56 protein-coding genes and 1 pseudogene (1 of these 57 running past the window's edge) are annotated in these 56,060 nt (G+C 65.1%); 21 read left to right on the top strand and 36 right to left on the bottom strand.

The window, feature by feature from the left end; genetic code table 11:
* The 9 genes and pseudogenes from G4223_RS09840 to G4223_RS09880 form a co-directional block, all read right to left on the bottom strand.
* Positions 1-873, bottom strand: a pseudogene (locus G4223_RS09840) (hypothetical protein); the annotation flags it as partial.
* A 2-nt stretch (positions 874-875) separates the two neighbouring features.
* The gene (locus G4223_RS09845) at positions 876-1,400 is read right to left on the bottom strand and encodes a gamma carbonic anhydrase family protein (RefSeq protein ID WP_163678630.1); all 525 of its coding nucleotides are present in this window, start codon (positions 1,398-1,400) and stop codon (positions 876-878) included.
* Positions 1,401-1,410: 10 nt separating this feature from the next.
* Positions 1,411-2,451 (bottom strand): N-acetyl-gamma-glutamyl-phosphate reductase, encoded by a 1,041-nt coding sequence (gene argC, locus G4223_RS09850; RefSeq protein WP_163678633.1) that lies wholly within the window; start codon positions 2,449-2,451, stop codon positions 1,411-1,413.
* Positions 2,452-2,531: 80 nt separating this feature from the next.
* Complete coding sequence (locus G4223_RS09855; protein ID WP_163678636.1) at positions 2,532-2,831, bottom strand: hypothetical protein; 300 nt, start codon at positions 2,829-2,831, stop codon at positions 2,532-2,534.
* An 8-nt stretch (positions 2,832-2,839) separates the two neighbouring features.
* Positions 2,840-3,766 (bottom strand): hypothetical protein, encoded by a 927-nt coding sequence (locus G4223_RS09860; RefSeq protein ID WP_163678639.1) that lies wholly within the window; start codon positions 3,764-3,766, stop codon positions 2,840-2,842.
* Positions 3,766-4,245 carry a putative periplasmic lipoprotein gene (locus G4223_RS09865; protein WP_241004056.1) on the bottom strand — a complete coding sequence of 160 codons (480 nt, stop codon included), beginning with the start codon at positions 4,243-4,245 and terminating at the stop codon, positions 3,766-3,768. Before G4223_RS09865 ends, G4223_RS09860 begins: the two co-directional genes overlap by 1 nt.
* 23 nt (positions 4,246-4,268) lie before the next feature.
* Positions 4,269-5,723, bottom strand: coding sequence for a COG3014 family protein (locus G4223_RS09870; RefSeq protein WP_205762460.1), 1,455 nt, complete (start codon positions 5,721-5,723; stop codon positions 4,269-4,271).
* A 13-nt stretch (positions 5,724-5,736) separates the two neighbouring features.
* Positions 5,737-6,357: a penicillin-binding protein activator LpoB gene (locus G4223_RS09875; protein WP_163678642.1), complete on the bottom strand. Its 621-nt coding sequence runs from the start codon at positions 6,355-6,357 to the stop codon at positions 5,737-5,739.
* A 119-nt stretch (positions 6,358-6,476) separates the two neighbouring features.
* Positions 6,477-6,932, bottom strand: coding sequence for a cache domain-containing protein (locus G4223_RS09880; RefSeq protein ID WP_163678646.1), 456 nt, complete (start codon positions 6,930-6,932; stop codon positions 6,477-6,479).
* A gap of 222 nt (positions 6,933-7,154) precedes the next feature.
* Between G4223_RS09880 and G4223_RS09885 the strand changes: the two genes are divergently transcribed.
* The 3 genes from G4223_RS09885 (at position 7,155) to G4223_RS20225 (ending at position 10,558) form a co-directional block, all read left to right on the top strand.
* A complete protein-coding gene (locus G4223_RS09885; protein ID WP_163678649.1) occupies positions 7,155-8,075 on the top strand; it encodes a phosphate/phosphite/phosphonate ABC transporter substrate-binding protein in 921 nt (306 codons plus the stop codon).
* Positions 8,072-9,595 (top strand): sensor histidine kinase, encoded by a 1,524-nt coding sequence (locus G4223_RS09890; protein WP_163678652.1) that lies wholly within the window; start codon positions 8,072-8,074, stop codon positions 9,593-9,595. Before G4223_RS09885 ends, G4223_RS09890 begins: the two co-directional genes overlap by 4 nt.
* 198 nt (positions 9,596-9,793) lie before the next feature.
* Positions 9,794-10,558, top strand: coding sequence for a 4'-phosphopantetheinyl transferase superfamily protein (locus tag G4223_RS20225; protein WP_205762461.1), 765 nt, complete (start codon positions 9,794-9,796; stop codon positions 10,556-10,558).
* Here the strand turns inward: G4223_RS20225 and G4223_RS09900 are convergent.
* Both G4223_RS09900 and irrA read right to left on the bottom strand, forming a co-directional pair.
* Entirely contained in the window at positions 10,522-10,758 is a 237-nt protein-coding gene (locus tag G4223_RS09900) for a hypothetical protein (RefSeq protein ID WP_163678654.1), read from the bottom strand. The genes G4223_RS20225 and G4223_RS09900 overlap by 37 nt on opposite strands.
* Positions 10,759-10,774: 16 nt before the next feature.
* Complete coding sequence (gene irrA / locus G4223_RS09905; RefSeq protein WP_163678657.1) at positions 10,775-11,176, bottom strand: iron response transcriptional regulator IrrA; 402 nt, start codon at positions 11,174-11,176, stop codon at positions 10,775-10,777.
* A 180-nt stretch (positions 11,177-11,356) separates the two neighbouring features.
* Between irrA and G4223_RS09910 the strand changes: the two genes are divergently transcribed.
* Entirely contained in the window at positions 11,357-11,530 is a 174-nt protein-coding gene (locus G4223_RS09910; protein WP_163678660.1) for a hypothetical protein, read from the top strand.
* Positions 11,531-11,538: 8 nt separating this feature from the next.
* On the opposite strand, the gene G4223_RS09915 is transcribed toward G4223_RS09910, so the two are convergent.
* The 5 genes from G4223_RS09915 to G4223_RS09935 form a co-directional block, all read right to left on the bottom strand.
* A complete protein-coding gene (locus tag G4223_RS09915; protein ID WP_163678663.1) occupies positions 11,539-13,434 on the bottom strand; it encodes a nitric oxide reductase activation protein NorD in 1,896 nt (631 codons plus the stop codon).
* Between the two features lie 7 nt (positions 13,435-13,441).
* Positions 13,442-14,239 (bottom strand): CbbQ/NirQ/NorQ/GpvN family protein, encoded by a 798-nt coding sequence (locus tag G4223_RS09920; RefSeq protein WP_163678666.1) that lies wholly within the window; start codon positions 14,237-14,239, stop codon positions 13,442-13,444.
* Positions 14,240-14,307: 68 nt separating this feature from the next.
* Positions 14,308-15,651 (bottom strand): cbb3-type cytochrome c oxidase subunit I, encoded by a 1,344-nt coding sequence (locus G4223_RS09925; protein ID WP_163678669.1) that lies wholly within the window; start codon positions 15,649-15,651, stop codon positions 14,308-14,310.
* 16 nt (positions 15,652-15,667) lie between these two features.
* On the bottom strand, positions 15,668-16,117 hold the full coding sequence (locus G4223_RS09930) for a c-type cytochrome (protein ID WP_163678672.1): 450 nt from the start codon (positions 16,115-16,117) through the stop codon (positions 15,668-15,670).
* Between the two features lie 203 nt (positions 16,118-16,320).
* Positions 16,321-16,725 carry a bacteriohemerythrin gene (locus tag G4223_RS09935; RefSeq protein WP_163678676.1) on the bottom strand — a complete coding sequence of 135 codons (405 nt, stop codon included), beginning with the start codon at positions 16,723-16,725 and terminating at the stop codon, positions 16,321-16,323.
* A gap of 283 nt (positions 16,726-17,008) precedes the next feature.
* Between G4223_RS09935 and G4223_RS09940 the strand changes: the two genes are divergently transcribed.
* Entirely contained in the window at positions 17,009-17,590 is a 582-nt protein-coding gene (locus G4223_RS09940) for a hypothetical protein (protein WP_163678678.1), read from the top strand.
* Between the two features lie 14 nt (positions 17,591-17,604).
* Here the strand turns inward: G4223_RS09940 and G4223_RS09945 are convergent, their stop codons facing one another.
* Positions 17,605-18,423 carry an RMD1 family protein gene (locus G4223_RS09945; protein ID WP_163678681.1) on the bottom strand — a complete coding sequence of 273 codons (819 nt, stop codon included), beginning with the start codon at positions 18,421-18,423 and terminating at the stop codon, positions 17,605-17,607.
* Between the two features lie 112 nt (positions 18,424-18,535).
* Between G4223_RS09945 and G4223_RS09950 the strand changes: the two genes are divergently transcribed.
* Positions 18,536-20,539 carry a sensor histidine kinase gene (locus G4223_RS09950; protein ID WP_163678684.1) on the top strand — a complete coding sequence of 668 codons (2,004 nt, stop codon included), beginning with the start codon at positions 18,536-18,538 and terminating at the stop codon, positions 20,537-20,539.
* Here G4223_RS09950 and G4223_RS09955 read toward each other — a convergent pair.
* Complete coding sequence (locus G4223_RS09955; protein ID WP_163678687.1) at positions 20,508-21,476, bottom strand: alpha/beta hydrolase; 969 nt, start codon at positions 21,474-21,476, stop codon at positions 20,508-20,510. The two genes, G4223_RS09950 and G4223_RS09955, sit on opposite strands and share 32 nt — an antisense overlap.
* Before the next feature lie 430 nt (positions 21,477-21,906).
* Here G4223_RS09955 and G4223_RS09960 point away from each other — a divergent pair, with 430 nt between their 5' ends.
* On the top strand, positions 21,907-24,801 hold the full coding sequence (locus G4223_RS09960; RefSeq protein WP_163678689.1) for a hypothetical protein: 2,895 nt from the start codon (positions 21,907-21,909) through the stop codon (positions 24,799-24,801).
* A 148-nt stretch (positions 24,802-24,949) separates the two neighbouring features.
* Positions 24,950-25,513 carry a GNAT family N-acetyltransferase gene (locus G4223_RS09965; RefSeq protein ID WP_163678692.1) on the top strand — a complete coding sequence of 188 codons (564 nt, stop codon included), beginning with the start codon at positions 24,950-24,952 and terminating at the stop codon, positions 25,511-25,513.
* A 9-nt stretch (positions 25,514-25,522) separates the two neighbouring features.
* Here the strand turns inward: G4223_RS09965 and G4223_RS09970 are convergent, their stop codons facing one another.
* The 4 genes from G4223_RS09970 to G4223_RS09985 all read right to left on the bottom strand — a co-directional run bounded on the left by G4223_RS09970 (position 25,523) and on the right by G4223_RS09985 (position 28,307).
* On the bottom strand, positions 25,523-25,765 hold the full coding sequence (locus G4223_RS09970) for a hypothetical protein (protein ID WP_163678694.1): 243 nt from the start codon (positions 25,763-25,765) through the stop codon (positions 25,523-25,525).
* A gap of 103 nt (positions 25,766-25,868) precedes the next feature.
* Positions 25,869-27,254 (bottom strand): cryptochrome/photolyase family protein, encoded by a 1,386-nt coding sequence (locus G4223_RS09975; protein WP_163678698.1) that lies wholly within the window; start codon positions 27,252-27,254, stop codon positions 25,869-25,871.
* On the bottom strand, positions 27,251-27,901 hold the full coding sequence (locus tag G4223_RS09980; RefSeq protein ID WP_163678700.1) for a metallophosphoesterase family protein: 651 nt from the start codon (positions 27,899-27,901) through the stop codon (positions 27,251-27,253). The genes G4223_RS09975 and G4223_RS09980 overlap by 4 nt, the downstream gene beginning before the upstream one ends.
* 4 nt (positions 27,902-27,905) lie before the next feature.
* The gene (locus G4223_RS09985; protein WP_163678705.1) at positions 27,906-28,307 is read right to left on the bottom strand and encodes an HIT domain-containing protein; all 402 of its coding nucleotides are present in this window, start codon (positions 28,305-28,307) and stop codon (positions 27,906-27,908) included.
* A gap of 85 nt (positions 28,308-28,392) precedes the next feature.
* On the opposite strand from G4223_RS09985, the gene G4223_RS09990 reads away from it, so the two are divergent.
* From G4223_RS09990 to G4223_RS10000, 3 genes are all read left to right on the top strand, one after another.
* Positions 28,393-29,565 carry an SGNH/GDSL hydrolase family protein gene (locus G4223_RS09990; protein ID WP_163678709.1) on the top strand — a complete coding sequence of 391 codons (1,173 nt, stop codon included), beginning with the start codon at positions 28,393-28,395 and terminating at the stop codon, positions 29,563-29,565.
* Positions 29,562-30,458, top strand: coding sequence for an EamA family transporter (locus G4223_RS09995; RefSeq protein ID WP_163678712.1), 897 nt, complete (start codon positions 29,562-29,564; stop codon positions 30,456-30,458). The genes G4223_RS09990 and G4223_RS09995 overlap by 4 nt, the downstream gene beginning before the upstream one ends.
* 129 nt (positions 30,459-30,587) lie before the next feature.
* Positions 30,588-32,327, top strand: coding sequence for an AMP-binding protein (locus tag G4223_RS10000; RefSeq protein WP_163678715.1), 1,740 nt, complete (start codon positions 30,588-30,590; stop codon positions 32,325-32,327).
* Positions 32,328-32,377: 50 nt separating this feature from the next.
* On the opposite strand, the gene G4223_RS10005 is transcribed toward G4223_RS10000, so the two are convergent.
* The 6 genes from G4223_RS10005 to G4223_RS10030 all read right to left on the bottom strand — a co-directional run bounded on the left by G4223_RS10005 (position 32,378) and on the right by G4223_RS10030 (position 39,623).
* A complete protein-coding gene (locus G4223_RS10005) occupies positions 32,378-32,851 on the bottom strand; it encodes a DoxX family protein (protein ID WP_163678718.1) in 474 nt (157 codons plus the stop codon).
* Between the two features lie 124 nt (positions 32,852-32,975).
* Positions 32,976-35,105 carry a putative bifunctional diguanylate cyclase/phosphodiesterase gene (locus G4223_RS10010; RefSeq protein ID WP_163678720.1) on the bottom strand — a complete coding sequence of 710 codons (2,130 nt, stop codon included), beginning with the start codon at positions 35,103-35,105 and terminating at the stop codon, positions 32,976-32,978.
* A gap of 206 nt (positions 35,106-35,311) precedes the next feature.
* Positions 35,312-35,533 (bottom strand): (2Fe-2S)-binding protein, encoded by a 222-nt coding sequence (locus G4223_RS10015; RefSeq protein ID WP_163678722.1) that lies wholly within the window; start codon positions 35,531-35,533, stop codon positions 35,312-35,314.
* A gap of 284 nt (positions 35,534-35,817) precedes the next feature.
* Positions 35,818-36,837, bottom strand: a complete 1,020-nt coding sequence (locus G4223_RS10020; RefSeq protein WP_163678723.1) for a Fe(3+) ABC transporter substrate-binding protein — start codon at positions 36,835-36,837, stop codon at positions 35,818-35,820.
* 81 nt (positions 36,838-36,918) lie between these two features.
* Positions 36,919-37,968: an ABC transporter ATP-binding protein gene (locus G4223_RS10025; RefSeq protein ID WP_163678725.1), complete on the bottom strand. Its 1,050-nt coding sequence runs from the start codon at positions 37,966-37,968 to the stop codon at positions 36,919-36,921.
* Complete coding sequence (locus G4223_RS10030) at positions 37,965-39,623, bottom strand: ABC transporter permease (RefSeq protein ID WP_163678727.1); 1,659 nt, start codon at positions 39,621-39,623, stop codon at positions 37,965-37,967. The genes G4223_RS10025 and G4223_RS10030 overlap by 4 nt, the downstream gene beginning before the upstream one ends.
* Positions 39,624-39,761: 138 nt before the next feature.
* Here G4223_RS10030 and purQ point away from each other — a divergent pair, with 138 nt between their 5' ends.
* From purQ to G4223_RS10070, 8 genes are all read left to right on the top strand, one after another.
* Positions 39,762-40,451 carry a phosphoribosylformylglycinamidine synthase subunit PurQ gene (gene purQ, locus G4223_RS10035; RefSeq protein WP_163678729.1) on the top strand — a complete coding sequence of 230 codons (690 nt, stop codon included), beginning with the start codon at positions 39,762-39,764 and terminating at the stop codon, positions 40,449-40,451.
* A complete protein-coding gene (gene purL / locus G4223_RS10040; RefSeq protein ID WP_163678733.1) occupies positions 40,448-42,652 on the top strand; it encodes a phosphoribosylformylglycinamidine synthase subunit PurL in 2,205 nt (734 codons plus the stop codon). The genes purQ and purL overlap by 4 nt, the downstream gene beginning before the upstream one ends.
* A 113-nt stretch (positions 42,653-42,765) precedes the next feature.
* Positions 42,766-43,257, top strand: a complete 492-nt coding sequence (locus G4223_RS10045; protein ID WP_163678736.1) for a hypothetical protein — start codon at positions 42,766-42,768, stop codon at positions 43,255-43,257.
* A gap of 15 nt (positions 43,258-43,272) precedes the next feature.
* A complete protein-coding gene (gene rarD, locus G4223_RS10050) occupies positions 43,273-44,145 on the top strand; it encodes an EamA family transporter RarD (protein WP_163679234.1) in 873 nt (290 codons plus the stop codon).
* A gap of 100 nt (positions 44,146-44,245) precedes the next feature.
* Positions 44,246-44,503, top strand: a complete 258-nt coding sequence (locus tag G4223_RS10055; protein WP_163678738.1) for a BolA family protein — start codon at positions 44,246-44,248, stop codon at positions 44,501-44,503.
* 109 nt (positions 44,504-44,612) lie between these two features.
* A complete protein-coding gene (gene grxD / locus G4223_RS10060; RefSeq protein WP_163678742.1) occupies positions 44,613-44,945 on the top strand; it encodes a Grx4 family monothiol glutaredoxin in 333 nt (110 codons plus the stop codon).
* A 110-nt stretch (positions 44,946-45,055) separates the two neighbouring features.
* Positions 45,056-45,652, top strand: coding sequence for a pyridoxamine 5'-phosphate oxidase family protein (locus tag G4223_RS10065; RefSeq protein WP_163678744.1), 597 nt, complete (start codon positions 45,056-45,058; stop codon positions 45,650-45,652).
* Positions 45,653-45,848: 196 nt separating this feature from the next.
* The gene (locus G4223_RS10070; RefSeq protein WP_163678747.1) at positions 45,849-46,592 is read left to right on the top strand and encodes an ATP-binding protein; all 744 of its coding nucleotides are present in this window, start codon (positions 45,849-45,851) and stop codon (positions 46,590-46,592) included.
* A 63-nt stretch (positions 46,593-46,655) separates the two neighbouring features.
* On the opposite strand, the gene rpsD is transcribed toward G4223_RS10070, so the two are convergent.
* The 6 genes from rpsD to G4223_RS10100 all read right to left on the bottom strand — a co-directional run bounded on the left by rpsD (position 46,656) and on the right by G4223_RS10100 (position 52,327).
* Positions 46,656-47,273, bottom strand: coding sequence for a 30S ribosomal protein S4 (rpsD, locus tag G4223_RS10075; RefSeq protein ID WP_163678750.1), 618 nt, complete (start codon positions 47,271-47,273; stop codon positions 46,656-46,658).
* A 160-nt stretch (positions 47,274-47,433) separates the two neighbouring features.
* On the bottom strand, positions 47,434-48,276 hold the full coding sequence (locus G4223_RS10080) for a peptidoglycan-binding domain-containing protein (RefSeq protein WP_163678753.1): 843 nt from the start codon (positions 48,274-48,276) through the stop codon (positions 47,434-47,436).
* Positions 48,277-48,312: 36 nt separating this feature from the next.
* Positions 48,313-51,036, bottom strand: a complete 2,724-nt coding sequence (locus G4223_RS10085) for a sensor histidine kinase (protein WP_163678756.1) — start codon at positions 51,034-51,036, stop codon at positions 48,313-48,315.
* Positions 51,033-51,278 carry a hypothetical protein gene (locus G4223_RS10090; RefSeq protein WP_163678759.1) on the bottom strand — a complete coding sequence of 82 codons (246 nt, stop codon included), beginning with the start codon at positions 51,276-51,278 and terminating at the stop codon, positions 51,033-51,035. Before G4223_RS10090 ends, G4223_RS10085 begins: the two co-directional genes overlap by 4 nt.
* 2 nt (positions 51,279-51,280) lie before the next feature.
* The gene (locus tag G4223_RS10095) at positions 51,281-51,652 is read right to left on the bottom strand and encodes a response regulator transcription factor (protein ID WP_163678762.1); all 372 of its coding nucleotides are present in this window, start codon (positions 51,650-51,652) and stop codon (positions 51,281-51,283) included.
* Positions 51,653-51,835: 183 nt separating this feature from the next.
* Positions 51,836-52,327, bottom strand: coding sequence for a hypothetical protein (locus tag G4223_RS10100; RefSeq protein WP_163678764.1), 492 nt, complete (start codon positions 52,325-52,327; stop codon positions 51,836-51,838).
* Positions 52,328-52,408: 81 nt separating this feature from the next.
* Here G4223_RS10100 and G4223_RS10105 point away from each other — a divergent pair, with 81 nt between their 5' ends.
* The gene (locus tag G4223_RS10105) at positions 52,409-53,230 is read left to right on the top strand and encodes a sulfite exporter TauE/SafE family protein (RefSeq protein ID WP_163678768.1); all 822 of its coding nucleotides are present in this window, start codon (positions 52,409-52,411) and stop codon (positions 53,228-53,230) included.
* 131 nt (positions 53,231-53,361) lie between these two features.
* On the opposite strand, the gene G4223_RS10110 is transcribed toward G4223_RS10105, so the two are convergent.
* Both G4223_RS10110 and G4223_RS10115 read right to left on the bottom strand, forming a co-directional pair.
* Positions 53,362-54,024, bottom strand: coding sequence for a response regulator (locus G4223_RS10110; RefSeq protein ID WP_163678770.1), 663 nt, complete (start codon positions 54,022-54,024; stop codon positions 53,362-53,364).
* A 101-nt stretch (positions 54,025-54,125) separates the two neighbouring features.
* Positions 54,126-55,736 carry an FAD-dependent oxidoreductase gene (locus G4223_RS10115; protein WP_163678772.1) on the bottom strand — a complete coding sequence of 537 codons (1,611 nt, stop codon included), beginning with the start codon at positions 55,734-55,736 and terminating at the stop codon, positions 54,126-54,128.
* 277 nt (positions 55,737-56,013) lie between these two features.
* Between G4223_RS10115 and G4223_RS10120 the strand changes: the two genes are divergently transcribed.
* A protein-coding gene (locus tag G4223_RS10120) for a patatin-like phospholipase domain-containing protein (RefSeq protein WP_163678774.1) crosses the window boundary here: on the top strand, positions 56,014-56,060 show its beginning. It continues 2,026 nt past the right edge of the window; only the first 47 of its 2,073 coding nucleotides appear in the window; the start codon lies at positions 56,014-56,016; its stop codon lies off the right edge, out of view.

A 56,060-nucleotide genomic window follows, 5' to 3' on the forward strand; every position in this document is an offset into this window, starting at 1 on the left:
ACGGTCGGCGACACCTTCCAGGATGACCCAGGTGGGGTCCTTAAGCGTTTCGGGGCGGCTCACCTCGAGCGGTTTCCATTCCGGGTCCTTGGCGGTCTTGGGGGCCACTTCGTCGGTGATGGGGATCGGGGGCGGGGCGTCGGAACCGGCTTGCCGCCGCGGCGCTTCACCCGGCAGCAGATGGCGGCGGACACCACCCTTGTCGGCGGTGTTGGCGCCGGGCCGCATCCAGGCGCGGGGTTGCTGGCCGCCGGTGACCTGGGCGGCGATGATCGAACGCATCTCGCCGACGGCGTTGTCGATGGCCGCCAGGTTGAACGATCCGTCCGGGTTCAGGCCATCTTCGAGCGACACCTCGGCCGCCAGCGCCAGCGGGATGTCGCCGCCGACGAACTGGTCGCCGACCAGTCGCGTTCCCAGTTCCTGGGCGATGATCAGGGCACGCCGGCGGCCTTCGGAATTGTCGCAGGTGCGGAAGATCAGGACGAAGCAATCCGCGCCCTGGCGGCAGAAGATGTTGCCGGCGCCGATATGGGCGTTGATGACGCCTTCGGCGATCATCAGCACCTTTTCCGCCAGCTTCGGCCATTTGTCGCCCACCGCCTCGTGGAACTCCACCAGCGAGACGACATGCAGCTTGACCTGGAAGGCGCCGTCCTCCTGTCTCGCCAATTGTTCGGCGAACAGACGGAAATTGTCGTCGGTCATGCGGGCCGGCGCCTTGTCGGCTTCGGCCAGCGCCGCCTCCATCAACTCGTGGACCTCGTTCTCGTCCCATTCGTCCTGGTTGCGCCTCACCACCTTGCGCGCCGCCTTGGCCAACGGCGCGGCGATGCGGGACAGCAGGCCGGAACGGGAGGGACGCTTGGCCATGCTCAGCCGAGCTCTTCTTGGTACTGCGCGGCCAACTTGACGTAATTCTCGGCCGAACGGGGGAAGAAGGCCACGTCCTCGGGCTTCAGTTCGCGCATCATCTTGGCCGGGTTGCCGGCCCACAATTCGCCGGACTTGACCCTTTTCCCCGGCGTCACCACCGCGCCGGCCGCCACCATGGCCCCCGATTCGATCACCGCACCGTCCAGGATGGTGGCGCCCATGCCGACGAAACAGCCGTCTTCCAGCGTGCAGGCGTGCAGGATGGCGCCATGGCCGATGGTGATGTCGTTGCCGATATAGGTGCCGAACTTGCCGGCGGTGACGTGGACGATGGTGCCGTCCTGGATGTTGGTGCGTTCGCCGATGCGGATTTCGTGCACGTCGCCGCGGATGACCACGTTGAACCAGACGTTGGTGCCGGTACCGATCACCACGTCGCCGATGATCGTGGCGTTGGGGGCGACGAAGCAGTCGGCGGCGATGGTCGGAAGCGTGCCCCGATAGGGCAGGATCAGGCCAGGCATGGGAACTCCTTTACGGGAACAGCGGCTGCTGCGCCAGGTTGGTGGTCTCGGGCAGGCCGAACATCAGGTTCATGTTCTGAAGCGCCTGGCCCGACGCGCCCTTGACCAGATTGTCGATCACCGAAGTGACGATGACCCGGCCGGGCTGACGGTCGTCGAACACGTTCATCAGGCAGAAATTCGAACCGCGCACATGCCGGGTGGCCGGCACCGCGCCCTCGGGCAGCACGCCGACGAAAGGCTCGGCCGCGTAGACGCGGCTCAGCTCGGCCCGCAAGTCGGCGGCCGTGGCGCCCTTGGCGGTGCGGACATAGATGGTGGACAGCATGCCCCGGCTCATGGGCATCAAATGCGGCGTGAACGACACCAGCACGTCTTGGCCGGCGGCCAGCCCCAGTTCCTGCTCGATCTCGGGGGCGTGGCGGTGGCTGGCGATGCCATAGGCGTGGATGCCTTCGGTCACCTCGCAATAGAGGTTGGCTTCCTTGGCTGAACGTCCGGCGCCCGAGGTGCCCGACTTGGCGTCGATGATGATGTCCTGGGCCTCGATCAACCCGGCCTTGAACAGCGGCACCAGCGGCAATTGCACCGAGGTCGGATAGCAGCCGGGATTGGCCACCAGCCGGGCGGTGCGGATGGCGTCGCGCTTGATCTCGGTCAGGCCGTAGATGGCTTTTTTCTGAAGCTCGGGCGCCTTGTGCTCGTGGCCGTACCATTGGGCATAGGCGTCAAGCGAGGTCAGGCGGAAATCGGCCGACAGATCGACAACCGACACATGCTCGGGCAGGCCGGCGATGACCTCTTGCGTGGTGCCGTGCGGCAGACAGCAGAACACCGCGTCCACCTGACTGAAATCCACGTCGGCGATGGCCACCAGATCGGGAAGCTTGAGCATGCCCAGATGCGGGAACACCGAGGCCAGCGGCTGGCCGGCCTTGCGGTCGCCGGTCAGCACGGTGACGCGGAACTCGGGATGACCCGCCAGCATGCGCACCAGTTCGGCGCCGGTATAGCCGCTGGCTCCCAGGATGGCGACACGCACCTCGGACATCACGAACCTCCGCTTTCACTGCGAACAAACAGGAAGCGGACGATAGCAGGGGTGCAGTGCGAAGAAAACCCTCGCTTCGGTTACTCGGTACCCGGATGCGGTTCGGCGCTTTGCGGCTGCGGTTCCTGCCACTGCGGAAGGGTCTGGGTCTGGCCGCGTACCGCGTATGGAATGTTGCCGTTGGCGTCGGCCGGCGGACTGGCCACCGTGCTGCCGCTGTGGGGGGCGTAGGTGTCGGTGAACGGCAGCGGCGCATAGGTCGGCTGTGGCGGGCTGGGTTGCGGCCAGCCGGGATGTTCGCCCGGCGCCGGCGCCAGACGTTCGTCGGCGCAGGCGGCCAAGGCCAGGGGCAGGGCGAGAAGCAGCAGGGTCTTGTTCATGGTATGCCTCATTTCCACTGGCGCATCAGGCCGTCCATGGTGTTGTAGGCGAGGTTGCGGGCGATCTTGGACAGTTTCGGCGGCTTGCGCTTGCGTTCGAAGCCGGTGGCGGTGGCGCGGTACTTGTCCTCGCCCTTGGGGCCGAAATTCTCGTCGTCGTCATCCTCGTCGGGAACGGAAAAGCCGTTGGGGCCGACGGTGGTTTCCTTTTCCGGGTTCCACTCGCGCAGGTTCTTCGAGTTGACCATGGCGACGATGGCCCCGGTCTTCACGTCCAGGATGCGGGTGCGCAGTTCGTAGCCGGTGCTGGATTTCCAGTTGGGCGACACCAGCACCTCAAGCACGTAATCTGCCTTGCCCTGAAGGCCGCGCACCTCGACGGTTTTTTCCGAGGCGCTGGCGTTGTCGGCTGCGGTGAAGCGCATCATGGCGCCGCGGTCCACCACCGTGGCCCCGGCTTCCAGGAAGGGCGCCAGGAACGCTTCCTGGAATTCCCATTCGAAGCTTTCGTTGAGCGTGCCACGCCGTGTGTCGTGGGTCCGGCGCTGGATCTCCAGGGTGTTCTGGCTGTTGGACGACTGGTTCAGGGTGAAGTCGCCGGACATGGTGGAATTGTCCTGGCTGGAATTGACCACGCGGGTTTCCGAATACCAGTCGGACAACGCCTCGGACAATTGCTGGTTCCAGTAAAGCGCCAGCCGGGGCTTGCCGTTGCGGGCGTAGGAATCGGCGAAGCCGGCGACGGTGGAACCGCGTTCGCCGAACGCGCCGCCCGAAGGGGTGGCGCGGGACGGTTTGGCCATGACCTGACCGTCGCGTTCCGGCGGCCCCACCGGGGCCGGCGGTTCGTAGGGCGGCACGCCTTGCGCCGCGACGGCTGCGGGAAGCAAGGTTCCGGCGGTGGCCGCCGCCAGCACGAGACGGCGCAAGGACATCAGCGGGTCTCCTTCAACTCGACCATGTAGTATTGCACGGTTCGCGTGCCGATCGAGTTCTCGGAGTAAGTATTGAACGTGCGTGGGGCGAGATTAAGGCGCTTCCACGCGCTGACCTGTTCGGACGGAGCCTGGGCCTGGTCATAGAACTGGGTGCGGGCCTCGACGTTCAGCGGATAGTCGGTGCAGTTGACGATCTGGCTGACCACCTTGACCGTGCCGGTGGGGGTGCGCTGGGCGACGACGTTGCGCACGAACAGCTTGTTCATGACGGTGTAGTCGGTGATCGACACCGAGTTGAGCGGCATTTCCAGCAACGGCGACGGCTCGTTCGGAGCGGCGGCCGGCAGGGCCACCAACTGGCGCTGGGCGGCGATGCCGGCCATGTTGCAGATGGGGGCCGGTTCCTGTACCTGGGTGCAGCCGCCCAGCGCGGCGATGCCGGCCAGTCCGGCCATGGCGGCAAACACTTTGTTCATGGCGTGTCCCCTTCGTTCGGGTGTCAGGATTGCGGTTCGGAATCGGATGTGGGTTCGCTTTTGACCGCCGGGGCGTATTCGGTCGGCTTGTCGCCCGGCAGAACGCCGCCGGTGGCCGATGGCGGCGGCGGCAGTTCCACCGGTTCGACCATGGTTTCCTTGGGCGCGCTGTTGGGGGCGCGTGGATTGGCCGGCAGAGCCGAATCACCGCGCACCCAGGCGACGCCGCAGGGGCCGGCATGGGTGACGGCCGCCTCGCGGGTGCGCAGCAACGTGCCGTCACTGGCCAGGAAATCCACCGACAAGGCGGAAACCGTCGGCGGCAGGGTCAGTGTGGCGGCGTGGACGCGGTCGGGCAAATTGTCCCAATAGCGGGTGTCGGCCTCGGCCTCGGTGGCGGCGGCGACGCCCTTGGCCATCAACCCGACCAGCAGCAAGGCGCCGGCGGCGACGGCGGCGTCGCGCTGACGTTCCGAATTCTGCCGCTCCGAAGCGACCATGGCCGCCGCCGCCGCGCCGACCAGGGCGGCGTCGCCGATGGTGTCGGTGATGCTTTGGAACTGTGCCTTGCCGTCCAGGATGGCGTCGAACTGACGCCCGCCACGGGTCGAAGCCTGGAAGAAGACGTCGTCCAACTGGCCCAGGGCCAGCGATTTTTGGGTCGAGGGGGAGGCCGGCGCCTTGCCGCCCTTCTTGGCCGGGGCCAGCGGCGAGGGGACGCTGACCCGCGCCGTCTCGCTGGCGCTGACCCGGCGGACTTTCAGGTATTTTGGAACGCTGCCGCCTTTCGCCGCCTCGGCGAATTTGACGGGCGCGCTGCCGGTCTCGGCCAGCACCAGGACGTTGTCGCTTTCGGCCGGCAACGGGAAGTCGGCGTTGATCGCCTTGAACTCCTTGAAGTCGTCGGCGGTGGTGACGGCGTTGCCGCGGCAATGCGAGGCCCAGCCCTGAAGGAACTGCAACAGCCCGAAATCGGCGCGGTTCTGGTCTTCCTCGGCAAAGGAATCCTGAAGGAAGCCACCCTTGAAACTGGCGCGGGCGTTGTCGTAATCCCCGGCGCGCAGGTACAGAAGGCCGCGATAGTAATAGGCCATGGCCCGTTCATAGGGCTCGCCCTTGAAATCCTTGACCGCTTCCTTGACGAACAGCGAGCGCGCCTGGGCGGCGTCGGGATTGTCGACGTAGACGGTCTCGATGTTGGCCAGCGCGTCGTCGAACAATTGCTCGGCCAGGGCGGTTTCGCCCATGTCCATGCTCGCCAGGCCCAGGCGCATGTCGTTGAGCACCTGGTTGCGCTTGCCCTGGTTCAGGGCGACCATGAAATGGCGTTTGAGGGGCTTTGGCTTGTCTTCGAGATAGGCATAGGCCACCTCGGGCTTGATCTTGGCCTCCTGTTCGCGGGTGGTCTGGCACGCGCCAAGCAGCGTGGCCAGCGCGGTCGCACCGGCCACGGGTGCCAGCCGAAGGCGGCGGGACATGATTGGGCGCGCCTTAGCGGTAGATGACGTCGTCGGTGGCGGCCTTGGCGAAATCGTAGATGCCGCTCCACACGATCTCGCCGCTTTCAAGGTCGGCCATTTCGAACACGATCTGGGTATAGCGCTGGGTCATGCCGCTTTTGGAATCGCGCGAATCAAGCGAGGTGATGCGCCCGCCCAGCCGATAATCGCCGCCCTTCTGCGCGGCGGCGGCGGGGTTCTTGCCCTGGTCGATCACGCCCTGGCGCTTCAGCTTGCGTTCCGCGTCGACCATGTTGGCGTAGTGACGGCCGACGAACTGCATGCGGCCCTGGGCTGCGCGCTGAAGGCCGACGCGCAAGCGGTCGGTGATGGTGTTGCGGTTGAGCCGCGACGAGCTTTCGTTGACGAAGTATTCGGCGTCGATGATGACGTTGGGCGGCGTCGCGGCGTTGCCCAGGCGCGGTTCGGCCAGCATGTCGCGCATCATCTGGTCGGTCATGCTGATGATGTCCTGACTTTCGATGCCGACCCCCTTGACCGGCCCCAACGTGCTGGGATCGACATAGGTGGTGGGGGTGCCGGCGGTGTTCTGGACGGTTTGGCACGCGCTCAGAAGCAACGCGGCGGCGGCCACGAAAGTCAGTCGACGCATGATCCGGGCATCTCCCTCAGGCTGGTCGGACAAGGTCGCGTCATGCGACCCGAAGACCATAATGCAACTGGCGGCGGTTGCAATGGGGGTTTTTCGTCCCTGGCGCGTCGCGCGTGGCGTTACTTGTAACGGCCCGATCCACAGATGTACTTGCCGTGCACCAGCACGGAATAGACGTCCTTCATTTCGATCTTCTTGGTGATCGAGTTGGGCCATTTGTATTCCACCCAGCCCTTGCCGTCCCTCAGCACCTTTTCGAAGATCAGGCGGTTGACGTAGCGCCCGTCGGGGTCCTTGATTTCGAGTACGCCACCCTTGCCGACCATGTTCGGGTTGCCGCCGTGGGCGACGTTGATGCCCGCCAGATTGTGGCAGAAAGGATAGAGTTCCCCCTGAACCCACGGCCCCTTGATTTCGCTGAAATCGGCGAAAGCCTGTTCCTCGCCGACCGCTTCGATATGGGCCAGCATCTTGTCGACGAAAGCCACCACCTCTTCCTGGGTGACGGTGGCGGCCTGGGCTGGGGTGACGGCCAATCCGGCGGCGATCATGATTGCGATGGCAACGCGCTTCATGATTCTATTCCTCCCTTTCGTCTTCTTGCGGACGTTCTCATCATTTCATTGGGATATTTTGCTGAAAATTTTCTCGTAATGCCATCGGATTTCCACCTTGCCGCAAGTGCTTTCAAGACAAGGCACGCACAATGCGCAAGGGTGGCTGCTGATCTTTGATTGCTATAAGGGGTTGCACTCTGCTGCCGAAACGGGAAAAATCGTCCGTCAGGGAGACGCAGAATGGCTCGTTTCGGGGGATTGATCCGCAAGCTGTTGGGGATTGTGGTTCTGGGGGTGCCGCTGTGGGGGTGCGACGACAACGGTGCTGCGGATTATCAGCCGGACTACACGATAAAGTCGTCTGTTCGTGAGAACAGCTACCGCTTCAGCTGTCCGTTTTCAACCCCTGAGACATTGTTCGCCACCTATCTGCCGTTGGTGGAATATGTGAACGCCCGCATGGGTGGTCCCAAACTGAAGCTTGAGGCGTCGCGGGATTACGAATCCTTCGAACAGAAGCTTTATTATCGCAATCTCGACTTTGCCTTGGCCAATCCTTACCAGACGGTGATGGCGGTGCCCAACGGCTATCGTATCTTCGCCAAGATGGCCGACGATTCCCAGTTTCGCGGCCTGGTTCTGGTCCGACGGGATTCCGGCGTCCAGTCGGTGGACAATCTGATCGGCAAGGCGGTCAGCTATCCGGCCAACAGCGCGCTGGCTTCGACCTTGCTGCCGCAGGCGTTCTTTCACGAGAACGGACTCGATATCAAGACCGACATCGACAACCGCTATGTGGGGTCCGAGGAATCGGCCATCCTGAATGTTTTCCTGGGCAATGCCGTTGCCGGCACCACCTGGCCCCAGGCCTGGGCGCGGTTCCAGCGTGACGACCCGCTCAAGGCGGCGCAATTGAAGGTGCAATGGGAAACGAAAAGCCTGCCCAACAACGGCTGGGTCGCCCGTGACGACGTGCCGCCCGAGGTGGTGGCCAAGCTGACCGAGATCCTGGCCGGCATGCCCAATGACCCCGAAGGCCGCAAGGTGCTGGAACACATCATGGTTTCCGGTTTCGAGCCGGCCGACGACGCGACCTTCGCGCCGGTCCAGGACTTCCTGAGGCATTTCAACGAAACGGTGCGGGAGGTGGCGCTGCCATGAACTGGTGGACGGACCTCAGGGCGCGAACGCGCGTTCTTCTCGCCGGTTCGATCCGGCGCCGGCTGGTGGTCAGCATCGCCGTGGTGCACGCGGTGCTGATGACGTTGTTCGTGGTCGATCTGGTGCATCGCCAACTGGTGTTCCTCAAGGGGCAAAGCCATACCCGTGCCGAGGGGCTGGCGCATGTGATCGCGGTCAACAGCGTGTCGTGGGTGCTGGCCGACGACGTGCGCGGGTTGTCCGAGGTGGTGCGGTCGCTGCGCAGCCACCCGCACCTGATGTACGCCATGGTGGTCGACCCGCGCGGTCAGGTGTTGGCCCACACGGACCGTGACCGTATCGGCTATTACGTGTCCGATCCCCTCAGCATGGACATCCTGTCGGGCGAACCGACCTTGCGGACGGTGATCGAGAGCACGCGCATGGTCGAGGTGGCGACGCCGGTGCTGTCGCAGAACCGGGTGATCGGCTGGGCCCGCGTGGCGCTGGACCAGCAAGAGGAAATCGCGAACATCCATTCCACCACGGTCGAAGGCGTGTTCTACATCCTGTCGGCCATCGTGGTCGGCACGGTGTGCGCGCTGTGGATTTCGCGGCGGCTGACCTCGGACTTCCTGCAATTGGGCGAGGCGGTGGACCAATTGCGCAAGGGCAAGCGCGAGATCCGTTCGCTGGATCAGCCGGCTCACGAGATCGCCCGCGTCGAACAGGCCTTCGTCGCCATGGCCGACACCATCTGGCGTCGCGAGGACGAACTGCGCCACACCATCAACCAGTTGGCGGCGTCCAACACCGACCTTGAGCGCTTCGCCTATATCGCCTCGCACGATCTGCAAGAGCCGTTGCGAACCGTGGTCGGCTTCGCCCAATTGCTGGAAAAGCGTTACAAGGGCAAGCTGGATGCCGACGCCGACCAGTTCATCGAGTTCATCGTCGAGGGCGGCAAGCGCATGTCGATGCAAATCCAGGGTTTGTTGGATTTCTCGCGCATCGACGCCAAAGGGCAGGCGTTCAAGAACGTCGATATGGAGCAGGTGGTCCACTCCGCCCTGGACAATCTGGCCGATTCCATCCGTCAGGCCGGTGCCGAGATCGAGGTGGAGAAGTTGTTGCCGGTGCATGGCGACGACATCCAATTGATGCTTTTGTTCCAGAACATCCTGAGCAACGCCATCAAGTTCCGCCGGGCCGACGAGGTGCCGCGCATCCACATTTCCTGCACGCAATTCGACGGCATGACGGAATTCCGCATCAGCGACAACGGCATCGGCATCGATCCCGACCGTGCCGACGAAATTTTCATGATCTTCCGCCGTCTGCACAATTCGCCGCAATATTCCGGCCGGGGCATCGGCTTGGCCATTTGTCGCCGCATCGTCGAACGTCATGGCGGCCGCATTTCCGCTGAGCCCTGTCCCGAGGGAGGCACCTGCTTCGTCTGTACCTTGCCTTCGGCCATGGCGGCCGAGGCGAAGGGAAAGGACAAGGACACTCAGGGCGGGCACAGCCAGGTGGCGTGATTTTTCGTGGCCGGTCCCCAAATGGGGGTCTGGACACAAGGAATAGGCGGATAGGATGTGTCTCATCGGCATCCGCCCTGCCCCATATATCGGATGCCGACGCGAAGCCCCGCCACCCCCCCTGCTGGCGGGGCTTCTTATTGCCCGCTGGTCTTGTGCGCCCTGCTTCGTCACACTGTCGGGCCGAAACGGGCGGAGGTGAGTGTGAAGCCAGGGCAGGCGGAAGTATGGTGGATGGCGGTCGAGGCGGTGGAAGACAGCCGTTGGCCGCGTCTGTTCGCGCTGTTGGACGATTCCGAGCGGCACCGTGCCGGCCGTATGGGGGACGAGGGACAGCGGCGAACCTATGTCGCCGCCCATGCCCTGGGGCGCGGCCTGTTGTCCCATTGGGCCGGCCAGGCGCCGCAACATTGGCGTTTCGTGGCGGGGGAACACGGCAAGCCCGAGGTGGTGACCACCGTCGGCCAGCCGCGTCTGCGCCTCAACCTGTCCCATACCCGGGGATTGGTAGCCGCGGCGCTGACCCTTGACCACGACATCGGCATCGATGTGGAATGGCTGGACCGAAAGGCCGCCGGCATGGCGGTGGCACGGCGGTTCTTCGCCGCCGACGAATGTCGCCAACTTGAACAACTGGAGCCAGAGCGCCAGGACGAGGCGTTCTTGTGGTTCTGGACCCTGAAAGAGGCTTATGTGAAAGCCATCGGCAAGGGGTTGGCGCAGCCTTTGGCCAGTTTCGCCTTTACCTTGGAGCCGCTTTCGATCCGGTTCGACCATGTTCCTGCCGTCGAGGCGGGACGTTGGCATTTCTACCGGTTCCGCCCGGCTGCGCGCCACGTCATGGCGCTGGCGGTGGCTGGCGATGTGGCGGTGAAGATTGTCGGGCAAGATGCCGACGGTCTGGCCCGTGTCGGCGGCGGCCCGGATTATTTTCCGATGGGGGCGCCGGCGGTCCGGCCGTAGGCCGCGTCCAAAAGGCGCGTACACTTTTCCTGGGCGTCGCCGTCCAGCGCGCCGCATCGCGCCATCCAGTCGTCGGCGTAGACGCCTGAAATCTCAGGCGCCTTTTCCGGTGTTTCCGAAGACGGCACCGGGCGGGTCAGCCAATAGGCGCCCGCCACCGTGGCGACGATCAGAACAATCAGCAACAGCCGCTTGTGCATGGCGTGGGTCCGAAGTTCAGGACGCCTTGCGCAACCGCACGATGACGTCGACGCCCTCGACCTCCATTCCGACCGGCGGCGGCGGCAGGTCGAGAACGCGCGGCTGCGGGCCGGGGATGTCCTGAACCCGGCCGGTCTGAACGTCGTAGAAATGGTGGTGGTCGGCGGTGTTGGTGCAGAACCAGCTGCGGTCGCCCACGGCCACGTGCTTGACCAACCCGCCTTGGGCGAATTCGTGCAGCGTGTTGTAGACAGTCGCCAACGACAGGCGGACGCCGGACGACAACGCTTCCTGATACAGGCTGTCAGGGGTGAGGTGTCGGTGCCCTCCCTCGCGGATCAGCCGCAGGATGGTCAGGCGTTGGCGGGTGGGGCGAATTTGGGCGGTACGTAGAACCGCCTCGTCATTGCAATGCACGGACGACCTCTCTCTCTCACACCGGTAATGACCCTACGCAGTTTAAACTTAGTCCAGAAGGCTGCGCAACGAATTGCACGCAGGTTTCCCGGTAAATTGCAAACAAACCGTCACTGGTCTGCCTGGGGGCGGGCCGCATAGAGTCCGCTCGCCACAGGGGGGCGAGGCGAGGAGGATCGAATGACCGAACAGGGAAAGTCCGCCAAGCGATGCGCCCAATGCGCCTATTGGGATCGCGGAACGTGCCGTCACGGCATGGTTGCCGAGAACGAACGCGGGCGGGGCAGCGGCTGTGCGTTTTTCACCCGCGACGCCAGCGCCTTCGCTTTTTTCGTCAAGGAATGGCGCTGGTAGGATGAAAATCAGCCCGTCAGGTGACGGTAGACGCGCGGCAAGGCGGCGGACAATTGCGCCAGATGGTGGACGATGGCGAAGCCGCCGCGCCCGAAAAGATGCGGGAAATAGGTCTGGGCCTTGCGGTCGATGGTGACGCCGAACACCGCCAGCCCCTTGGCTCGGGCTTCCTGGATGGCCTTGCGGGTGTCCTCGATGCCGTAGCGTCCTTCATAATGGTCGATGTCGTTGGGTTTGCCGTCGGTGATGACCAGAAGCAGCCGATGGCGGTTGGGGCGTGCCTCCAACTCGGCGGTGGCATGGCGCAACGCGGCGCCGATCCGGGTGTAATAGCCGGGTTTCATGGCGCCGATCCGGCGCATGACGGTTTCGCCCATGGTCTCGTCGAAATCCTTTAGGGTGTCGACCCGCACCCATGCCCGCTTGCGCGAGGTGAAGCCGTAGATGGCGAAAGGGTCGCCGCACGCCGCCAGACCGTGGGCGAACACCGCCAGCGCTTCCTTGGCCACGTCCAGCACCCGGCGGTTCTCGACCCAGGAATCGGTGGACAGGGACGAATCCACCAGAACCGCCACCGCCAGGTCGCGTTCCATGGGCCGGCGTTGCATCCACACCCGGTCCGAACACTGACCGGACGCGGCCAGATCGGTGCGGGCGCGGACCACCGCCTCGGTATCCAGTTCGCTGCCGTCCATCTGGGCGCGCAGGATCAGCGCCTTGGTGCGCAGCGCCTCGAATTGACGTTTGACCTGACGGATGCGGCGCTTGGCCTGTTCGTCGGGCACCCAGGTCTCGCCGTCCTCGGGGGCGGTGCGGGTCACGACCTGGCAATGGTCGCGATGATAGCTGGCGGCGCGATGGTCCCATTCGGGATAAAGCCGGCCGCCGGTCAGCCGGGTGGGGTCGGTGGCCTCGGGTGGCAGGTCCAGGTCGAACTTCAACTTGGTTGCCGCTTTCTTGCCGTGGCTGGAGATGACGATCTTGTCCATCTCCTCGGCGGCGCGCTTGGCTTCTTCCTCGTCGGGGTCGTCGGCGCCACGGTTGACGTTGACCATGTCGGCGAAGGCCAGCACCTTCTCGAAACGGTTCAGGATCAACGGGTCCTTGCGGTCGGCGTTGTCCTGGCGCTTGCGCTCGGCGCGTCGGCGTTTGTCCTCGCTGTCCTGTTCCTCTTTCTTGGCGCCGGGTTCGGCGGTTTCCTCTTCGGCGGTACGATGTTCGGGCGGGCGGTGTAAGGCCTCGCCCCACAGCGGCACCGGCAGGAACGGCTTGTACCCGGCCGGTGCGACCGCGTCGGCCGGAAGGTCGGGTACAGCCTCGCCGCCCAGCATGGACATCACCATTGCCTCGACCTGGGCTTCGACGCCGGCCAACGGGCGTTGAGGGCGCAAGGCGCGCAGATGTTCGCACAACAGGCGATGACGCGCGGCCATGCCGGGGAATTGCGCCAGGACAGCATCGGAAGCACGCCGCGCGCGGATCAGAAAGGCGATGTCGGCACGCAACGGATCGGCGGGCGCCGTCTCGGCCGGTTCCAGCGCGGCGAAGAACGCCGCCAGCCAGAAATAAAGGTCGCGGTTGTGACGGGGATCGGCGAAGACGTCCAAACTGTCGGGCAGCGACAGCGACACCTCGTCGCGCGACGCGACGACCAAGCGTTCGTCCTCCATGCCGACGCGCTGTTTCCAGGTCAGGCGGTGGACCGAGGTGCGGGCGCTTTGCGCGGTGACGGCCACCCCCTTGTCGCCGCCCAGGCCGCGAAAGAACACCGCCAACTGGCCCCGCACGCTGTCCAGGCTGACCGCCGCCTCGGGGTGGCGGGGCCAGGACGGGCGCTCGCCCACCAGTCGGTGCCAGAAACGGCCGACCCGTTCCTCGAGTTCGAAGATTTCGGTCCAGGACAAGGCCGGCCTACCCGAAGACCGCCAGGACCACTTCGTCCAGGCCTTTCTTCACGTCGGCATCGTCGGTCAGGGGTTCGATCATCGCCGCCTGCACCGCCTCGCGCAGGTTCATGCCGGCCTGGACCAGGGTGGCGCAATAGACCAGCAGACGGGTGGAGACGCCTTCCTCGAGGTCATGCCCCTTGAGCGAACGCAGCCGCCCGGCCAGCATCACCAGGGAATGGGCGCGTCCTTCGTCCAGGCCGGTTTCGGCCACCACCACCTTCCGCTCGACCTCGGCCGGCGGGAAGTCGAACTCGATGGCGACGAAGCGTTGGCGGGTGGACGGCTTCAATTGTTTGAGAACGTTCTGGTAGCCGGGGTTGTAGGACACCACCAGCATGAAGTCGTCGGGCGCCTGTAACAGCTCGCCGGTGCGGTCCAGCGGCAACAGGCGGCGGTCGTCGGTGAGGGGGTGCAACACCACGGTGACGTCCTTCCTGGCCTCGACCACCTCGTCCAGATAGGCGATGCCGCCCTGGCGGACGGCGGCGGTCAACGGCCCGTCGGTCCACACCGTGTCGCCGCCCTTGAGCAGGTAACGGCCGGTCAGGTCGGCCGCCGTCAGGTCGTCATGGCAGGAAACGGTGTAAAGCGGGCGCCCGACGCGGGCCGCCATGTGGGCGACGAAGCGGGTCTTTCCGCAGCCGGTGGGACCTTTCAGCAACAGCGGCAGCCGATGGGCGAAGGCCAGTTCGAACAGCCGGCATTCGTTGCCGACCGGCAGATAGAAGGGAATCTCGGGGATTGGGGCGGGAGGAGACATGAAAGGCGCGCTCCGAAGGAAAAAAGGGGCGGCCGCAGGGGAACGCGGCCGCCCCGTCGGGACAGCAACTACTCGGCCGGCTGATAGCCGGTGCGGGCGGCGGCGGTGGCCTTGCCCGGCACCACCAGCGACCACACGATGATCAGAACGCCGATCAGCGTGACCACGCCGGCTCCCAGACGCATCCAGTAGAACAGGCCCAACTGGTCCTGAACTTCCATGAAGTTCATGCCCAGCACCCGTTGCAGGTGGGTCTGCACCACGCCGGCGAAGGTCAGCGCGAAGGTCATGAACGACACCGCCGACGAGGTGACCCAGAAGCCCCACATGTTGAGGGTCTGGTTGTACGGCTCACGCTTCAGCAACAGCGGCATGGCATAGGTGAACATGGCGATGTTGAGCATGACGTAGGCGCCGTAGAAGGCCAGATGGCCATGCGCCGCGGTGACCTGGGTGCCGTGGGTGTAATAGTTGATGGGGGCGAGGGTGTGCAGGAACCCCCACACGCCGGCGCCGAAGAACGCGAACACCGCGCAGCCCAGGCACCACAGCAGGGCGGCCTTGTTCGGGTGCTGGCGGCCGCCCTTCCACACCATGTAGAAGGTGAACACCACCATGGCGAAGAACGGCAGCACCTCGAGGGTCGAGAACACCGAACCGATCCATTGCCAATAGCCCGGCGTGCCGATCCAGTAATAATGGTGGCCGGTGCCCAGGATGCCGGTGAACAGGGTCATCGAGATGATGACGTACAGCCACTTCTCGACCACCTCGCGGTCGACGCCGGTCAGCTTGATCATCAGGAAGGCCAGAACCGAGGCCATCACCAGTTCCCACACGCCTTCGACCCACAGATGGACGACCCACCACCAGAACATCTTGTCCAGCACCAGATTGTCGGGGTTGTAGAGCGAGAACAGGAAGAAGACGGCGATGCCCCAAAGGCCCAGCAGCAAGACGTTGGTGATGGCGGTCTTGCGGCCCTTCAGCACCGTCATGGTGACGTTGTAGAGGAACATCAGCGCGACGACGACGATCGCCAGCTTGATCCACAGCGGCTGTTCCAGGAACTCGCGGCCCTCGTGGATCTTGAACAGGTAGCCGACCACAGCGGCGGCGGCGCCGAACAGGAACAGCCAGAATTGCAGGATCGCCAGCTTCGGACTGTGCAGTTCGGTCTCGGCCTCTTCCGGGATCAGGTAATAGGCGCAGCCGAAAAAGCCCATCAACAACCACACGATCAGCGCGTTGGTGTGGATCATGCGGCCGATGTTGAACGGCAGCAGGTCGGACAGGAAGTTGGGCATGACGACGATGGTGCCCAGGATGGTGCCGAACAGCACCTGGGCGACGAACAGGGCGAGCGCGCCGGCAAAGTAGTACAGCGCGACCTTTTGCGATTGGTATTTCATGGTTGTGCCTTCCCTGTTAGCCGCTGACCTTGGGCGGCCAATTCTGGGTGTCGACCTCGCTGGTCCACTTCAGGAAGTCGGCCAGGTTGTCGATCTCCTGATCGGAGAGGTTGAATTGCGGCATCTGGCGGCGGCCTTCGATGCCCGAGGGTTGGCCCTGGATCCAGGCCTTGAGGGCGTCACGCGCCCCTGCGGCGTCCTCGCGGCCGCCATAGCGCACCCAGACGTTGCCCAGTTCGGGGGCGAAATAAGCGCCCTCGCCCATCAGGGTGTGGCAATCGATGCATGCGTGCTTTTCCCACACATGCTTGCCCGCCGCCACCGAAGGCGTCACGGGGTTGGCGGCGGCGATCGCGTTGGCCTTGGTCACGCTATGCGCGGTCAAGGCGACGAACACCACGAAGAAGAACGCCGTGCCGCCATAGAAAATGTTCCTGGCCGCGGCTTTCGTCAGTGTCTCGGACATGGTCGCTCCTCGGATGAGGGATGAACTCCACCTGCCGCGGTTTTCCCCCCGCCGGCGGCTGAATTCCGTTGATTTCGTGGGGATATTCCCCACCTCCGAGGTCAACTTAGGCGGCGGCGCCAGTAACCAGCTTTAACATTGGTCAAGCCCCGACAAACCCAGGGGGCTTGCGGTCAGGCGCGCTTCGCGGACGGAAGGGAAGTTCAGGGGCCGGGGGACAGAACCCGGCGGGTGACCGTCCAATTGGCCAACAGGCGGTCGAAGCCGCGATGGTGGCGGGCCAGCCAGCGGTTGACCGCTTCCCGCACCACCTGACGGTCGCGGTCGGCGCACAATCCGGCCTCGGTCATGGCGGCCAGTTGGTTCAAGAGGGCTTGGTGCTCGGCCTGATGGTCGGCGTGCAAGGGATAGGCTGCGTCGGCCATCAAAGTGTCCTGGCGGATGAAGCCTCGCTGGACATAGGCGCGGATGGCGGCGATGCGGCTGCAATTGGAGTGGTCACAGACGCCGTTACACCGGCGGCATTCCACCAGGGGATCGAAGATTCGCGCCATCAGGAAGCACAAGCCCTCGATATCCGCGTCGATCTCTCGTACGCCGGTCGACATTTCTGTCGGTTCCAGCACGGCCATTGGATGTCCCCAAAACACCAGATGAGCCGGTCCAGACGGAAGGTTGGACCTTTCGTTTCTGAGCCGGTCCGCAAAATCAATGAATCGTGGGCGCACTGTACGCTCGGTGACCGGGGGCGGCAACCTCGGAATGTGCGCAAAGTGTCATATTTCATTACGGTTGTGGCCGGGGGTGTCAAAGGGGTTGATTTCCCCGTCGGCTGTGGCATTCTCGTGGGCAAATGATAATCATTCGCAATTAAGTTTGGCGGAGGCGGTCATGGGGTTCATCGGAAATCTGTGGGGGACGTCCCTGTCCCAGCGCGAAATGGGAACCCGTGATTTCATCTGGCTGGCGGTCCTGGGGACGGCGGCACGGGGACCGGCCGGGATCGAGGATTTCTGCCACGCCATCGACGTCATCACCATCGGGCAATGGTTGCCGGTGGGCGAACTGGTCTGCGCCAGCGTGGACGAGATGTTGCGCGGCGGTCATCTCGAGCTGATGGGGGCGGGCGACAATCGTCTGGTGCCGACGGAACGGGGGCGCGAGACGCTGGCATTGCTGCTCGGCCAGCCCATCGCCCGGCCAACCTCCGTGCTTGGGCAGGTGGGGCTGCGCCTCAAGCTGGCGTTCCTGGATCTTCTTGAAGGGCTTGAGCGGCGTGCCGTCCTGGACGGGCTGATCGGCCAATACGACCAGGAACTGTCCCGCCGTCAGCAGGGCGAGGAATTCTGCCCCGTGCGTGGCAGCTTTGGCGAATTGTGGCGTGGCCACGATCTGGAGCGGGTTCGCCGTGACGTCGCCTTGCTGCGCAGCATGGCCGGGATGGCGGCGGAAAACCCGGCGTTCCGCCACTGACCCTCACATCCCGTTCAGTTGAACAGCTTCTCGTACAGGCTGAGCACGATCTCGAACACGATCAGCGCGACGATGTACCATTCCACCCTGAGCGAGCGCGTGGCGTGAACCAGATCGAGCAGGGTTTCGGCGGTGTTGCTGATCACCTCGAGCTTGTTGTCCAGGGCGCGGGACCTTTCGCGGATTTCGTATTCCCGCTCCAGGCGTCCGAACAGCCCTTCCAGTTCCGGGGTGTACCAAAGCACTTCGGGCTTCTCCAGCACTTCGGCGCGACCGACCATGCGGTGTTGGGTCAACAGCACGTCGCCGATCTGGCTCAGCAACTCGCGCACCTTGAAGTTGCGGCTGCCGTTGCGCTTGAGTTGGGCGGCCAAGGGTTCGACCCGGTCGAACACGCCGGCGGCCTTGACCTCGAAATAATCCAGCATGACGTCCTTGGCCAGGACGTCGGCGACGATCTGCATACGCTCCGGTGACAGTTCCGACAGCACGATGTTGCCGTCGGGATCGACGTGTTCGGCGCTGCCGGGAACAATGTCCACATGGGCCTGATCGCGGCCCGGCTCGGGCAAGGGGTCGGTGACCAGCCGGTTCAGGTCCGAAAGGCAATGGGCTTCCTCTTCGGCGGTGACGTCGAACAACACCACCGCGCCATAACGGAACAGCACCGCATAGCCGCTGCGGCCCATGCGCACGGTCAGGGGGGTGGTGGCCAGGGCCTGTTTTTGTTCGAAGCCGCGGATATCCAGCCGTTCTCCCAACAGGAAGGCGCGGACGATGACAGTGCGGCGCTCGCCCTGGGGGGCGGCCGGAGACGGGATATGATCGTTCATGGCTGGGGATGGTCGCGCGAAGGCGGGGCCGAATCAAGTGAACCCTGTGAGTCAGAGGTTTTGCTTGATGGCGTTCAGGGGGCCGCATATGCTTTTTGTCTAGGGTGCAGACATGGCAGGGGGAGCGGTGTCCGAAACGGGGCCACGTCTGGAATCCAGCGTTCTGTTGCGCGTCGCCGCGCTTTACAAGCACGCGGTGGAATTGGTTTTCGTGCTGGCTCCGTTGGCGCTGGTCCTGTATCTCCGCGCCTTTCAATCGTCGGATCTAGAGTTTCACGACCACCTGTTTCATGAAGTCGCCATCGGCGTCTCGATCATCCTGTCCTTGTTCGCCGCCTGGGTGGCTTTTCGTTGTTTCCGTGCCAGCGGCGAACCGTCGTTGCGTTATGTCACCCTGGCCTTCGCCTCCTTCGCCCTGGTGTATGCTCCACACGGCGTTCTGACCCGGATGGACGACCACAACATGTGGTTTTTCCTGCTGTACGGGCCGGCTTCGCGCGTGGTGATGACGGCGTTTCTGCTGGAGGCGCTGCTGCGTCACGGCGACATGGCCGAACCACCGGCCGCCAGAACCGATCCGGCAAGTTGGAGCGGCTGGCTGATGGCTGTGGTGGTGGTCGATGTGGTCGTGGCGGTTCTGGCCAATCTGCCGGTGGCCGGCGACCCCCGCATCCGTCTGACCCTCGAGGGGTTGTCGATCCTGTTCGCACTGGGAGGCGTCGCGGTTATCATCGGCCGGCGTCTGCGCTCCGGTCTCATGCAGGGATACCGCATGGCGTTGTTGGCTTTTGCCACGTCGTCCTTCGCGTTTTTGCTGTCGGCGCCATGGACCCATTTGTGGTGGTTGGCGCACGCCATCTTCGCCGGCGGCTTTTTCGTTCTCAGCCACGGCATGGTTCGCGCCTTGCTGACCACCCGTTCGATCGCCGGCATTCATTCCGAGGAAGAGATAGTGGTACGCCTCGCCACCGCCGAGGCGACGGCCAACGCTTCCAAGGCAGCCGCCATCCGGTTGCGGAACCTGCTCGACAGCAGTCCCATCGGCGTGCTGGTGACGGCTCCCGACGGGACCATCCTGTTTTGCAATCGCCGGCACGCGGAAATCCTGGGGGTGCCGTCCGAAGAGGTGTTGGGACGGGACGCCAATTCCTTCCATGCCGATCCCGCTTTGCGGGGGCGCTATGTCGGCGAGGCGCTGGCGAGCGGTCAGATGGTCATCGGGGAAATCGAATGCATCCCGGCGGCGGGCGAGCGACGCTGGTACATGGTCACCTGGACGCCGTTGGAGTTCGAGGGCCGTCAGGCGCTGGTGGCGTGGGGGGTGGATGTCACCGACCGCCGCCGGGCCGACGAGGCATTGTTGCAGGCCAAGCATGCGGCCGACATCGCCAACCGAGCCAAGAGCGAGTTCCTGGCCGCCATCAGCCATGAATTGCGCACGCCCCTGAACGCCATCAACGGTTTCGCGGAAAGCATGCGAGAGGAACTGTTCGGTCCCCTGGACAACGAACGTTATCGCGAATACAGCGGCTACATCCTTGATGCCGGCCGCCATCTGACCGCGTTGATCAACGACGTGCTTGACGTGGCGCGGGTGGAAAGTGGCCGTGTCGCCTTGCGTGATGAACGGGTGGTGGTGGCGGATCTGGTGCGTTCGGCCCAGGTGCTGGTGAGCGAGCGGGCGCGGGACAGCCAGTTGCGGATCGAAACGGAATTGATGCCGAACCTGCCGGACTTGCGCGGCGACGCGCCTCGGCTCAAGCAGGTGTTGCTCAACCTGCTGTCCAACGCGGTCAAGTTCACGCCGTCCGGTGGGCGGATCGGCGTGCGCACCCGGATGTCGGCGGCCGGAGAGGTGGAAATCCTGGTGGAGGACACAGGCATCGGCATGTCCGCCGAGGAGCAGGAAAGGGTTCTCGTGGCCTTCGCCCAGGTCGACAGCCGCCTGGAGCGGTGTTACCAGGGCTTGGGACTGGGCTTGTCGCTGGCCCGCAGCCTGATGGAACTGCATGGCGGCAGGTTGTCCATCGACAGCGCGCCGGGACTTGGAACGCGGGTCTTGTTGACCTTTCCCCCTGACCGCTCTATGCCGCCGAACGCTGCGGTCGGCGGCTGAACGCCCGCCCCAAAGCGTCCGCGGCTTCGGCGATGGCCGCCGCTGCCGGTGCCAGATGGGCGCTCATCTGGACAAAGGAATGGGGGACGCCCTCGTAAACCGACAAGCGAACCTCGGTGCCGGCGGTTTCTAGCTTGGCCGCCAGCCGCAGGCTGTCGTCCAGCAAGCAATCCAGACCGGCACCGATCACCACTTGCGGCGGCAATCCATCCAGGTCGGCCAGCAACGGCGCCGCCGCAGGGTTGTCGCGTTGGGCGCGGTCGGCCAGATATTGCGACCAGAACCAATCCATGCGCTCGGTGGTCAGGCCAAAGCCGCCGCCGCCGAATGCCCGATGCGATGGACTGTCGAGTTCGGCCGAGAACATTCCATAGAACAAGATGCCCAGAAGCGGGGCAGGCTTTCCCTGGTCACGTAGCGCCAGCATGGAGGTCAGCGCCAGGTTGGCCCCGGCCGAATCGCCGCCCAAGGCCAGCCGTGTGCCGTCCAGGCCGAACGAAACGGCGTCCGTGCGTGTCCAGGCGACGGCCGCCAGCGCCTCTTCGATCTGGCCGGGAAAGCGCAGTTCCGGCGCCAGTGAGTAACCGACGCCGACCACCGCCGCCCCCGAGCGCAAAGCCATCAGGCGCATGAGCCGTTCATGGGTATCGACGCCGTTCAGCACGAAGCCGCCGCCGTGGAAATAAAGCAGGACCGGCAGGTCCGAACGGCGGCGGTCGGGATAGAAGATCCGCAGCCTGATCGCGTTGCCGCGAGGAGCCCGCACCGATGTTTCGGCGACGCCACCGATCTCCGGCATGGGGGTGTTCCACAGCATCTGGTAGTCCCAGGCCCGGCGCCGTGCCTCGGCCAAGGGCTGGCGCAAGGGGTCGGCTGGCGCCAGGCCGGAATGGGCGGCGATCCGTGCGATGGTGTCGAGATGGGGGTGGTCGGCCATGACGCTTCTCCATGCGGTTGGTCGGAAGGCTAAACAACACTCATTTGTGCGTCAATGATAAAATGATATTCCACTAGATTGATGGATTATAAGGTTGGCGGCGGAACCGTGCCGTATGCAAAGGCTTCGCCTGCAAATATTTGCATTTTGGCGACGGCAAAGGCATCCTCTCGCGGGATGCATAGTCCAACCCTAGCCAAAATAGGGGCGGACCAGACTTTCAAGGGTTATCGCCCCATGTCTTCTGTTACCCGGTGACAGGAGGATGGGGACGACTCGTCAGGCTTGGATATCCGTGGTGCGACACGAATCCTTGTGCTGACGACACAGATGGACCGGCATTTGCGAAGCGGGGGCCGCCTTCGTTGATGTCTCCTTCAGGGCGGCCCGGAAATTCATGCGCAGAACAGGCGCGATGAAGGGGCGGCACATGGGTGAGACGACGATCGAGCGTGACGAAGCCGAGGGACAGGGAAGCGACGCCCTTGACGACGCGACGTCCAGCCAGAAGGCCGCTCCGCCGGTTCCGCCGCGTCTGAGGGCCGAACCCCTGGCCTATGTTCCCGCCAAGCCCAAGCGAGGTTTCGAACGGCTCCTGCATTTGGGGACGCTGACGGTGACCGTGTTGTGGGTCGCCGCCTGCGCCGTCTATGTGGACAACAACATCGGCTGGGACAACCTTCAGGTGTTGCAACCGCAGGAACTGGGCGGCTTGGCCGGGGCGGGGCTGTTGCCGCCGGCTTTCCTGTGGCTGGTTCTGGCATGGCTTGACCGCGGCCGGGTGATGCGCCAGGTGGCCGAGCGTCTGACCGCCGATCTGGCGCGTCTGACCTATCCCTCCGAGGATGCCGAGGACCGGGTGCGCCAAGTGTCCGACGCGCTCAGGTCCCAGACCCGCGAATTGTCCGAGGCGTCGGGGCTGGCGCTGGCCGAGGCCGAGGCGGTACGCAAGGTCCTGGCCGGTCAGGTCGAAGCCATGGGCGGTCTGGTCGGGCGTATCGGCGGCGAAGCGCGTAGCGTGCTCGACGCCTTGCGCGGCGAGGTCGACCGGCTGACCCAGGCCACCGACACCGCCACCTTGCGGGCGCGTGAGGTCGAGCACATGCTGCGCCTCCAGACCCAGGAAATGGCCTCCGTCACCGAGATTTCGGCCTTGAAGGTCCGAGAATTCGGCGAAGCTATGCATGCCCAGGCCACGCAGATCGAGGAGACCTCGACCCGTGCCGCCGAACGTGCCGAGATGCTGTCGGGCCGCGTGCGTCAGGATGCCGAGGAACTGGACCGGGTGTCGGCCCTGGCCGTCCAGCGGGCCGAACAGGTCGGCGAATTGTTCGCCGGCCAGTCCGCCCGCCTGCAACAGACCGCCGACGCGGTCACCGACCGCGCCGAACGTGCCGCCGGAACCCTTGGCGACCGCGTCGATGCTCTGGACACGCTGTTCGCCCGGCAGAACGCCAACCTCGACAGTTCCGCCGAGCGTCTGGCCGAACATACCGCTCGTATCGCTTCGTCGTTGCAGACCCAGGCCATCAGCCTGGACCAGACCACCGACCGTGTGCTGTCGCGTATCAAGATCGTCGAAGAGGCGTTGTCGGTGCAGACGCGCGAGCTGTCCTCGGCCTCGGATCAGGCCATGGGCCGCTTCCGCGAAATGGAGGAGGTGCTGGGGCGTCACGCCGACCATCTCAGCGCTACCGCCGACGAAGCCAGCGCCCAACTGGGGCAGGTGGGCGAGGTGTTCACTTCCCGCAAGGACGAGATGGACGCCGCCGTCGAGCGTGCGCTGGCCCGCGTGCGCGAGGTGGGCGAGGCGTTCCAGGGGCAGACCCGCGCCCTTTCCGCGTCGTCGGACCAGATGCAGGCCCGTGCCCGCGAGGTTTCGGAAACGCTGCGCCTTTATATCGAGGATTTGGGCAAGGGCTCGGAAAAGGCTGCCGGTCAGGCCGAAGCCATCCGCCAGAGCCTGCGCAAGCAGGCCGACGAACTGGCCGACGCCGCCAACGTGGTTTCGACCCAGTCGCGTCTGTCGGAAGCCTCGCTGAACCAGCAGTCGCGCCACCTGATGTCCTCGGCCGATCAGGTCATGGCCAAGGTCAAGACCATTGCCGACACCTTGCGCCAGAACACCAACGACCTGATCTCGGTGTCGTCGCGTGTCGGCGTCGAGATCGAGGCGGTCGGCGAGGGGTTGCGCCAACGCACCAGCGAGGTCAGCGTCGCTTCGACCCGCGCCATCGCCGAGACCGGCAACGTCTCCGAATTGCTGGAACGTGTGGCCGGCGGCGTCGCCGTCGCGTCCCAGGAAGCGACCGGACGGGTCAAGGACGTGGTCGAGGTGCTGCGGCGTCAGACCGAGCAGGTGGTGGCCTCGGCCGACCAAACCCAGGCCAGCGTCGGCGCGGTGGGCGAGAAGCTGGGCGGACAGGCGTCCGCCCTGGCCCGTGTCGCCGACGATTCGTCCGAGGTGCTGAAGGCCTTCGGCCAAGCCATCGCCAAGCATGCCGCCGAGGTGGGCGAGGCCGCGCAAAGGGTGTTCCACAATTCCCAGACCGCCGGCGACGCCTTGCGCCAGATCGGTCGCGATTTCGAGGAAACCTCGAACAAGACCGCGGCCCAGGTCACGGCGGCCGGCGACATGTTGCGCGCCGGCATCCGCGACCTCACGCAATCGTCGGAACGGATCACCGCTTCGGTCCGCAACGCGGGCGATTCCTTGCGTCGTCAGGCCCAGGATTTGGAGGAATCCACCGAACGGACCGGCGCCAAGCTGGAAAGCGCGTTCGAGATGATCCGCCAGAAATCCAACGATCTGGGCATCACCGGTGATCGTCTGGCGCAACAGGCGGAAAGCATGGCCGCCACCTTCTCGCGCCAATCGGCCGATCTGGTCAACGCCTCGAAACTGGCCGAGGTTCGGGCGCAGCAACTTGAGGAACGCCGCGCCAGCGCCTCGGTCGAGCATTTCCTGCAAAACGCCGCTTTCATCGTCGAAAAGCTTCAGTCGCTGTCGGTGGACATCGCCCGCATCTTCTCGACCAACATCGACGAAAAGGCGTGGAAGGAGTTCCATGCCGGCGATCAGAGCGTGTTTGTCCGCAAAATTCTGAAGAACCTGGACAAACACCAGATCGCCGCCATGAAGAACAAGTTCGAGGACGATGGCGAGTTCCGCGAATACGTCACCCGCTACCTGTCGGAATTCGAGGCGCTGCTCAATCAGGCCCGCCAGTCCGACTACGCCGACGTCCTGACCGGCACCTTCACGTCGTCCGAGGTCGGCAAGCTCTATCTGGTGCTGGCCCGTGCCTTGGGCCGACTGGAATAGGCGGCGGTTTTCCTCCGTGCAATTAACAGGGCGCCTTCGGGCGCCCTTTTCTAGCGCCAGGGTGGAATATTTCGCGAACGCACAAAATATGTTGCACTGCACAATGAGGTGTGGCTAGGATGGGTCATCGCAGAAACGGAGGCCCCACATGCTGATTCGCAAGCTGCATGGGCACGAGCGTCCGCTGTTTGCGGACCATCTTAAGCGTTTGTCCGCCGACGACCGGCAATTCCGCTTCGCCCGCGCCAACGTCAGCGACGAAGTGATCGACGCCTATGTGGCGTCCATCGCTTCCGACCATCTGGTGGTGGGATGCTTCATCGATGACCGATTGGTGGCGGGTGTGCACGTGGCTTTCGATCACGGCCTCGCCGAGGTCGGGGTGTCGGTGGACATGGACCATCGGGTCAAGGGAATCGGTGCCGAGCTGTTCCGTCGGGCCATCCATTGGGCGCGCAACCGGCGGGCGGAAAAGCTTTATACCCTGTGTCAGTCGGACAACCGGGCCATGGTGGCGCTGGCGCGCAAGCTGGACATGCAGGTTCACCGCGAAAGCGGCACGGCCGAGGCGTTCCTGGCCCTGACTCCCCCCGACCTGTTGAGTGTTTCCGACGAACTGTCCATGGGCATGAGCACCGTGTACAGCGAATGGGCCGACATGGTTCGAACCTGCCAGGACGCGCTGCTGCCGCCCCAGCGCGGCGAGCGCTGAAAACGGGGGTCAGCGAACCGTCTGGGCGGTGTCGCCGGTGGCCGACAATTGGATGGCGTCGGGTTGTGGGCCGGTGTCCCAGCGCCGCGCTTCCTCGCGCCAACGGGCCATGTCCTCGGAGCCTTGCAGAACGGCGAAACGGTCCTGGGATACCGGGCGCGGCGTCTCGTTCGACGGCCACAACCATACGCCGGCCGTCAGGATCAGGGCGAAGACGGCGGCGGCGGTGCCGGTCCAATCGCGATCATCCATGTTCGCCTCCTGGTTCGTGACGACGGTTCCACCTTACCTTGCCCCTCTAGATGGGGCCATTCGGCTTCGGTTGTAAGGGGCACCTTCCGAAGGGGGAGGGGCTTTACCGCCCTTTGATACGGTCATAGGCGGAAAGCGCGGCCTGACGCGCGGCGGCATGGTCCACCATGGGCGGTGGATATTTCAGTCCAGCCCGCAGCAATGGTGGCGCAGCCCACGGTTTGTGGACGTATTGGTCGGGCAGGCCGGCCAGTTCCGGCAGCCAGCGCCGCACGTAATGGCCGTCTGGGTCGAATTTCTCGCCCTGGGTGACCGGATTGAAGACCCGGAAATAGGGGGCGGCGTCGGCGCCGCAACCGGCGACCCATTGCCACGACGCGGCGTTGGCGGCGACGTTGGCGTCTATCAGCGTGTCCCAAAACCAGCGCTCGCCCCATTGCCAGGGCACCAATAGATCCTTGACCAGGAACGAGCCGACGATCATGCGCACGCGGTTGTGCATCCAGCCGGTGGCCCATAATTGCCGCATGCCGGCATCGACGATGGGATAACCGGTGCATCCCTGTTTCCAGGCGTTGAACGCCGTCCGGTTCTCGCTCCAGGGGAAGGCGGTGAAAGCGGGGTGGAGCGGTTGTTCCTGAAGCTTGGGGAACGCGGCGACCAGGGTGTGGCTGAACTCGCGCCACCCCAGTTCCTTGAGGAAACAGTCGGCGCCGGCCGACGGTGGCCGGGTTTGGACCGCATGCCAGATCTGGCGAGGCGATATCTCGCCGAACGCCAGATGCGGCGACAGGCACGAGGTGCCATTGCAATCGGGACGGTCGCGCCGTGTTTCATAAGTGGATAGGCCGGTATCAAGAAAATTGGTCAGCCGTTTGGCGGCGCCGGCTTCACCCGGTTGCCACGTCTCGGCCATGGTGCGCCACCATGGCTTGGCCGGCATCAGTTCCAGCGCGTCCAGGGGAAGGCTGTCCGGGACGGAAGGAGGAAGTTCGAAGCCCTGCGGCGCCGGCAGCGGCCGGGCCGGGGGCGGCGCGGCCAGGGCAGCGCGCCAGAAAGGGGTGAACACCTGGAACGCTCCGCCGGTCTTGGTCCGCACCGTTCCGGGTTCAAACAACAGATCGGCGGCGAAAGCGCGGCCTTGGCATCCCTGTTCCCCCAAACGCCGGAGCATTTCCGCTTCGCGCTCGGGTTCGCCCGGTTCCCAGCGGCGGTTCCAATGAACGGCCTGGGCACCGACCGTCGTCGCCAATCGGGGAATTTCCGTCAGGGCGTCGCCGCGCGCCAGCACCACCCGGCCGCCGCGTGCATTCACGTCGGCGGTCAGGGCGGCCAGGGATTGGTGCAGCCACCAACGAGACGCGGCTCCCGGCCGCCAAGGCCCGGTGCCGTCAAGGACGAAGGCCAGCACCACCGGGCCATGGGCCGCGGCCAGGGCGGGGTTGTCGGACAGGCGCAAATCCTGGCGCAGCCAGACCAGAACTGTCATGCGGGCTCCCGTATCGGTGGAGGTGGGGGCGGTTCCAGCCGGGCGCGCGGTCGGGTGACGATGCGATTGCCGGCCAGTACCAGCGCGTTGAACGGTCGGCGGAACATCTGGGCAAAGGCCGGTGCCAGCACGTTGACGCCGTCGCGCCGTCCTCCGAAAGCCGGGATCACCATGCGCCGGCCATCGAATACGAAACACGACCACAAGGCGCCGTCCAGCCCGGCCACCGGCCACGGGCTGGCCGATACCTCGCCCAATGCCGACGACCCGGACAAACCGGCGGCACGAAAGGTCAGTCCCGCCGTCTTGAGCTCGATGGCGGCGGAACCGGGCAATTCCGCCGCCAAGCCCTCTCCCAGCCAATGCCAGTCATGGTCCCGGCACAGCCGGGCGATTTCGTCGGCGTCGCGTTTGGCCAGGCCGTTGCGGGACAGCAAGTTCGGTAGGGCGTCGCCCAACCACACCACCTGTGCCGGGCGGCGCTGGCGTAACACCGCGGTCAGCCGTTTCAGGGCCTCGGCCGCCAGGGCCGGAGCCTGACGCGCCGTCGGGTCGCCGATGGGGTCGGACACCGCCACCAGCCGTTCCTTGGGACAGATCAATGCCCCGGACAGGTCGGGCAACAGATGAACGCCGTTCAACAGCATGGCGTCACGCGAACAGAGCCCGCAATTCCGCAACCTTGGCCGTCAACGTGTCGTCGTCGTACGGTTTGGTCGGCAAAACACCCCAAATCGGCCGGGGCCAGGCGGGATCGTCGGTGAAGCGGGCGATGACGTGCACGTGCAGTTGCGGCACCACGTTGCCCAGGGCGGCCACGTTCATCTTGGCCGCCTTGACGTGGTTCTGAAGCCGGCGGCTGGCATCGGCCACCTCTTCCGTCAGGGTCTGGCGGTCGGCGGGGTCCAGTTCGTGAAGTTCCGACACGCCATGACGGCGTGGAACCAGGACCACCCAAGGATAATTGGCGTCGTTGAGCAACAGCACCCGGCATAGCGGCCAGTCGGTGACGAAGGCGGTATCGGCGTCAAGACGCTCATGCAGGACGAACATGGTGTTATTTTCCCTCCTCGATTGCCCTGGCCCGGCTTTCGCGCTATGACCAGACCTCAGGTTCCCAGCATCCGAGCAAGCCCCCATGCGCCGACGCCGTTCCCGCAATCACGACGAGTCCAATTCCCTTGGCCTGACGGTCGCTCGGCTGGGAAAGCTGACCTTGGCCGCCGTGGTCGCCCTTGGCCTGGGCGAATGGGGGGCTGGGCTGGCCATGGGCAAGATACGCCAGAATCGGGCCGCCGCCACCCCCTCGCTCAATGATCTCGACATCGCGCGTCTGTACGACACCGACAATCCGGCGGTCTATCGCGACGTCTTGGCCGAATTCTCGCGTTTGGGGCCATCCGTCTACACGCCGCTGGTCGAATATCGCTTGCCGGCCCATGCCGGGCACAGTCTGACGATTTCCGAACAGGGCTGGCGTGGCAACGGCACGCCGCAAGAACTTGAGGCTCCGGGAACCAAGGTCTTCGTGTTCGGCGGTTCGACCACCTTCGGCATCGGCGTCGCCGACAGCGAGACCTTGCCGGCGCAATTGGGCGAAGTGCTGAAGGCGGCCGGCAAGGACGTGCAGGTCTTCAATTTCGGCGCCCCTTCCTACTACTCGACCCAGGAACGCATTCTGCTTGAGCGGCTGTTGACCGCCGGTATTCGTCCCGACGTGGCGGTGTTCGTCGACGGGCTCAGCGATTTCCAGGCTTGTACGCTGCCCGACCGGACCGCATGGAGCGGACGGTTGGAACAGGCGACGCGGGTGGCGGCGCGGCTGCCGTTGACTTCGGAGCTGGCGGGACGCTCCAACCTTTTGGCGTTTGGCCGCTGGCTGATCGGCGAGGAACGGGCCGAGGCGCCCAACCGCGTCGCGCCATGCGGTTCCGACGCCGAGGTGGACGCGGTCATCCGTCGTCTCGACGTCAACCGGCGCATGGTCGCCGGCATGGCCGACCGGCTGGGCTTCAAGGCGGTGTTCGTGCAACAGCCGGTTCCCACCTATTCCTACGACAACGCCAAGCGGCCGGTGCCGGTGGATACCGAATTGCTGGCCAACCACATGAATTCCGCCAAGGGCTATCCGCGCATGGCGGAGATGCGTGCCGCCGGCCAGTTGCTGGCCGACAACGTGTTGTGGCTGACCGAGCTTGAGCCGGCCGAGGGCGCGGCCTATGTGGACACCGTCCATTACAGTCCGCGCTTCAATCGCACCCTGGCCGAGACCATCGGCCAGTTCATGCTCGACGCCTCGATGGTGCCGTGAATTCCCGCAGGCTCTGGCTGATCCTTCTGGTGGTGCCGCCGCTGTTGTGGGCGGGCAACGCCCTGGTGGGCCGTGCGGTGGTTGGACGTCTTGACCCGGTCGAGTTGTCGGTCTGGCGCTGGACGGTGGCCTTGGCCGCGCTGTTGCCCTTTACCTTCCGCTCCTTGCTGCTGTACCGCCGGGTTCTGTTGTCCGCTTGGCCGGCGGTGGTGGCCATGGGGGTGTGCAGCGTCGGCGCCTACAACACCTTGCTTTACATGGCCATGCACACCACCACCGCCATCAACGCCACGCTGATGGGGTCGGGTATGCCGCTGATGATCCTGATATTGGCGCGGCTGTGGCTGGGCGATCCCATCCGGCCGGCCCAGTTGGCGGGCATCCTGGTTTCCGCCTGCGGCATGCTGGCGGTGGTGACGCGCGGCGACGCCGGCCGTCTGTGGTCGCTGGAACTGACGCCGGGCGACGGGCTGATGATGCTGGCCACCCTGGCCTGGGCGGTCTATTCGGTCATGTTGCGCCGTTTCGCCTTGCCGGTTCCCGCCCTCACCCTCTTGACCGCGTTCATCGTGGTCGGACTGGTGGCGCTGACCCCGTTTTACCTTTTGGGCGACGGGCACGCGGCCTTGTCGGAATTGGGACCGTGGGAATGGGGGGCCGTCGCCTATACTGGTCTGTTCGCCTCGCTGGTGGCGTTTTCCTTTTGGAATCATGGCGTCGCCGCCGTGGGGGCGGCAACCGCCGGCCAGTACTCCTATCTCATTCCGCTGTTCACCGCGTTGCTGGCGATTCCGCTGCTGGGGGAGCGTCTGCATTGGTATCACGCCCTGGGCGGCGGATTGATTTTCGCCGGTATTTTCCTGGCGACCCGACGCAAGGCGGCGACGTCCTGAGCGCGTGCATCGCAGGCTTGCAAATCGGCGTATTGCGTGGGACCCGGCTCCTCAGCAAAATGGCGCCCAAACCAGGGAGGACGGAGACCGCAATGTACGGGCTCCGCGCAAAAACTAGCGGGAGGAGAGATGGCCTTGCCGAATAACGGCACGACCGCGGACGATTCTCGATTCGACTGGAATTCGGCGCGCACTTTGCTGGCGGGGCTACCCGGCGGCGGAATCAACATCGCCCACGAGGCCGTGGATCGCCATGTGGCCGCGGGCCAGGGCGAACGCACCGCGCTGGTTTCGTTAGGGCGTCATTACGAACGCCACAAGATCAGCTATGGTCAACTGGCCGCTGCCTCGGCCCGCGTCTGCGCCGTGTTGCAGGAACTGGGGGTCCAGCCGGGCGACACGGTGGCGGTGCTGCTGGGCCGTTCGGTCGAGCTGTATCAGGCGGCCTTGGGCATCTGGAAAGCAGGGGCGGTGTTCTGTCCGCTGTTCGGGGTGTTCGGTCCCGGTCCGTTGCGATCGCGCCTGGAACTGTCGCGGGCCAAGGTGCTGATCGCCACCGAAACGCTTTATTCCCGCAAGGTCTTGTCGATACGGGGCAATCTGGCCGACCTTCGGCATGTGCTGCTGGTCGCCGATGAACCCGAGCAGAGCATCGGCGACCATGCCGGCTGCGACGATTTCCGTGCTCGTGTCGCCACTGCCCAGCCGGCGGCGACGGTGGCGACCACCGAGCAGTCGCCGGCCTTCATGCATTTCACTTCCGGCACCACCGGCATTCCCAAGGGCGCGGTGCATGTCCACGGTGCGGTGGTTTCGCACCTGTTGACTGGCCAACAGGTGTTCAAGCTGGTTCCAGACGACGTCTATTGGTGCACCGCCGATCCCGGCTGGATCACCAATACCGTCTATGGCCTGATCGTACCCTTGGTCAACGGCTGCACCGCCCTGGTGGACGAGGCCGAGTTCGATCCCCGCCGCTGGTACGGCGTGCTCAAGGATGAAGCCGTGACGGTGTGGTACACCACACCGACCAACATTCGCATGATGATGCGCTATGGCGCCGCCTTGGCCCGGACCTACCGCGAGAATTCATTGCGGTTGGCCGCCAGCGCCGGAGAACCCCTGGGCGCCGAAGCCGCGACCTGGGGCGAGAAAACGCTGGGGGTCCAGTTCAACGACACCTGGTGGCAGACCGAGACCGGGGCCATCGCCATCGCCAACCTTGCCGACGACGGTCGGCCGGGCAGCATGGGCCGCCCGTTGCCAGGAGTCCAGGCGGCGGTGGTCAACCGCAACCTGTCCAAGGTCGAGGTGGTGAACGACCCCGACGCGGTGGGGGAATTGGCGTTGCGTGCCGACCTGCCGTCGCTGTTCTCGTCCTATATCGGCGACACCTCGCGCTTCCAATCCTGTTTCATCGATGGCTGGTATCTGACCGGCGATCTGGTGCGGCGCGACGCCGACGGCTTTTTCTGGTTCGTCGGGCGTTCCGACGACATGATCAAGTCGGCCGGTCACACCATCGGCCCGTTCGAGATCGAGGCGTCGATGATGGTTCACCCGGCGGTCGCCGAGATCGGCGTGGTGGGCAAGCCCGACCTCTTGCTGCGCGAGGTGCCGGTGGCGTTCGTGTCGCTCAATCCCGGTTTCGAGGAAGGCGACGCGCTGCGGACCGAGTTGCTGTATTACGGCCGCCAGCATCTGGGGTCGGCCATTGCCCCGCGCGAAATTCAGTTCGTCGAGGCCATGCCCAAGACCACTACCGGCAAGATCTTGCGCCGTGCCCTCAAGGCCAAGGCGTCGGCGGAACCGGACGAGGACGCGGTATTGCCGACATCCGGCTATCCGGGACGTTTCGACGACGAATAAACGCCAAGATAAACGAAGCCCCCGGTTCGTCGTGAACCGGGGGCTTTGTCTTAGAATTCGTGGCCGATGATCCGGTCCAAAGAGAACCATCCGCCGCCACGGATGGCGTAGGACAGCGTGACGATGGCCCACAACAGGGGATATTCGTAGCCACCGCTGGTCCAGAAGAAACCGGCGCCGAGGTGCACCTGAAGGGCCGCCACCGCCAGCAGGCCGGTCGCCAGCACCGCCACCGGCCGGGTCAGCAGGCCGGCGGCCAGGGCAAGGCCGCCAAAGAATTCGATCATTCCCGCCACGGTCGCCAAGCCGGCGGGCAGGCCCAGCTTGCTGGCGAAGAACTGGCCGGTGGCGTCCAACCCGTAGCCGCCGAACCAGCCGAACAGCTTTTGCGCGCCGTGCGGCACCAGGGTCAGGCCGGCGACGATGCGCACCATGGGTTCTGCCAAAGGCGACAACAGGGCGGTCAGCGGGGCGACGAACGCAAGGATCGGCTTGGTCGGGGCGCCGGAAGAGGCAAGGGACATGGCGAGAACTCCGTCAGGGAATGGGGCGTCGGCCCCGTTGTCATGACGAGAGTGTCGCTCTGGGCTTTGTTGGAGACAATCTGGCGATTTCGCACAGAACTGTTTCCCTATGGAAACAGTGACTTCAGACCCCGTGTTGCAACAAGGCGGTGAAGCGTTCGGCGCTGATTGGCGGGCTGAACAGATAGCCCTGCATGGAGGTAACGCCCTTGGTCAACAGGTACTCGGCCTGGTCCGGGGTCTCCACGCCTTCGGCGATGACGTCGAAGCCCAGGTTGCTGGCCAGGGCGACGATCGAGGCGACGATGGCGCCATCCTTGCCGTTGCCGGGCAGTTCCTTGACGAAAGCGCGGTCGATCTTGAGCGTGTCCACCGGGAACAGCTTGAGATAGGCCATGGACGAATAGCCGGTGCCGAAATCGTCGATCGACATGCGCACGCCCATTGCCCCCAATTGGGTCAGGATGGAGATGGCGCGGTCCACTTCGGTGGCCATCATGGTCTCGGTGATTTCCAATTCCAGATCGCTGGGCGTCAGATGATTGGCGGCCAGGGCGCGCTCGACCTTTTCCTTGAGGCCGGCGTCGTGGAACTGGGCCGGTGACAGGTTGACCGACACGCAGCCGAAATCCAGTCCCAGGTCGCGCCAGCAACGCATCTGGTAACAGGCCTCGCCCAATGCCCAGTCGCCGATGGCGCCGACCAGACCGGCGCGTTCGGCCACCGGGATGAACAAAGCGGGGCTGACGTCGCCGCGCACCGGATGGGACCAGCGGATCAACGCCTCGGCGCCGACGATGCGGCGGGTGCGGGCGTCCAGCTTGGGCTGGTAATGCAGGCGGAACTGGTTCTCGGCGATGGCGTGGCGCAGGTCATTTTCCAGGTTCACCCGCTCTGCCGCCTGGCGGTTCATGTCCTGGTCGTAGAAGCTGTAGCCGCGTCCGCCCGCCTTGCAATGGTACATGGCGGCGTCGGCGTTGGAGAGCAGTTGCTCTGCCGTGTCGGCGTCGTCGGGATAAAGCGCGACGCCGATGCTGGTCGAGCAGTAGAGGTCGCGGTGCGCTACCGAGAACGGTTCGGAAAAGGCGTACAGAATCTTCTCGACACAGGCGACCGCGCCCGTGGGGTCGCTGATGTTGGGCAACGCCACCACGAATTCGTCGCCGCCCAGCCGGCCGATGATGTCGGAGGCGCGCACGCATCCCTTGAGCCGGCGGGCCACCTGACGCAGCAATTCGTCGCCGGCGGCGTGGCCGAAACTGTCGTTGACGTCCTTGAAGCGGTTGACGTCGAGGAACAGCACCGCCAGGCGGTGGCCGCCCACTTCGGCGCGGACGATGGCGTCGGTCAGCGCTTCCATCACCGTGTGGCGGTTGGCCAGCTTGGTCAGCGTGTCGTGGCTGGCGTGGAAGCGGATGCGCTGTTCGTCCATCTTGCGGCGCGTCACGTCATGCGCCAGCAACACGAACGATCCGACATGCCCGTCCTCGCCGACTACGCCGGTGATGGCCAATGCGGCGGGAAAAACGTCGCCGTCGGCGCGGCGTGCCCACACTTCGCCTTGCCAGATTCCGCCCTTGGCGGCAGTGACCCAGGCTTCCTCGATCAAGGCCGGTTCGTTGACTTCGGCGGCGAACAGCGACAGGCGCACGCCGACCACGCCCTCGGCGGCGAAACCGGTCATGCGTTCGAAGGCCGAGTTGACGGCGCGAACCATCTGGTCGCGGTCCACGACCACGATGGCTTCGCCCACGTTGTCGAACACCGCCGCCGCCAGCCGCAGCCGTTCCTCGGCGGCCTTGCGGGCGGTGATGTCCTGGACGGTGCCTTCGTAGCAGACGACCTCGCCATCGTCGTCGCGCACGGCGCGGGCGTTTTCGGCGATCCAGATGACGCTGCCATCCTTGCGGAAAACCTGCGCCTCGAAATTGCGCACTTCGGAATCGACGGCCAGGGCGCGTTTGAAGCGGTCGCGGTCGGCGGGGTTGACATAAAGATTGCGGGCGATGTCGGTCAGGCCGGAAATCAACGCCTGGGGACCGTCATAGCCGTAGACGCGGGCAAGTGCGGGGTTGGCGGCTAGGTAGCGGCCATCGGGGGTGGTGCGGTAGATGCCTTCGATGGCGTTCTCGAACAGCGAGCGGTACTGGTCGAGCGCATGGCACGGCGCGTTGAGCACCGCGCCGGACGGCGCTTCAGGCGTCACGCCGGACGGCGCTTCGGGCGTCACGCCGGACGACGTCTTGTCAATCATGGCGTCGCCGCCGTCCAAAGTTTGCATCCCCTCACGCACAAGCCAGTGTCGCTGCGCACACTCATAGGCAATCAGTGTGCCACAATTCGCGACAGGGATGCCATTTGTAAGGCCTTGATTTCAAGAGATTCCGCAAGAGAGCCTTCACATGGCTGCCGTGATTGCCGCGCGGGTGTGCATTTTTCGCGCGATAAGATGCCCGCTTTTCAGGCACCTTCACAGGCGCAGGCGTCGCCACAGCGGCCGCAGCCAGTGGTGGCCGGGCTTTGGGCGGCGCGAACCATGTCATGTACTGTCGAAACGCACTTCCCGCATTGCGGCTTGCAGGAATAATGGCGGTAGACCTCGGCGGCAGAGCCGGCCTGACCTTCGTCGATGGCCGCGCGGACCTGACGGTCGTTCAATCCGTGACAGAGACAAACGTACATGGCGCCTCGGCGAGGTTGGCGGCGAAAGCCGAAGGTGCGGCGGGGAGGGGGGAGAGAAGAGAGGAGACCCCTCCCCGCCACCGCAAGGCGGATCATCATCCGCGCTTGGGACTGGTGCCCGGTCCGATCCACTCGTCCCCGGCGTCCAGACAGGACATCCGATCACCTTTCGGCCTTATCCGCGTGCTTCCTTTCGGAAGCGGTGCTGCTGTCTGTTGTTTATGATAATCATTCGCATTTACGGATGGCAACAGCTTTTTTGTGGTCACCGCACGAAACCGGCGTCATCGCCAGCCGACGCGGTCGAAGATGCGGATGGCTTCGGCGCGGTTTTCGCCCAGCATGGCGACGTTGATGTCTTCGGCCTTGAACACTCCCCAGGCGGCGACCACCGGCGAAGCGGCGACGCCGGGGCGGACCGGGAACTCGTTGTTGGCCTGGGCGAACAGTGCCTGGGCTTCGGGACCGGCCATGAATTCCAGCAATTGCACGGCTTCTCCCCGGTTTTTGGCGGAGGCGGTGACGCCGGCGCCGGCCACGTTCATGTGGGCTCCGCGTCCTTGCTGATTGGGAAAGGCGATGCCGACCTTGGCGGCGGCTTCACGCTCGGCTTCCTTGGTCGAGGTCAGCATGCCGCCGTAATAATAGGTGTTGGCGATGGCGATGTCGCATTGGCCGGCGGCCACGGCGGAAATCTGGTCGCGGTCGCCGCCCTGGGGTTTGCGGGCCATGTTGTCGGCGACACCCTTGGCCCAGGCTTCGGCCTTAGTCGGGCCGTTTACCGCGATCAAGCCGGCCAGCAACGACTGGTTATAGGTGGAGGACGACGACCGCACGCAGATGCGGCCCTTCCATTTTGGGTCGGCCAGATCCTCATACGTGGTGATCTCGGACGGCTTGACCCGGTCCTTGGCATAGAACACCACGCGCGAGCGCGCCGACAGCCCGGTCCAATAGCCCTGTGGATCGCGATAGGCGGCGGGGATGGCCGTCTCGATCGCCTTGCTGGTGACCGGCTGCAATACCCCGGCGACGCGGGCGGCGTGCAGATGGGCGACGTCGGTGGTGACGAACAGGTCTGCCGGGCTGTCCTTGCCCTCGCTTTTCAGGCGTTCCAGCAACTGGTCCTCGCTGGCCGACAACAGGTTGACCTTGATGCCGGTCTTGTGGCTGAAGGCATCCAGAACCGGCTTCAACAGATGGTCCTTGCGGGCGGAATAGACGTTGACCTCGGCGGCTTGAACGGTGCCGACGGTCAAGGCGCAGGTCAGCGTGGCGACAGCGAGGCGGGATAGACGGCGCATGGAGTGTTCCCCTTGTTCGACATGATGATGCGAATTAATCGCAATAACTGCCTTTTCCAAGAGGGGCCGGGAAAATTTTCGTCAGCCGGTAAGGGGGGGGGCGAAGACGAGGGCTCTGTCGATGCTGATTGCCACCCGTTCTCCTTCGGCGGGGATGCCGGCACCGGACAGGCGGCACCGCAGGTCGAGTGGCGAACCATCAGGTTGGGGCAGTTCCAGCAACACCTGGGTTACCGCCCCCAGGGGGCGGACGGCGCGGACCATCGCGACGCCATCGGCGCTGGGGTGTGGGGTGATGGCTTCGGGGCGCACCACCACCTGGACGACGGCGCCGTCGGGGGTGCCTGTCGCCGGAAAGCGCCCCAAGGGCGTGTCCACGTTCTGGTCGCGCACAATTGCCGCCAGCGTGTTGACCTCGCCGAAAAAGGCGGCGACGAAGGCGTCGGCAGGGGCGTCGTACAAGGTTGCCGGACGACCCATCTGCACCACGCGGCCGTCGCGCATGATGGCGATGCGGTCGGCCATGGCCATGGCTTCCTCGGGATCGTGGGTGACCATCATTGTGGCGACGCGGTTGCGTTTGAGCACGCCCAGGGTCTCGTCGCGAATCTGGTCGCGCAGACGGCGGTCAAGCCCGGAAAACGGTTCGTCCAACAGCATCAGGCCGGGGGCCGGCGCCAGGGCGCGGGCCAGGGCGACGCGCTGTTGCTGGCCGCCGGACAATTGATGCGGCCAGGATTTGGCGTAATCGGCCATGCCCACCTGTTCCAGCATGTCGAGCGCGCGGGCGTGTCGTTCGGGGGGCGGTCGGTGGCGGATGCCGAATTCCACGTTGGCACGCACGTCGAGATGGGGAAACAGCGCGTAATCCTGAAACAGGAAACCCACATGGCGTCCCTCGGGCGGGACATGCCGGCCATCGCCCGACACGATCCGGTTGTTCAGCACCACCCGGCCATGCCGCGCGGTCTCCAGCCCGGCAGCCAGACGCAAGGTGGTGGTCTTGCCACAGCCCGATGGCCCCAGCAGGCAGACCAACTCGCCCGGCGCCACATGCAACGACACGTCGCGCACCACGGCGCGGGTGCCATAGAAATGGGACAATCCCTCGATCTTCAATCCCTCGGTCATGAGTGGTCTCCTGGGCGGGACCGGGCGATGGCCCGGCTCAGCAACACCACCGGCGCCAATCCGGCGGCGACGATGGCCAGGGCCGGCAAGGCGGCGTCGGCCAGACGCTCGTCCGAGGCCAGGGTGAAGGTGCGGGTGGCCAAGGTGTCGAAGTTGAACGGGCGGATGATCAGGGTCGCCGGCAATTCCTTCATGACATCGACGAACACCAGCAACGCCGCCGACAACAGGCTGCCGCGCATGATCGGGGCATGGACGCGGCGCAGTGTCGCCAGCGGTGAAAGCCCCAGGGTGCGGGCCGCCGCTTCCATGTTGGGGGTGACCTTGTCCAGGCTGGCCTCGACCGTGTTGGCGGCCACCGCCAGGAAACGCACCAGATAGGCGTAGACCAGCGCCCCCACCGATCCGGTCATCAGCAAGCCCACGCCCAATCCCAGATGCTGGCGGGCGAAAGCGGCGATTTCCCGGTCCAGGGCGGTCAGCGGCACCAGGATGCCGACGGCGATGACTCCGCCGGGAATGGCGTAACCCAACGAGGTCAGCCGTAGCAGGACGGCCAGGAAGAGGGTCGGATGCAGGCGGCGGCCGAAGGCCAGAACCAGCGCCACCAGAACCGCCAGACCTCCGGTGACCGTGGCCAGGATCAGCGAGTTGCCGGCTAAAGCGACGAACGCGGCGACATCGGTTTCGCTTCCGCTTGACCATGCCGCCAGGGTGATCGCCGGGATCGCGAAACCGAATGCCACCGGCGCCGCGCAAAAGACGAAGGCCAGGAAAGCGCGCCAGCGGCGCAGGCGGATGCGGGGCAAGCTGCGATAGCGCGGGGTGGTGTGGTGGGCGCGTGCCGCGCCCCGCGACAGCCGTTCCACCACGATCAGCACCAGCACGAACAGCATCAGCATCGCCCCAAGCTGGGCCGCCACCGCCGGCTGTCCCATGCCCATCCAGGTGCGGTAAATGCCGGTGGCGAAGGTGTCGACGGCGAAATACTGCACGGTGCCGAAATCATTCAGTGTTTCCATCAGCGCCAGGGCGACGCCGGCGGCGATGGCCGGGCGGGCCAGCGGCAGGGCGACGCCGACAAAGGCCTGCCATGGCGTGCGCCCCAGGGTGCGGCTGGCTTCGAGCACGCACACCGATTGTTCCAGGAAGGCGGTGCGCGCCAGGATGTAGACATAGGGATAGAGCACCAGCGTCATCACCGTTACCGCCCCACCCAGCGAACGGATTTCCGGGAACCAGTAATCCCGCGCGCTGGCCCAACCGCCAAGGAGCCGCAACGCACCCTGGACCGGCCCGGCAAAGTCTAATAGTCCTGTATAGGTGTAGGCGACGACATAGGCCGGCATGGCCATGGGCAGCAACAGCGCCCATTCCAGGCCGCGGCTGCCGGGAAAACGGCACATGGTCACCAGCCACGCCGCGCCCACGCCGCCGACCGCCACGCCCAGGCCGACCCCCAACATCAGCAACAGCGAATTGCCCACATAGGCCGGCAGCACGGTGGCGGCCAGATGCCGCCAGATGTCGAGCGACGGTGCCGCCAGATTGGCGACCACCGCCAGAACCGGCAGCGACACCAACCCGGCCAGAACAGAGATTGTCAGGACCCAGGCGTTGGGAGGGCGACAGGCCGTTTGTGGACGAAGGAGCATGGGAATGATGCTATTGAAAATGATTGTTGATAGCAATCGCCGCACCGCGGCAAGCGGTTTGTCCCCCTTCGGGCTGGAAAGTGGATGGGTTCCGTATTAAGAAGACGGTTTCCGACCCAATTCTCTCAGGGATCGCCCGTGAAAGCCGCCGTCATCGTTTTTCCCGGCTCCAACTGCGACCGCGACGTCGCCGTGGCGCTTGAGGCCAGCCTGGGGGCCAAGCCGTATATGGTTTGGCACCGCGACACCGAACTTCCCGCCGTCGACCTGATCGTCGTTCCCGGCGGCTTTTCCTATGGCGACTACCTGCGTTGCGGCGCCATGGCCGCCCATTCGCCGATCATGCGCGAGGTCAAGGCCCGCGCCGACCAGGGCGCCCGCGTTCTTGGCATCTGCAACGGCTTCCAGATCATCACCGAGGCGGGGCTGCTGCCCGGCGTGCTGATGCGTAATGCCCAACTGAAATTCATCTGCAAGGATGTCTATCTGCGGGTCGAGAACGACCGCACCGACTTCTGCCGCTATTACCGCTCGGGCGACGTGGTGCGCTATCCCATCGCCCACGCCGAAGGCAACTACTTCGTCGAGCCGCATACCTTCCGCGAGATGGAAGACAACGGTCAGATCGCCTTTCGCTATTGCGACAAGAACGGCCGGGTGGCGCCCGAGTTCAATCCCAACGGATCGTTGGGCAACGTGGCCGGCGTCTACAATTCCAAGTTCAACGTGCTGGGCCTGATGCCGCACCCCGAGCGTCTGGCCGAGGATCTGCTGGGCGGGTCCGACGGCAAGCTGATGTTCGATTCGCTGGTGGAGGCGCTGTCGTGAGCCAGATTACCCCTGACGTCATCGCCCAACACGGCATCAAGCCGGATGAGTACAAGCTGATCCTCGAGATCATGGGCCGCGAGCCCAATTTGACCGAGTTGGGAATCTTCTCGGTCATGTGGTCCGAGCATTGCTCGTACAAATCCTCCAAGAAGTGGCTGAAGACCCTGCCGACCAAGGCGCCGTGGGTGATCTGCGGTCCGGGCGAGAACGCCGGTATCATCGATATCGGCGACGGCGACGCCGTGGTCTTCAAGATGGAAAGCCACAACCACCCCAGCTTCATCGAGCCCTACCAAGGCGCGGCGACCGGCGTCGGCGGCATCCTGCGTGACGTGTTCACCATGGGCGCGCGGCCCATCGCCAACATGAACGCGCTCCGCTTCGGCGATCCCAGCCACCCCAAGACCCGTCATCTGGTGGCGGGCGTGGTGGCCGGCATCGGCGGCTACGGCAATTGCGTCGGTGTCCCCACCGTGGGCGGCGAGACCAATTTCCACAGCAGCTACAACGGCAACATCCTGGTCAACGCCATGACCGTCGGTCTGGCGCGCAAGGACAACATCTTCTATTCGGCCGCTGCCGGAATCGGCAACCCGGTGGTCTATTTCGGCTCCAAGACCGGCCGCGACGGCATCCACGGCGCCACCATGGCCTCGGCCGAATTCGACGAGAAGTCCGAGGAGAAGCGTCCCACCGTCCAGGTCGGCGACCCCTTCACCGAAAAGCTGCTGATCGAAGCCTGCCTTGAGCTGATGGCTACCGACGTCATCGTCGCCATTCAGGATATGGGCGCCGCCGGCCTGACCTCGTCGTCGTTCGAGATGGCGTCCAAGGGCGGCCTGGGCGTCGAATTGGACCTGGATGCCGTGCCCATGCGCGAACAGGGCATGAGCGCTTACGAAATCATGCTGTCCGAATCCCAGGAACGCATGCTGATGATCCTGAAGCCCGGCAAGGAAGATGTTGCCAAGGCGATCATGGACAAGTGGGAACTGGATTTCGCGGTGATCGGCACGCTGACCGACACCGGCCGCATGGTGCTCAAGCGCCATGGCGAGATCGTCGCCGATCTGCCCATCGATCCGTTGGCCCAGGCTTCGCCGGAATACGACCGGCCGTGGGTCAGCCCGGCCAAGCAGCCGGTGGTCGACGCCAAGACCATCGAGGCCGTGTGCCCGGTCGAGGCGTTGAAGACGATGCTGGCCTGTCCCGATCTGGCGTCCAAGCGCTGGATCTACCAGCAATACGACCACATGGTGATGGGCGACACCGTCCAGCGCCCCGGCGGCGACGCGGCGGTGGTGCGCATCCACGGCAGCAACAAGGCGGTGGCCATCACCACCGACTGCACGCCCCGTTACTGTCAGGCCGACCCGCACGAAGGCGGCCGTCAGGCGGTGGCCGAGGCCTATCGCAACCTGTCGGCCACCGGCGCCGTGCCGTTGGCGGTCACCGACAACCTGAATTTCGGCAACCCGGAAAAGCCCGAGATCATGGGCCAGATCGTCGAGGCCATCAAAGGCATGGGCGAGGCTTGCCGCGACCTGGACTTTCCGGTCGTGTCGGGCAACGTGTCGCTTTACAACGAGACCCAGGGCACGGCCATCCAGCCGACCCCGGCCATCGGCGCCGTCGGCCTGTTGGACGACGTCAGCAAGCACATGACCGTGGCCTTCAAGAAGACCGGCAGCAATATCGTGCTGTTGGGCGAGACCAAGGGCTGGCTGGGTGCGTCCTTGTACCTGCGCGAAATCTGCGGCCGCGAGGAGGGAGCTCCGCCGCCGGTGGCGCTGCACCGCGAACGGCGCAAGGGCGAACTGGTGCGCCAATTGATCCACGATGGTCAGGTCCTGGCCTGCCACGACGTTTCCGACGGTGGGTTGCTGGTGGCGGTGGCAGAGATGTCCATGGCCTCGGCCAGCCGCATCGGCGCCGCGCTGGAAGCTCCCAGCACGCTGCCGCTGCATGCCTGGTGCTTCGGCGAGGATCAGGGCCGCTACGTGCTCGAAGTCTCGGACGACGAATTGGTGGCGGTTCTGGAAGCGGCCAAGGAACGCGAGGTCGGCGCCCGCGTCATCGGCAAGACCGGCGGCCACGTCATCAGCGTCGGCGGCCGTGCCGTCGCCGTGGACGAGTTGAAGGCTGCCAACGAGGGCTGGCTTCCCGCCTTCATGGGCGCCGAGATGTCGGGTCACTGATCCTCGGCTGTCCGCGCGTTTCAAGGGGGCCGTCCGGTGTCGGGCGGCCCCTTTTTGCTTGATGCTTTTCGTGGTAGTGATGCGGCGATAAAGTCCAGATAGTGGTGATATCCATGCGCGTCATCGCCGTTTTATTGCCCTTGGCTCTTGTCCTAAGCGTGTCGGCTTGCGCTAACCGGCCTGTGGTCAAAACCTATCCGGTGAGCGGCGAGGTGATGATGGATGGCAAGCTACGCATCCTGTCCTCGCTGATGGCCATTCGCGGAACCCAGTTCCAGGTGGACAACGCGTTTCGCGTGCGCCCTGATGGTGACCGTCTGAGCGTTTGCATGTCCTATGTCTATCGTGGGCCGGCATCGCTGTGGGAACAGGCGCGGCGCGAATATCCCGGCATGTCGGCGGTGACCATCACGCCGCCAGCCGCGGAAAAGGCGCAACCGGTGACCATCGCGCTTGACCCGGCGCCCGGTTACCGCTTGATTCCTGGGGTCCGCATGGGGGTCCAGGAATTGAAGACCATGCGCATGGCCTGTGTGACCACCGAATTGGCGTGGTCGACCGCGTATGAAGGAAAGGACGTCACGTTCGCCATCCTTCCGCGCTGATCAAGGAATGCCCAACTGAAACATCATACCGCCCGTGCCGGTGCCCTTGCGGCTTTTGGTGCCTTCTTGTGTTGGGGATTGTTTGGCCTTTATTTCAAGGCGCTGGGCGAGATCCCCGCCCCCGAGGTGCTGGCCCATCGGGTGCTGGGTGGGGCGGTTTTCGCCGCCATCTTGCTGGCGGCGCTTGGCGGCTGGGGCGAGTTGCGGCCGCTCTTGTCCGATCGCGCCCGCTTGTTGCGGCTGGGGGCGTCGGCGCTGGCCATCGCCATCAACTGGGGGGTGTTCGTGTGGGCGGTGGCCCGTGGCCGGGCGCTCGAAGCATCGCTGGGCTATTACATCTATCCCTTGGTGTCGGTGCTGCTGGGGCGGCTGTTGCTGGGTGAACGGCTGAGCAACCGGCAATGGGGGGCGGTGGCCTTGGTGGCCCTGGGTGTCGGCTGGCAGGTGTCGCACGGCTCGGGCGTGCCGTGGGTGGCCTTGATCCTGGCGGTCAGCTTTGGTGTCTACGGCTTGCTGCGCAAGACCATCGCCGTGCCGGCCCTGGCCGGGTTGCTGGTGGAAACCGCGTGGCTGGTGCCGCTTGCCCTGATCTATCTGGTGGCGGTCAAGGGCGGCGCGGCGCCCGGCATGGGCGGCGGCACCCTGGCCTTGCTGGCGCTGGCCGGGCCGGTGACGGCGGTGCCGCTGGCGCTGTTCGCCTTTGGCGCCCGAAGGCTGAGCCTCTCGGCCATCGGCCTGATGATGTACATGAACCCCACCGTCCAGATGCTGGTGGCGGTGTTCGCCTTGGGCGAGGTCTTCACCACCGCCCACGCCGTCACCTTCACCGCTATCTGGGCGGGCGTGGCGCTGTATGCGTGGCCGTCAACGGGACGACGGCCGGGGTGACGGCCATGTTCCGCGCCACTCGCCGATGCGGCTTTCGTTTGTCGCGGCAAGCGGGCACAATACGGCGCCCGCCTCACTCACAGCGACAGGAGTTTCGCCCATGCCCATGGAAGCCGGTGACATCGAACGCATGATTCGCGAAGCTTTCCCCGATGCCCGCATCGTCATCGAGGATCTGCGCGGTGACGGTGACCATTATTCCGCCCTGGTGGTGTCCACGGCCTTTCAGGGGAAAAGCCGGGTGCAGCAGCATCAGATGGTTTATGGCGCGCTGCAAGGCAAGATGGGCGGCGAGTTGCACGCCCTGGCGCTTCAGACCGCGACGCCCGAGACCATGCCCGATTGGGCCAAGGATTGACCGGGCTCAAGGCCGTTCCCATCTGAGGCAGGCAAGGAATGTTGCACTGCCCACAAACGCGGCTTAGATTGAAGTCATTCTAAATCCCTCCCTTTCACAAGGCCGAGCCATGACCAACCCCGTCTTCGAACGCATCAAGCAAGACCTGACCGAAAACGACGTCGTTCTCTACATGAAGGGAACCCCCATGTTCCCGCAATGCGGTTTTTCCGCCGCCGTGGTGCAGGTGCTGACCGAGTTCGGCGTCAAGTTCAAGGGCGTCGACATCCTGGTCGATCCCAGCTTGCGCGAAGGCATCAAGCAGTTCAGCAGCTGGCCGACCCTGCCGCAGCTCTACGTCAAGGGCGAGTTCATCGGCGGCTGCGACATCGTGCGCGAGATGGCCGGCAACGGCGAACTCAAGGCGCTGTTCGACCAAAAGGGTGTCGCCACCGCCGCCTGAGGCCGGCTTCGCCTTCCTCAAGAAGCCGTCTTCCATCTTGGAAGGCGGCTTTTTTCGTTTGGTTTGGCGCTGTTTGACGGCACCATGCGGCGCAACCACGGAGTTCCACCATGCCCCAGCTTCCCCGCACACCGCGGACCACGCCCCGCCGCAAGGCCGACCGGGTCAGCCATGACCTTGAAGCCATCGCCGCCGTGCTGGACGAAACCTTGGTGGTTCATGTGGGGCTGGTGCAGGACGGCCAGCCGCTGGTGTTGCCGTTGAACGCCTGGCGGGTGGGGGGGCACCTGTATTTTCATCTGGCAAGGGGCAGCCGCTTGGCCCAGGCCATGGCGGCGGGGGCGGAATTGTGTGTCACCGCCACGGTGTTGGACGGCTTGGTGCTGGCCCGTTCGGCCATGCATCATTCCATGAACTACCGTTCCGTGATGCTGTTCGGGGTCGCCCACGAGGTGACGGACGAGGCCGAGAAAACCCAGGTGTTGACCGCTCTGGTCGATCATGTGGTTCCTGGCCGCGCATCGCAGGTGCGTCCGCCGGAGCCGAAAGAGGTGGCGGTCACCGCGGTTTTCGCCCTGCCTGTCGCCGAGGCCTCGTTGAAAGCCCGTTCGGGGCCGCCAGTGGATCGCCCCGACGACCGGGACCGGCCGGTGGCGGCGGGGGTGGTGCCGTTGACGCTGGCGCGGGGGACGCTGGAACCGGACTGACTTTCATGGCACCCGACCCGTTTAGCGGGAATTGCCCGCTTCCGGCGCATGGCTGCCTTGGCGTGTTGCCGGTTTGACATTAAAGATGTACCGGCAATACTTGACGTTGTGCTCTCCTTTCGCGCGGATGGCACGAATGGAAAATAACGGTACGGTGTTGCCAATGATGCCCTCAAGGGATGTGAATGACCGGGGTGTGGACGCGCCGGACGTTCAGGTGGTGTTGGGCATGCTGCATCACGCCACGACCGAATTGGCGCGGGTCAATGCCGAAATGGATCTGCTGGTTCAGGCGGTGTCTCACGATCTGCACGAACCGTTGCGCATGGTCAACGCCTATGCCCAGCTTTTGGCGCGGCGCTATGCCGGCCAACTGGATGCCGAAGCCGACGATTTCCTGACCTTCGTGTCCGACGGCGCGCAGCGCATGCATGGCCTGACCGAGGATTTGCTGGCCTATGGCGCCGCCGGCCGTTCCCCCCTTCGGCGGGGGACATGCGACAGTGCCGCCGTTCTGGAGTTGGTGTTGGCGCAATTGGCCCCGGCCATCGCCGAAAGCGGGGCGTCGGTCGTCGCCCAAGGCATGCCGCTGGTGGTAGCCGATCCCGAGGCCTTGTACCGTCTGTTTTCCAATCTGTTGGACAACGCGATCCGCTATCGCCATCCCGCCCGCCCGCCTTCCGTTCAGGTGGTAGGCACCGAGGTCGAGAGCGGCTGGCATTTCCGTGTCACCGACAACGGCCTGTCGCTGCCTGTGGGCGAGGTGGACCGTATTTTCATGGTGTTCCAGCGCCTGCATGGCAGCGAGATGCCGGGAAGCGGCCTGGGGCTGTCCATCTGCAAACGTATCGTCGAACGCCATGGCGGCCGTATCTGGGCGGAACCTCACGAAGACGGTGTCGGCGCCACCTTCCACTTCACCTTGCTGCGGCTGTTGTAGCCATGAACGCAAAACGCCCCGGCCGTCTGGCCGGGGCGTTTCGGGTCGGAACTCCCGCGCTGATTAGCGCGAGTAGAATTCGATGACCAGGTTCGGTTCCATCTGCACCGGATACGGCACGTCGGCCAGCTTGGGGGCGCGGATGAACTTGCCCTTCATGTCCTTGAGGTCGACTTCGACGTATTCGGGGATGTCGCGCTCGGTCGAGTTGGCGGCTTCCACGACGATGGCCAGGTCCTTGGACTTGGTCTTCACCTGGATCAGGTCGCCGTCCTTGACCTGATAGGACGGAATGTTGACGCGCTTGCCGTTCACCATGATGTGGCCATGGTTGATGATCTGGCGCGACTGGAACGGCGACACCGCGAACTTCATGCGGTAGACGACCGCGTCAAGGCGGCGCTCGAGCAGCTCGATCAGGTTCTCGGAGGTGTCGCCACGGCGGCGCACGGCCTCGTCATAGAGCTTGCGGAACTGCTTTTCCGAGATGTTGCCGTAATAGCCCTTCAGCTTCTGCTTGGCCATCAACTGGGTGCCGAAATCCGACGGCTTCTTGCGGCGGGCGCCGTGCTGGCCGGGAGGGTTCTCCTTGCCGCGAGCCAGCGGGCTCTTGCCACGGCCCCACAGGTTCACGCCCAGACGGCGGTTGATCTTGAATTTCGCTTCGACGCGCTTGGTCATGTTACGTCCTTAAACAGTCCCGGCTGTTACCGGTTGGGGTTTGTCCCGATAGTCCCTGCCCGGCAAGCCGGAGGCGTGGTGAACACACACGTCACCCACATTCTCGAGAATGAAGCGGTGCTTATAGGCGTGGCGTGCGGCCCGAGTCAAGGGCGTAGCGTCACTTTGCCGCAGGCAGCGCCACCACGTGGCCGTCTGTGTCGGCGGTGGCGTCGGTGTCTTCGTCGTCGAGAACCGTGCTCAGCAGTTTCTCGCCGTCCTTCAACTCGATCTTCTGCGCTTTGTCGCGCAGGGCCAGGGCCTTGCCGGCGGGCAACGGCAGGATGACCGAGGCGCGGGTGACGGCATGGCCCACCATGTCGAACGGGACCAGGGCACGGCCGCAATGGGTGCCGTAGCCGTTGGTGGTCTTGATCACCATGGCGGCCACGCTCTGGCCGTCGGCGGCCAGCACGAAATCGGCGATCTTGCCCAACAGGTCGCCGGCGGCGCCATGCACGCTTTTGCCCTGCACGGCGCGGAAGGTCCATTGCCTGACCGGCGGCGGCGGTGGCGGGACCGGGGTCGGCGGCGGGGTGATCTTGGGAACCGCACGCACCATCAGCTTGTCGAGCAAGGCGAAGGTCAACTGGCCGTCGGCGGGCAATCCCTTGTCGGTCTGGAACGCGGTCAGCGCCTTGCGGGTCATGGGACCCATGCGGCCATCGATGGGGCCGGGATCGTATCCCAGCGCGGTCAACTCGCGCTGGGCCACCGCCACCAGACCGCGCGGCACCGGGATGTTGGGGGTTAGTTCTGGCAATGGCGCCGGCTGAACCGTGGTGGGCGGCGTCTCGGCGATCACCTCGCGCACCTGGGCGCGGATGCCGGGACTGGGCTGGTACAGCGGCGACGACGGCGTGGTCAGCGGGTCCTGGGACGGAGGCGGCGCCGGGTCGGCGCCATATGCGGCGGCGGACGTCAGGCAGAAGGCGACGGCAAGCAAGCGGCCAGCGAACGGCATGGACCGGGCTCCGTGATCAAGGGACAGGAAGGACGGTTATGCCCCATTGGGGGGCGTGCCACAACCCTCGGGCGGCGTTTCCAGGCGCGGCAGGAACACCATGAACACCGCGCCCTGTCCTTCCTCTCCCTCGACCCAGATCCTTCCGCCCAGATGTTCGACGATGGATTTCGAGATGGTCAGGCCCAGGCCGGTGCCTTGCGGTTTGGCGGTCATGGTGTCGCCGACCTGATGGAACTTGTCGAAAACCTTGTCACGGGCCTGTGGCGGGATACCGGGACCGTTGTCGGCCACCACCAGCCGCAGGCCGCCGAAATCGGGCTCCAGCCGTACCGAGACCCGGCCGGTGTCGGGGGGGGCGAACTTGACGGCGTTGGACAACAGGTTGACCACCACCTGGGTCAGCTTGTCGCGATCGGTGAAAAGCGGCGGCACAGGCGCCAGGGATTGCGACAGCGTTACGCCACGGTCCTCAAACAAGGCGTAGGTGGCGGCGATGGCTTGGCCGACGATTTCCGACGGGTCGGTTTCCTGCCAGGTCCAGGTCATGCGCCCGGAATCCATCTTGGCCATGTCCAGCACCTGATTGATCAGCCGGGTCAGGCGTTCGCTTTCCTTGATGATGATTTCCAGGAAGTCCTGGCGCTGGCTTTCCGCGAGGCCGGGATTGTCGAACAGGATTTCCGAGAACGAGCGGATCGAGGTCAACGGCGTGCGCAATTCGTGTGTCACCGTCGCCAGGAAGTCGTCCTTCATCCGGTCCAGTTCCTGAAGCCGGTCGTTGGCGGCGCGTAATTCGCTGGTGGCGCTTTCCAGTTTCTGGGAATAGGCCAGGATCTGGCTGGCCTCGTCCAGGATGTCCATGACCTCGTCCAGGCTGATGTCGTCGCCCTGGGCGACGCTGTCCACCATGACACGGGCCGAGGCGGTACCGATGGCGCCCGCCAGCAAGCGTTCGGCCAATTCCACCAGATCGGGCGGCGCGCGTTCGATCCGGCCCAGGTCCAGGCCGCGCCCTGCCGCCCAGTGGGAAAAAGCGGCCATGGCCCGTTTGCGCCCGACGAAACGCACCACCAGGGTCGACAGATCCTCGACCGCCGCCGTGCCGCGCCACAGCCGGGGCTCGTTTTCGTTCAAGGGGCCAAGGGCATCGACGAAACGCGCTGCCTGGACGTGCTCGACCGCGCTGGCGCGGCTGCACAGGGACACCGCCACATAGGCACCGACATTGGCCATCAGGCTCCACACCAGGGCGTGGGTCAACGGCCGCATGCCCTCGAGCCCGAACAGGGCATGCGGCCGCAGCAGGTCGAGGCCAAGGATGCCGGAATCGACGAAAGCGCGCGGCATCAGCCCGGAACTGGCCAGGCTGGGCAACAGCAAGGTGTAAAGCCACACCAGGAAACCGGCCGACAACCCGGCCAGCGCCCCCTTGGCGGTGGCGCCCTTCCACATCACGCCGCCGACCAGGGCGGGGGCGAACTGGACGGCGGCGCAAAAGCTGACCAGACCGATCGAGGCCAGGGCGCGCGATTCGCCGGCCAGATGCACATAGGCGTAGCCCAGGCCCATGACGGCGACGATGGACCCGCGCCGGATGGTCAGCAACAATCCGGTCAGGTCGCCCCGGCCCGCCAGACCCAGGCCGCGGATGCGCAACAGAACCGGCATCACCAGATCGTTGCAGAGCATGGTGGACAGCGCCACGGTCTCGACGATGACCATGCTGGCCGCCGCCGACAATCCGCCCAGGAACGCCACCACCGCCAAGGCGTCGGCACCGTTGGCCAAGGGCAGGGCCAGCACGTAAAGGTCGGGATCGACGCCGTCGCCGAAGGCCAGCCGGCCGGCCACCGCGATGGGCAGCACGAACAGGTTGATCAGGAACATGTAAAGGGGGAACAGCCACATGGCGCGGTTCAGGTGGCGTTCGTCCACGTTCTCGATCACGCTGACCTGGAATTGACGCGGCAGGCACAGGATCACCAGCATGGACAGCACGCACAGGCTCACCCAGTCGCCATAAGCCGCCGGTCCCGACAAGGTGAACAGGCGGGCGATCTCGGGGTGGGCGGCGCCTTGGGTGAACACGTCGCCGAAACCGGAATAAAGGCCGTAGGTGACGAACACGCCGACCGCCAGGAACGCCAACAGCTTGGCGATCGATTCGAAGGCGATGGCGGCGACCATGCCTTCGTGGCGTTCGGCGGCGTCGATCTGGCGGGTACCGAACAGAATGGCGAAAACCGCCAGGATGACGGCGACCACCGCCACGCTGTCGCCCAGCCAGGGCAGCGGCGCTCCCGTCCGGTCGGGCCAGCTTGTCAGCACGGTGAAGGTGGCCGACACCGCCTTGAGCTGAAGCGACACATAGGGCATGACGCCGATCACGGCGATCACCGTGACCAGTCCGCCGACCAGGGCCGACTTGCCATAGCGGGCGGATATGAAATCGGCGATCGAGGTGATGCGGTGCTGTTTGCTGACGCGCACCATCTTGACCAGCACCACGCCGGCCAGACAAAAGGTCAGGGTCGGGCCAAGATAGATGGGCAGGAAGCCCATCCCCTGTTCAGCGGCAAGACCGACCGAGCCGTAGAACGTCCAACTGGTGTGGTAGACGGCGATGGACAAGGCATAGGTCAGCGGGTTGCCGATCAGTGAACGCCCCTGTTCCGCCCGGCGGTCGCCGATCCAGGCGATGGCGAACAGCAGGCACAGGTAGCCCAACGAGATGGCGGCGACCAAGGGGGTGTTCATGGCCCGTCACCCTTGGTGCCGCCTCGCTCCATCACCAGGGCGAGGACGACGATCAGCGCCAGCCAGCCGCCGAACAGCCACACGAACAGCGAGGGCACGCCGCCGATCGTCACCTGGCGCGAGGCGACGTTCAGGAACGGCGGCAGGAACAGTGCCACCCCCAACAGGAAAACAGCGGCTAGTCGCTCGGTCCGCCGGCCGGGACGTGGCGAAGCTCCAGGACGCGGCGAAGGGCCGGGCATGGTCAGGGGACGCCGAGGAAGTGCCGGACCTTTTCGACCACGTCGCGGGTCGAGAACGGTTTGGTGATGTATTCGTTGGCGCCGGCGTCCATGCCCATCCGGCGGTCGGAATCCGATCCGCGCGCGGTCAGCATGATCACCGGCATGTCGGCCCAGTCGGCGCTGGCGCGGATGGTGCGGCACACGTCGTAGCCGTCGCGTTTGGGCATCATCACGTCCAACAGCACCAGATCGGGCTTGGCCAGGGCGATTTCGGCCAACGCCTGTTCGCCGTCGCGGGCGACCCGCACCTCGTAGCCGACTTGTTTGAGCAGGAATTCGAACGACAGGACGATGTTGGGTTCGTCGTCGACCACCAGAACGCAAGGGGGCATGGCGTTTCTCCCGTTCAGGAGGCTCTCTCTGACGGAGAGCTTTCTGAGGAAGAGGTTAGCATGCCCCCGGTGGGGCTGTCATGGCCGCCCAAGGGCCAAAGGGTGGCACCAGCCAGAAGGCGGGGAACCGTCCGCCAAAGGGCGGGGATGGAAACGCGGGTTCTCAAGCCGACCGCAGCCCCTTCATAACGGTCCCATCTCTTCCATGCGGTCCTTGAGGCGGTCGTGCTTCTTGCGCAAGGTCTCCTCCATGCGCTTGATGCGGCGATCAAGGTCATCGATATGGGCCAGCCGTTCGGCACGGCGCCGCCGGCTCCAGTCTCCGCCCACGCGGCGCAAGCCCCATTCGACGCCGACGAAGAACAAGGCGGCACCGGCCACCAGGGCGACCAAGGCGGCGATGCCGCCATAGGCGTGGTCCACCGCCACCACCGCTCCCCAAAAGCCGATGCTGACCAGCGAGGCGGCGGCTACCACCAATCCCCGTCCGACCGAGCGGTCGTGGTCGGCATGGCGCTTTTCCACGGCGCGGATGGCGTTGGTGATCTCTTCGCGGGCGATGGCCTGCCAGGTGCGGAACGACATGCCCTTGACCGTGCGGTTGTCGCGGATGGTCTGTTCCAGCTTGCGTACCAGATAATCGGCCTGTTGTTCCGGTGTCGGCCCGTCGGCCATGCCATGTACCCCGAATATGGCGGTCCTCAAGACGGCGCAGTCTAGCACCGGCGCGGAAAAGCACGTATACCGCCATGTATCATGAATGACATCTCGCAATTGCTTCCCTTCGCCGGGTTGTTGCTGGTGGCCGGTGCCGGCGCCGGCATCATCGCCGGGCTGTTGGGCGTCGGCGGCGGCATCGTCGTGGTGCCGGTGCTGTTCCATCTGTTCACCACCCTTGGCGTGGACGAGGCGATCCGCATGCAGGTGGCGGTGGGAACCTCGCTTGCCACCATCGTCGCCACCGCCTGGTCATCGGCCCGGGCGCATTACAAACGGGGCACGGTGGATCGCGACTTCCTGCGCGGCTTTGGCCCGTTCATCGTCGTCGGCGTGCTGATGGGCGCGGCGGTGGCGGCGGCGGTCAAGGGGCCGGTGTTGACTGCGGTGTTCGCCGTGGTGGCGTTGGTGGTGGCGGCGCAGATGTCGTTCGGCAACCCCGATTGGAAGCTGGGCGAGACGTTGCCGACCGGCTGGCCGCGTGCCGCCTATGGCACGGTGATCGGGGCGTTGTCGTCCATGATGGGAATCGGCGGCGGCACCATGACGGTGCCGCTGATGACCATGTACGGAGCGCCGGTTCACCGCGCGGTGGGCACCGCCGCCGCCACCGGTTTCGTCATCGGCGTGCCGGGCATGCTGGGCTTCGTGGCGGGCGGGTGGAACGCCGCCAACCTGCCGCCGGGCAGCCTGGGCTTCGTCAGTCTGGTGGGGCTGGCGCTGGTGGCGCCGACATCTGTGCTGTGCGCGCCATTGGGCGCGCGTCTGGCGCACCGTCTGGACACCAGGATGCTCAAGCGCATCTTCGCCCTGTTCCTGGCCTTCACCTCGGCCCGGATGGTCTATTCCATCCTGACCTGAAGGCTTGATGTCCCGCGCTCTTCCGGCCGGCGGCCATGATGACGGCCAAAGGTGCCGCCGGACGCGGAAGAGGCGGGCGCGGGCGGGAGGCTCTTGCCCGCGACGCGCGGGAAACGGTGGGGCTCTGTGGGTCAGCCGACCCGCCACGCGGTTCCCTCAAGGGTGGACATGGGCGCTTTGCCCGCTGTCGGCAAGGGGGGCTCGTGCGCGCGTTCCAAACGCCGTTCCGGGCCGGAATAGGTCGGGTCGGGGGTGGCCCGGCGGTCGGCTATCTGACGGTGGTGGCGCCGTTCGCTTCCGGGCCAGCGCAGATGGTGGCGGCGGCGGTCGGGACCGAAGAAACTCTCGCATTCCACGAACGGGCGCGGCATGCGCACGATGGCCTGAAGCCGGCTGGCCACCACCTGCTTGGAAAACGGCCGCAGCATGAACTCGGTCGCTCCGGCGTCGCGGGCGCGCAGCACCTCGTCGATGCCGCCATAGGAGGCCACCACCACCACCGGCACATAGCGTTCCGGGCTACCCGGTGAGCGCAGCATGCGCAACACGCCGGGGGCGTCCATGTCACCGGACCAGTCGAGGAAGAAGACGTTGACGCCGCCCTTTTGCAATTCGCCCCAGGCGTCGTCGATCATGGCGACGCTGACCACCCGTTCGCAACGCAGGTCGGACAGGATGTCGTGCAGCAGGCGGCGGTTGGCGAGAGCGGGATCAAGGATCAGGGCGCGACATCCGGCGAAACCGATGCGCTGGTTTTGAAGCATCCGTTGGGCGTTGGGCATGAAGACAGCCATACGAGCCTCCCTCGCAAGCGGACTGTGCCTTATGCCATTCTACCCAAGGTGACGGTGTGCGGGCATTGCGCGCTGTGCGCAGCTGCCATGAAACGGCGCTTTCAGGGGGCGCTTTTCAGTTCGGCCGGGGCGCGGAAGGTGAAATTGGCCGGCGCCGCCATCACGGCGGTACGGGCGCGAGCCAACCGGTTCTTCAACTCGGTCGGCAAGCGGTTTTCGCCGCCGCCGGCGCGGGCGATCTCGACCAGCGACGGCAATCCCTTCTCGCCGCCGGTGATGCGGGCCTCGCTGCGGCGGGTAAGGTGCAAAAGATCGTGGATCAGCGTGCGCTTGCACGCCAGCACCGCCTGTCGCGCCCCGGCCAGCGCCGCCTCGGCCCCTTCCGGGGCGAAGACGGTGACGCGGTGGTGCGGGTCGATGCCGTGTGGCAAAAGGTGGCCATAGGCGGACAATTCCACCTCGATGCCGGTGGTCGCCAGTTCGCGGCCCAACGCCCGGATGGCGCCACGATAATCGGCATAGGCGGCCAGCACTTCGGCGATGGTGCCGGTGTCGGCCGGCGCCGCCACGTTGACGTCGGTGGAAGAGGTCCACGGCTTGAGCTTGCCCGGCGGCTTGACCCGCGCCTTGGTGCGGGCCATGTCGGGCGCTCCCTCGCGGATGGCGCGGAAGGTTTCCATTTCCTGGCCCGAGGAGAAGCCGACGCCGTATTCGATCATCACCCCGCCGATGGTTTCGGTCTCTGGGTCCATCAGGGAAAACAAGACGTCGTCGATGCCGTCTTCCGACCAGCCGGTAATACAGGCCAACTGGTCGGCGCCGGCATATTCGCACGATTGCAGCAAGCCTTGCGCCTTGGTGCGGGCCGGCTCTGGGGCGTGCGCGACGAAGGCTTCAAGCGAGTCCTTGCTGACCAGTTCGACACCGTTGACCACCGTGCCGTTGTTGCCCAGGCGGCCGCCGGCCTCCGGCAGGCTGATCCGGGTCCACGGGTCCAGGTACGACAACAATCCGGCCACCGCGTCCACGTCCGATCCCTGAACCGGCAGGACAAGGCCGAATTCCGAGGCCGGAACCTCGTAAAAGCGGAACACCGCCGCCGCCACCATGCCGGTCCAGCCCTGAAGCCCCTCGACTTGGTCCAAATCCTCGCCGGACAGCACGCGGGCCGGGCCGCCATCGGCCAGCACCACCGCCTCCAGCGTGGAACTGGGGCGCATGCGCATGGGGCCCATGGCACCGGTGGCGACAACGCCGCCCACATAGGCCGAGCCGATGCTGGTCAGATCGACCAATACGCGGGCGGTGGGGCCGACGTGTTCGGCCAGAAAGGAATTGACCTGGGTGAAGGTCAGGCCGGCGCCTGCCGCGACCTTGCCGGCCTGGGCGTCGACCATGATCTGGTTGGTGGCCAACCCTTCGGGCGGGGTTCCTTCGGGGGCCGGTTCGGGGCTCACCGCGCCCTTGGGGCGGATGGCGACGACGCCGGTGAAGCCCGACACCGTTTCCCTCTTGTAGTCGAACGAACCGATGGCGCTGGTCAGGCCGCCGGTGGGCATCACCGCGTAATTCTGGGCCACCGCCTGCGCCACCGCGCCGACGATGTCCGAGGTGACCAGAAGCGCCGCGTCCACAGCCCGGCCGCCATCGTCGGCAAGTTCGGCATGGGGAAGGCTGGCGAAATCGACGGGCTGCGCGGATGCCGAGGTCATGGTCCGACGGTCTTGGGGCGTGGTTCGAAAAAAGAGGGGCGGACCATACCACCAACGACGCGGCGGAATAAACCATTCTATGACGGCGCTTTCGTCGATACGGCCATGCATGCCTCGGCACCGACCCGCACGGGTTGGCAGTCCGTCACCCCAACAGGCGGGAGATCCTGGCCTTGGTTGATGGCGTGCCTTGCCATGCGTATGGATGGTTGTGTCCTGGTGGATTTGCTCGTTCAATTACGCTACCCTTGCGAGAATTTTCTTCAAGGGGGCGGCCATGGCGGATTCCATCTGGCGGCAAAGGCGTCGTGAAGAGCTTATCAA

This window comes from Magnetospirillum aberrantis SpK, assembly GCF_011022235.1.
Classification (GTDB): domain Bacteria; phylum Pseudomonadota; class Alphaproteobacteria; order Rhodospirillales; family Magnetospirillaceae; genus Magnetospirillum; species Magnetospirillum aberrantis.

Coding starts and splice junctions, on each gene's coding strand:
- G4223_RS10045 (WP_163678736.1), top strand. CDS start 42,766: ATGCGCGTCATCGCCGTTTTATTGCCCTTGGCTCTTGTCCTAAGCGTG.
- G4223_RS10100 (WP_163678764.1), bottom strand. CDS start 52,327: ATGGCCGACGGGCCGACACCGGAACAACAGGCCGATTATCTGGTACGC.
- G4223_RS09935 (WP_163678676.1), bottom strand. CDS start 16,725: ATGTCGACCGGCGTACGAGAGATCGACGCGGATATCGAGGGCTTGTGC.
- G4223_RS10000 (WP_163678715.1), top strand. CDS start 30,588: ATGGCCTTGCCGAATAACGGCACGACCGCGGACGATTCTCGATTCGAC.
- G4223_RS10115 (WP_163678772.1), bottom strand. CDS start 55,736: ATGACCTCGGCATCCGCGCAGCCCGTCGATTTCGCCAGCCTTCCCCAT.
- G4223_RS10105 (WP_163678768.1), top strand. CDS start 52,409: ATGAATGACATCTCGCAATTGCTTCCCTTCGCCGGGTTGTTGCTGGTG.
- G4223_RS10110 (WP_163678770.1), bottom strand. CDS start 54,024: ATGGCTGTCTTCATGCCCAACGCCCAACGGATGCTTCAAAACCAGCGC.
- G4223_RS10005 (WP_163678718.1), bottom strand. CDS start 32,851: ATGTCCCTTGCCTCTTCCGGCGCCCCGACCAAGCCGATCCTTGCGTTC.
- G4223_RS10095 (WP_163678762.1), bottom strand. CDS start 51,652: ATGCCCCCTTGCGTTCTGGTGGTCGACGACGAACCCAACATCGTCCTG.
- G4223_RS10010 (WP_163678720.1), bottom strand. CDS start 35,105: ATGATTGACAAGACGTCGTCCGGCGTGACGCCCGAAGCGCCGTCCGGC.
- G4223_RS09925 (WP_163678669.1), bottom strand. CDS start 15,651: ATGAAATACCAATCGCAAAAGGTCGCGCTGTACTACTTTGCCGGCGCG.
- G4223_RS09875 (WP_163678642.1), bottom strand. CDS start 6,357: ATGCGTCGACTGACTTTCGTGGCCGCCGCCGCGTTGCTTCTGAGCGCG.
- G4223_RS09885 (WP_163678649.1), top strand. CDS start 7,155: ATGGCTCGTTTCGGGGGATTGATCCGCAAGCTGTTGGGGATTGTGGTT.
- G4223_RS10080 (WP_163678753.1), bottom strand. CDS start 48,276: ATGCCGTTCGCTGGCCGCTTGCTTGCCGTCGCCTTCTGCCTGACGTCC.
- G4223_RS10085 (WP_163678756.1), bottom strand. CDS start 51,036: ATGAACACCCCCTTGGTCGCCGCCATCTCGTTGGGCTACCTGTGCCTG.
- G4223_RS09990 (WP_163678709.1), top strand. CDS start 28,393: ATGCGCCGACGCCGTTCCCGCAATCACGACGAGTCCAATTCCCTTGGC.
- G4223_RS09940 (WP_163678678.1), top strand. CDS start 17,009: ATGGGGTTCATCGGAAATCTGTGGGGGACGTCCCTGTCCCAGCGCGAA.
- argC (WP_163678633.1), bottom strand. CDS start 2,451: ATGTCCGAGGTGCGTGTCGCCATCCTGGGAGCCAGCGGCTATACCGGC.
- G4223_RS09910 (WP_163678660.1), top strand. CDS start 11,357: ATGACCGAACAGGGAAAGTCCGCCAAGCGATGCGCCCAATGCGCCTAT.
- G4223_RS09880 (WP_163678646.1), bottom strand. CDS start 6,932: ATGAAGCGCGTTGCCATCGCAATCATGATCGCCGCCGGATTGGCCGTC.
- G4223_RS09870 (WP_205762460.1), bottom strand. CDS start 5,723: ATGTCCCGCCGCCTTCGGCTGGCACCCGTGGCCGGTGCGACCGCGCTG.
- G4223_RS10015 (WP_163678722.1), bottom strand. CDS start 35,533: ATGTACGTTTGTCTCTGTCACGGATTGAACGACCGTCAGGTCCGCGCG.
- G4223_RS10030 (WP_163678727.1), bottom strand. CDS start 39,623: ATGCTCCTTCGTCCACAAACGGCCTGTCGCCCTCCCAACGCCTGGGTC.
- G4223_RS10020 (WP_163678723.1), bottom strand. CDS start 36,837: ATGCGCCGTCTATCCCGCCTCGCTGTCGCCACGCTGACCTGCGCCTTG.
- grxD (WP_163678742.1), top strand. CDS start 44,613: ATGACCAACCCCGTCTTCGAACGCATCAAGCAAGACCTGACCGAAAAC.
- G4223_RS09980 (WP_163678700.1), bottom strand. CDS start 27,901: ATGCTGTTGAACGGCGTTCATCTGTTGCCCGACCTGTCCGGGGCATTG.
- G4223_RS09845 (WP_163678630.1), bottom strand. CDS start 1,400: ATGCCTGGCCTGATCCTGCCCTATCGGGGCACGCTTCCGACCATCGCC.
- G4223_RS09985 (WP_163678705.1), bottom strand. CDS start 28,307: ATGTTCGTCCTGCATGAGCGTCTTGACGCCGATACCGCCTTCGTCACC.
- G4223_RS09865 (WP_241004056.1), bottom strand. CDS start 4,245: ATGAACAAAGTGTTTGCCGCCATGGCCGGACTGGCCGGCATCGCCGCG.
- G4223_RS10090 (WP_163678759.1), bottom strand. CDS start 51,278: ATGCCCGGCCCTTCGCCGCGTCCTGGAGCTTCGCCACGTCCCGGCCGG.
- G4223_RS09970 (WP_163678694.1), bottom strand. CDS start 25,765: ATGGATGATCGCGATTGGACCGGCACCGCCGCCGCCGTCTTCGCCCTG.
- G4223_RS10065 (WP_163678744.1), top strand. CDS start 45,056: ATGCCCCAGCTTCCCCGCACACCGCGGACCACGCCCCGCCGCAAGGCC.
- G4223_RS09975 (WP_163678698.1), bottom strand. CDS start 27,254: ATGACAGTTCTGGTCTGGCTGCGCCAGGATTTGCGCCTGTCCGACAAC.
- G4223_RS09955 (WP_163678687.1), bottom strand. CDS start 21,476: ATGGCCGACCACCCCCATCTCGACACCATCGCACGGATCGCCGCCCAT.
- G4223_RS10025 (WP_163678725.1), bottom strand. CDS start 37,968: ATGACCGAGGGATTGAAGATCGAGGGATTGTCCCATTTCTATGGCACC.
- G4223_RS09930 (WP_163678672.1), bottom strand. CDS start 16,117: ATGTCCGAGACACTGACGAAAGCCGCGGCCAGGAACATTTTCTATGGC.
- G4223_RS09950 (WP_163678684.1), top strand. CDS start 18,536: ATGGCAGGGGGAGCGGTGTCCGAAACGGGGCCACGTCTGGAATCCAGC.
- G4223_RS09965 (WP_163678692.1), top strand. CDS start 24,950: ATGCTGATTCGCAAGCTGCATGGGCACGAGCGTCCGCTGTTTGCGGAC.
- G4223_RS09945 (WP_163678681.1), bottom strand. CDS start 18,423: ATGAACGATCATATCCCGTCTCCGGCCGCCCCCCAGGGCGAGCGCCGC.
- G4223_RS09960 (WP_163678689.1), top strand. CDS start 21,907: ATGGGTGAGACGACGATCGAGCGTGACGAAGCCGAGGGACAGGGAAGC.
- G4223_RS09900 (WP_163678654.1), bottom strand. CDS start 10,758: ATGCACAAGCGGCTGTTGCTGATTGTTCTGATCGTCGCCACGGTGGCG.
- rpsD (WP_163678750.1), bottom strand. CDS start 47,273: ATGACCAAGCGCGTCGAAGCGAAATTCAAGATCAACCGCCGTCTGGGC.
- G4223_RS10055 (WP_163678738.1), top strand. CDS start 44,246: ATGCCCATGGAAGCCGGTGACATCGAACGCATGATTCGCGAAGCTTTC.
- G4223_RS09860 (WP_163678639.1), bottom strand. CDS start 3,766: ATGTCCTTGCGCCGTCTCGTGCTGGCGGCGGCCACCGCCGGAACCTTG.
- G4223_RS09855 (WP_163678636.1), bottom strand. CDS start 2,831: ATGAACAAGACCCTGCTGCTTCTCGCCCTGCCCCTGGCCTTGGCCGCC.
- G4223_RS09890 (WP_163678652.1), top strand. CDS start 8,072: ATGAACTGGTGGACGGACCTCAGGGCGCGAACGCGCGTTCTTCTCGCC.
- G4223_RS09920 (WP_163678666.1), bottom strand. CDS start 14,239: ATGTCTCCTCCCGCCCCAATCCCCGAGATTCCCTTCTATCTGCCGGTC.